50 protein-coding genes and 1 tRNA gene (2 of these 51 cut by a window edge) are annotated in these 57,671 nt (G+C 46.0%); 34 read left to right on the top strand and 17 right to left on the bottom strand.

Translation table 11 applies throughout. From position 1 onward, the window contains the following. The 7 genes from LRL21_RS04905 to LRL21_RS04875 form a co-directional block, all read left to right on the top strand. Positions 1 to 828: the 3' portion of an ABC transporter substrate-binding protein gene (locus LRL21_RS04905; RefSeq protein ID WP_240414633.1), read on the top strand. Its footprint begins 570 nt before the window's first position; the window shows 828 of its 1,398 coding nt (coding positions 571-1,398); its start codon lies beyond the left edge, outside the window; it ends in the stop codon at positions 826 to 828. 105 nt (positions 829 to 933) lie between these two features. Beyond that, positions 934 to 2,688: a sensor histidine kinase gene (locus LRL21_RS46175; RefSeq protein WP_240414632.1), complete on the top strand. Its 1,755-nt coding sequence runs from the start codon at positions 934 to 936 to the stop codon at positions 2,686 to 2,688. 8 nt (positions 2,689 to 2,696) lie between these two features. Then, on the top strand, positions 2,697 to 4,301 hold the full coding sequence (locus LRL21_RS04895) for a response regulator (RefSeq protein WP_240414631.1): 1,605 nt from the start codon (positions 2,697 to 2,699) through the stop codon (positions 4,299 to 4,301). Positions 4,302 to 4,487: 186 nt separating this feature from the next. Next, the gene (locus LRL21_RS04890; protein WP_240414630.1) at positions 4,488 to 6,806 is read left to right on the top strand and encodes a helix-turn-helix domain-containing protein; all 2,319 of its coding nucleotides are present in this window, start codon (positions 4,488 to 4,490) and stop codon (positions 6,804 to 6,806) included. Between the two features lie 164 nt (positions 6,807 to 6,970). Then, positions 6,971 to 7,930: an ABC transporter permease gene (locus LRL21_RS04885; RefSeq protein ID WP_240414629.1), complete on the top strand. Its 960-nt coding sequence runs from the start codon at positions 6,971 to 6,973 to the stop codon at positions 7,928 to 7,930. 24 nt (positions 7,931 to 7,954) lie between these two features. After that, the gene (locus LRL21_RS04880) at positions 7,955 to 8,851 is read left to right on the top strand and encodes a carbohydrate ABC transporter permease (RefSeq protein ID WP_240414628.1); all 897 of its coding nucleotides are present in this window, start codon (positions 7,955 to 7,957) and stop codon (positions 8,849 to 8,851) included. 69 nt (positions 8,852 to 8,920) lie between these two features. Next, the gene (locus LRL21_RS04875) at positions 8,921 to 10,591 is read left to right on the top strand and encodes an ABC transporter substrate-binding protein (RefSeq protein ID WP_240414627.1); all 1,671 of its coding nucleotides are present in this window, start codon (positions 8,921 to 8,923) and stop codon (positions 10,589 to 10,591) included. Positions 10,592 to 10,664: 73 nt separating this feature from the next. Here LRL21_RS04875 and LRL21_RS04870 read toward each other — a convergent pair whose 3' ends face one another. Next, positions 10,665 to 10,847: a hypothetical protein gene (locus tag LRL21_RS04870; RefSeq protein WP_083689374.1), complete on the bottom strand. Its 183-nt coding sequence runs from the start codon at positions 10,845 to 10,847 to the stop codon at positions 10,665 to 10,667. 108 nt (positions 10,848 to 10,955) lie between these two features. On the opposite strand from LRL21_RS04870, the gene LRL21_RS04865 reads away from it, so the two are divergent. Further along, a tRNA-Lys gene (locus LRL21_RS04865) sits at positions 10,956 to 11,028 on the top strand. Positions 11,029 to 11,225: 197 nt separating this feature from the next. Here the strand turns inward: LRL21_RS04865 and LRL21_RS04860 are convergent. Both LRL21_RS04860 and pdxR read right to left on the bottom strand, forming a co-directional pair. Next, positions 11,226 to 12,443 (bottom strand): aminotransferase-like domain-containing protein, encoded by a 1,218-nt coding sequence (locus LRL21_RS04860; RefSeq protein WP_240414626.1) that lies wholly within the window; start codon positions 12,441 to 12,443, stop codon positions 11,226 to 11,228. 25 nt (positions 12,444 to 12,468) lie between these two features. Beyond that, positions 12,469 to 14,001, bottom strand: coding sequence for a MocR-like pyridoxine biosynthesis transcription factor PdxR (gene pdxR, locus LRL21_RS04855; RefSeq protein ID WP_240414625.1), 1,533 nt, complete (start codon positions 13,999 to 14,001; stop codon positions 12,469 to 12,471). A gap of 157 nt (positions 14,002 to 14,158) precedes the next feature. Here pdxR and LRL21_RS04850 point away from each other — a divergent pair, with 157 nt between their 5' ends. Next, positions 14,159 to 14,584: a TipAS antibiotic-recognition domain-containing protein gene (locus LRL21_RS04850; RefSeq protein WP_240414624.1), complete on the top strand. Its 426-nt coding sequence runs from the start codon at positions 14,159 to 14,161 to the stop codon at positions 14,582 to 14,584. A gap of 53 nt (positions 14,585 to 14,637) precedes the next feature. On the opposite strand, the gene LRL21_RS04845 is transcribed toward LRL21_RS04850, so the two are convergent. Further along, positions 14,638 to 15,648 carry an aldose 1-epimerase gene (locus LRL21_RS04845; protein WP_240414623.1) on the bottom strand — a complete coding sequence of 337 codons (1,011 nt, stop codon included), beginning with the start codon at positions 15,646 to 15,648 and terminating at the stop codon, positions 14,638 to 14,640. 139 nt (positions 15,649 to 15,787) lie between these two features. Between LRL21_RS04845 and LRL21_RS04840 the strand changes: the two genes are divergently transcribed. Beyond that, positions 15,788 to 17,176, top strand: a complete 1,389-nt coding sequence (locus LRL21_RS04840) for a mandelate racemase/muconate lactonizing enzyme family protein (protein ID WP_240414622.1) — start codon at positions 15,788 to 15,790, stop codon at positions 17,174 to 17,176. Between the two features lie 100 nt (positions 17,177 to 17,276). Here LRL21_RS04840 and LRL21_RS04835 read toward each other — a convergent pair whose 3' ends face one another. From LRL21_RS04835 to LRL21_RS04820, 4 genes are all read right to left on the bottom strand, one after another. After that, positions 17,277 to 18,281 carry a mannonate dehydratase gene (locus tag LRL21_RS04835; RefSeq protein WP_240414621.1) on the bottom strand — a complete coding sequence of 335 codons (1,005 nt, stop codon included), beginning with the start codon at positions 18,279 to 18,281 and terminating at the stop codon, positions 17,277 to 17,279. A 113-nt stretch (positions 18,282 to 18,394) separates the two neighbouring features. Next, positions 18,395 to 19,798, bottom strand: a complete 1,404-nt coding sequence (locus tag LRL21_RS04830) for an ABC transporter substrate-binding protein (RefSeq protein ID WP_240414620.1) — start codon at positions 19,796 to 19,798, stop codon at positions 18,395 to 18,397. Between the two features lie 165 nt (positions 19,799 to 19,963). Further along, positions 19,964 to 20,800 (bottom strand): carbohydrate ABC transporter permease, encoded by an 837-nt coding sequence (locus LRL21_RS04825; protein WP_240414619.1) that lies wholly within the window; start codon positions 20,798 to 20,800, stop codon positions 19,964 to 19,966. Next, positions 20,797 to 21,729: a carbohydrate ABC transporter permease gene (locus LRL21_RS04820; RefSeq protein ID WP_240414667.1), complete on the bottom strand. Its 933-nt coding sequence runs from the start codon at positions 21,727 to 21,729 to the stop codon at positions 20,797 to 20,799. The genes LRL21_RS04825 and LRL21_RS04820 overlap by 4 nt, the downstream gene beginning before the upstream one ends. Positions 21,730 to 22,222: 493 nt before the next feature. Here LRL21_RS04820 and LRL21_RS04815 point away from each other — a divergent pair, with 493 nt between their 5' ends. Beyond that, positions 22,223 to 23,128, top strand: coding sequence for an RraA family protein (locus tag LRL21_RS04815; protein ID WP_240414666.1), 906 nt, complete (start codon positions 22,223 to 22,225; stop codon positions 23,126 to 23,128). Positions 23,129 to 23,181: 53 nt separating this feature from the next. Here the strand turns inward: LRL21_RS04815 and LRL21_RS04810 are convergent, their stop codons facing one another. Both LRL21_RS04810 and LRL21_RS04805 read right to left on the bottom strand, forming a co-directional pair. Then, on the bottom strand, positions 23,182 to 23,835 hold the full coding sequence (locus LRL21_RS04810; RefSeq protein WP_240414618.1) for a helix-turn-helix transcriptional regulator: 654 nt from the start codon (positions 23,833 to 23,835) through the stop codon (positions 23,182 to 23,184). A gap of 259 nt (positions 23,836 to 24,094) precedes the next feature. Continuing rightward, positions 24,095 to 25,144: a LacI family DNA-binding transcriptional regulator gene (locus tag LRL21_RS04805; protein ID WP_240414617.1), complete on the bottom strand. Its 1,050-nt coding sequence runs from the start codon at positions 25,142 to 25,144 to the stop codon at positions 24,095 to 24,097. Between the two features lie 141 nt (positions 25,145 to 25,285). On the opposite strand from LRL21_RS04805, the gene LRL21_RS04800 reads away from it, so the two are divergent. The 17 genes from LRL21_RS04800 (at position 25,286) to LRL21_RS04720 (ending at position 44,010) form a co-directional block, all read left to right on the top strand. Then, positions 25,286 to 25,879, top strand: coding sequence for a TetR/AcrR family transcriptional regulator (locus tag LRL21_RS04800; protein WP_240414616.1), 594 nt, complete (start codon positions 25,286 to 25,288; stop codon positions 25,877 to 25,879). Positions 25,880 to 25,903: 24 nt separating this feature from the next. Continuing rightward, on the top strand, positions 25,904 to 26,365 hold the full coding sequence (locus LRL21_RS04795) for a DUF2269 family protein (protein ID WP_240414615.1): 462 nt from the start codon (positions 25,904 to 25,906) through the stop codon (positions 26,363 to 26,365). A gap of 367 nt (positions 26,366 to 26,732) precedes the next feature. Beyond that, positions 26,733 to 28,325 (top strand): MDR family MFS transporter, encoded by a 1,593-nt coding sequence (locus tag LRL21_RS04790; RefSeq protein WP_420832426.1) that lies wholly within the window; start codon positions 26,733 to 26,735, stop codon positions 28,323 to 28,325. 230 nt (positions 28,326 to 28,555) lie between these two features. Next, on the top strand, positions 28,556 to 28,999 hold the full coding sequence (locus LRL21_RS04785; protein WP_240414614.1) for a MarR family winged helix-turn-helix transcriptional regulator: 444 nt from the start codon (positions 28,556 to 28,558) through the stop codon (positions 28,997 to 28,999). Between the two features lie 83 nt (positions 29,000 to 29,082). Next, positions 29,083 to 29,739 (top strand): HlyD family secretion protein, encoded by a 657-nt coding sequence (locus tag LRL21_RS04780; protein ID WP_240414613.1) that lies wholly within the window; start codon positions 29,083 to 29,085, stop codon positions 29,737 to 29,739. A gap of 46 nt (positions 29,740 to 29,785) precedes the next feature. Further along, positions 29,786 to 31,111: an efflux RND transporter periplasmic adaptor subunit gene (locus tag LRL21_RS04775; RefSeq protein WP_240414612.1), complete on the top strand. Its 1,326-nt coding sequence runs from the start codon at positions 29,786 to 29,788 to the stop codon at positions 31,109 to 31,111. Positions 31,112 to 31,124: 13 nt separating this feature from the next. Then, complete coding sequence (locus LRL21_RS04770) at positions 31,125 to 32,744, top strand: DHA2 family efflux MFS transporter permease subunit (RefSeq protein WP_240414611.1); 1,620 nt, start codon at positions 31,125 to 31,127, stop codon at positions 32,742 to 32,744. Positions 32,745 to 32,781: 37 nt separating this feature from the next. Further along, positions 32,782 to 34,512, top strand: coding sequence for a hypothetical protein (locus tag LRL21_RS04765; RefSeq protein ID WP_240414610.1), 1,731 nt, complete (start codon positions 32,782 to 32,784; stop codon positions 34,510 to 34,512). A 120-nt stretch (positions 34,513 to 34,632) separates the two neighbouring features. Then, positions 34,633 to 35,061: a MarR family winged helix-turn-helix transcriptional regulator gene (locus LRL21_RS04760; protein ID WP_240414609.1), complete on the top strand. Its 429-nt coding sequence runs from the start codon at positions 34,633 to 34,635 to the stop codon at positions 35,059 to 35,061. Positions 35,062 to 35,240: 179 nt separating this feature from the next. Next, positions 35,241 to 36,308 carry an HD-GYP domain-containing protein gene (locus tag LRL21_RS04755; protein ID WP_240414608.1) on the top strand — a complete coding sequence of 356 codons (1,068 nt, stop codon included), beginning with the start codon at positions 35,241 to 35,243 and terminating at the stop codon, positions 36,306 to 36,308. A 178-nt stretch (positions 36,309 to 36,486) separates the two neighbouring features. Then, complete coding sequence (locus LRL21_RS04750) at positions 36,487 to 37,095, top strand: TetR/AcrR family transcriptional regulator (RefSeq protein WP_240414607.1); 609 nt, start codon at positions 36,487 to 36,489, stop codon at positions 37,093 to 37,095. Beyond that, positions 37,092 to 38,306: an MFS transporter gene (locus LRL21_RS04745; RefSeq protein WP_240414606.1), complete on the top strand. Its 1,215-nt coding sequence runs from the start codon at positions 37,092 to 37,094 to the stop codon at positions 38,304 to 38,306. The genes LRL21_RS04750 and LRL21_RS04745 overlap by 4 nt, the downstream gene beginning before the upstream one ends. A 169-nt stretch (positions 38,307 to 38,475) precedes the next feature. Next, entirely contained in the window at positions 38,476 to 40,854 is a 2,379-nt protein-coding gene (locus LRL21_RS04740; RefSeq protein ID WP_240414605.1) for a heavy metal translocating P-type ATPase, read from the top strand. A gap of 127 nt (positions 40,855 to 40,981) precedes the next feature. Beyond that, a complete protein-coding gene (locus LRL21_RS04735) occupies positions 40,982 to 41,209 on the top strand; it encodes a hypothetical protein (RefSeq protein WP_420832423.1) in 228 nt (75 codons plus the stop codon). After that, positions 41,206 to 41,592, top strand: a complete 387-nt coding sequence (gene rbsD / locus LRL21_RS04730) for a D-ribose pyranase (RefSeq protein WP_240414604.1) — start codon at positions 41,206 to 41,208, stop codon at positions 41,590 to 41,592. The genes LRL21_RS04735 and rbsD overlap by 4 nt, the downstream gene beginning before the upstream one ends. Positions 41,593 to 41,766: 174 nt before the next feature. Then, on the top strand, positions 41,767 to 42,876 hold the full coding sequence (locus tag LRL21_RS04725; protein ID WP_240414603.1) for a sensor histidine kinase: 1,110 nt from the start codon (positions 41,767 to 41,769) through the stop codon (positions 42,874 to 42,876). A gap of 144 nt (positions 42,877 to 43,020) precedes the next feature. Continuing rightward, positions 43,021 to 44,010, top strand: coding sequence for a YihY/virulence factor BrkB family protein (locus LRL21_RS04720; protein ID WP_240414602.1), 990 nt, complete (start codon positions 43,021 to 43,023; stop codon positions 44,008 to 44,010). 93 nt (positions 44,011 to 44,103) lie between these two features. Here LRL21_RS04720 and LRL21_RS04715 read toward each other — a convergent pair whose 3' ends face one another. Beyond that, complete coding sequence (locus LRL21_RS04715) at positions 44,104 to 45,720, bottom strand: methyl-accepting chemotaxis protein (RefSeq protein WP_240414601.1); 1,617 nt, start codon at positions 45,718 to 45,720, stop codon at positions 44,104 to 44,106. 345 nt (positions 45,721 to 46,065) lie between these two features. On the opposite strand from LRL21_RS04715, the gene LRL21_RS04710 reads away from it, so the two are divergent. Further along, complete coding sequence (locus LRL21_RS04710) at positions 46,066 to 46,617, top strand: glycerol-3-phosphate responsive antiterminator (protein WP_240414600.1); 552 nt, start codon at positions 46,066 to 46,068, stop codon at positions 46,615 to 46,617. A 45-nt stretch (positions 46,618 to 46,662) separates the two neighbouring features. On the opposite strand, the gene LRL21_RS04705 is transcribed toward LRL21_RS04710, so the two are convergent. Continuing rightward, a complete protein-coding gene (locus tag LRL21_RS04705) occupies positions 46,663 to 48,339 on the bottom strand; it encodes a glycerol-3-phosphate dehydrogenase/oxidase (protein ID WP_275900609.1) in 1,677 nt (558 codons plus the stop codon). 325 nt (positions 48,340 to 48,664) lie between these two features. Here LRL21_RS04705 and glpK point away from each other — a divergent pair, with 325 nt between their 5' ends. Beyond that, positions 48,665 to 50,158 carry a glycerol kinase GlpK gene (gene glpK / locus LRL21_RS04700; protein WP_240414599.1) on the top strand — a complete coding sequence of 498 codons (1,494 nt, stop codon included), beginning with the start codon at positions 48,665 to 48,667 and terminating at the stop codon, positions 50,156 to 50,158. A 76-nt stretch (positions 50,159 to 50,234) separates the two neighbouring features. On the opposite strand, the gene LRL21_RS04695 is transcribed toward glpK, so the two are convergent. Beyond that, positions 50,235 to 50,462 carry a hypothetical protein gene (locus tag LRL21_RS04695; RefSeq protein ID WP_240414598.1) on the bottom strand — a complete coding sequence of 76 codons (228 nt, stop codon included), beginning with the start codon at positions 50,460 to 50,462 and terminating at the stop codon, positions 50,235 to 50,237. A 278-nt stretch (positions 50,463 to 50,740) separates the two neighbouring features. Beyond that, positions 50,741 to 51,709, bottom strand: coding sequence for a C40 family peptidase (locus tag LRL21_RS04690; protein WP_240414597.1), 969 nt, complete (start codon positions 51,707 to 51,709; stop codon positions 50,741 to 50,743). Positions 51,710 to 51,867: 158 nt separating this feature from the next. On the opposite strand from LRL21_RS04690, the gene LRL21_RS04685 reads away from it, so the two are divergent. Beyond that, positions 51,868 to 52,290 (top strand): hypothetical protein, encoded by a 423-nt coding sequence (locus tag LRL21_RS04685; RefSeq protein WP_240414596.1) that lies wholly within the window; start codon positions 51,868 to 51,870, stop codon positions 52,288 to 52,290. A gap of 118 nt (positions 52,291 to 52,408) precedes the next feature. Further along, positions 52,409 to 53,143, top strand: a complete 735-nt coding sequence (locus LRL21_RS04680) for a queuosine precursor transporter (protein ID WP_240414595.1) — start codon at positions 52,409 to 52,411, stop codon at positions 53,141 to 53,143. 206 nt (positions 53,144 to 53,349) lie between these two features. Here LRL21_RS04680 and LRL21_RS04675 read toward each other — a convergent pair whose 3' ends face one another. Continuing rightward, entirely contained in the window at positions 53,350 to 53,718 is a 369-nt protein-coding gene (locus LRL21_RS04675; protein ID WP_240414594.1) for a VOC family protein, read from the bottom strand. 159 nt (positions 53,719 to 53,877) lie between these two features. Here LRL21_RS04675 and LRL21_RS04670 point away from each other — a divergent pair, with 159 nt between their 5' ends. Beyond that, entirely contained in the window at positions 53,878 to 54,204 is a 327-nt protein-coding gene (locus LRL21_RS04670; protein ID WP_240414593.1) for a TetR/AcrR family transcriptional regulator, read from the top strand. Between the two features lie 183 nt (positions 54,205 to 54,387). On the opposite strand, the gene LRL21_RS04665 is transcribed toward LRL21_RS04670, so the two are convergent. Together LRL21_RS04665 and LRL21_RS04660 are read right to left on the bottom strand one after the other, a co-directional pair. After that, on the bottom strand, positions 54,388 to 55,194 hold the full coding sequence (locus LRL21_RS04665; protein ID WP_240414592.1) for a histidinol-phosphatase: 807 nt from the start codon (positions 55,192 to 55,194) through the stop codon (positions 54,388 to 54,390). Positions 55,195 to 55,200: 6 nt separating this feature from the next. Beyond that, positions 55,201 to 56,103, bottom strand: coding sequence for a LysR family transcriptional regulator (locus LRL21_RS04660; protein ID WP_240414591.1), 903 nt, complete (start codon positions 56,101 to 56,103; stop codon positions 55,201 to 55,203). Between the two features lie 275 nt (positions 56,104 to 56,378). Between LRL21_RS04660 and LRL21_RS04655 the strand changes: the two genes are divergently transcribed. Further along, a protein-coding gene (locus LRL21_RS04655; protein WP_240414662.1) for an MDR family MFS transporter crosses the window boundary here: on the top strand, positions 56,379 to 57,671 show its 5' portion. 270 nt of this gene lie beyond the right edge of the window; only the first 1,293 of its 1,563 coding nucleotides appear in the window; the start codon lies at positions 56,379 to 56,381; the stop codon falls past the right edge of the window.

The raw sequence follows: 57,671 nt of genomic DNA, 5'->3' as shown, positions 1-57,671 counted from the left end.
GCGAATAAGGATGTAGGTGCGTACGGCTTTGCTGAAAACTTCAAGAGCGCAAGCTCCGCATTCGCGCGAATTTCAAATCCAATAAGCTCCTTTAGTGGCACTTCAATTGTGGATGGCTATAACTATAAAACCGGACAGTTCGATTTCTCCGTGTACAAGCCTATTGCTGAAGCGCTCTATCAAATGAAAAAGGATGGAAGCTTGCTGCCGGGCGTGGAATCTTTGGATATTGATCCGCTGCGTGCACAATTTGCAGCCGGGAAAATTGGTATGTACTTTAATCACTCTGGCGAGCCAGGTGTATTCCAGAACCAATTCCCGACCAAAATACGCTGGGCTGCTGCTCTGCCTCCAACCCTGGACGGCAAGCAATCAGGAACCGTCTCGGTTATTGCCGGCAACTACGTTGGTATAAGTAAAGACACACCAAACAAAGAAAAAGCATGGAAGTTTATGGAGTACCTTGCCAATATTAATTTCCAAAAGGAATATCATGAAAAGGGCTTTGGTATCTCTGTCGTACCTGATGTGAATGCTACTGCTAACAAACCGACTATTCCGGGCATCGATGGATTCCTGCCGAGCAAATATGATGCACTGTATTCACCAACTCCGCTATCCGTAACGGAAGCTAAGGTTGAGGGTGTCAAGACAGGCAATGCGATTACAAAGTATATGCTTGAAGGCGGAGATGTCGATAAAATGCTGACGGACCTGACAACTCGTTATAACGCTGCTCTGGAAAAAGCACGTGCTTCCGGCGATACGAAGAGCAAAGCGAATCCAAGCTTTGATCCAGGCAAGCTGCAAGGTACTTTAGCCAAGTAAGGCTGGATGGAAACCGGTGATTCCGAAGTTGATTATCATAATGATGGACGCGCAGCAGAAAGCGGCGCGTTTTTTCATACGCTAGGGTATGGAGGAGGAACAGACGTGAAACACTGGTTTTATAGGCTTTCACTTAGACGTCGGCTATGGATAGCCTTTTTGCTGCTGACTTTAATATCTATTGCCTTGACCGGACTGATGTCATATTGGATTGCTTACAGCTCGACGGAAAAGGAAGCCTTCCTCTCCAGCCAGAACACACTGAATAAATCGGTGCGTGTGCTTGATGAAAAGCTGCGTCATGCGATTGTAGCGACCTCCTCCATGATGCTTAGCGATGAATTCAAACAGGCGATGAATGATGTGTACGATCACCGAACATCGGCTTACTATAGACATTTGTCTTCCTTACAGATACCGCTTGCGCAAATGAAGCTGAGTGAGCCATCGATTCAATCCATTTTAATCTATACGCCGATTGGTGATTTGTTCGCGACGAATGACCTTCGCAATAGCCAGGTCTCTTTTAAGAGCACCCTATTTTCGAAGTATTTGGAAAGCACCGATCGCGCCTTGTGGATCGAAGGCCATGAAGATCCATTATTTCTCGGCAATAAAAGAGTGATCTCCTTATTGATGAAATCGATCTCCGAAGTTAATGTACAGGACGTTTTTATTGTCGTTAATTTAAAGGAAGATGCTATCCGCAAAGCGATTACCGATGATTTGCTTGGCCATTCGGACAATTATTTTCTCGTTTCACGCAGCGGCAGTACGGTACTACCGATGGCATCCTCCATGGAATCGTTTCAGAACGATCCGGAATTTATGAAGCCTATGCAGGAGCAGGAACGGGGCTTTTTCAAATATTCCAAACGAAACGAGCCTTATTTGGTCAATTATGCGCGTCTGACGCTTGCGCAGGATTGGCTGCTGGTCAGTGTGCAAAAGCAATCGGATTTGCTGTATCAAGTGAATCGCATCAAAACAGCCACGTTGTTCATTATGGCCTGCTGCGCGGTGCTGGCCCTGCTGCTTTCCAATCTGATGTCAGGCTTCTTGCTGAAGCCGCTGCATAAGCTTCAAGGTCTTATGAAGAAGGTCGAGCATAACCAGCTTGATGTTCGCTTTGAGAGCAAGTACGAGGATGAGGTTACACAGGTTGGATTGAAATTCAATCGCATGCTGGAGCAAATATCGAAGCTGATTGATGATGTCAAGGATGCCGAGAACGAGAAAAGAAAAATGGAGATTAAAGCACTGCAGGCGCAGATTGATCCACATTTCTTGTACAATACGCTCAATACGATCGTCTGGAAATCGGAAACAGCGCAGAATAAGGATGTTACCGATATGATTGTTTCCCTCTCCTTGCTGTTCCAGCTTGGTCTTAATGGGGGCAACGAGATGACGACCTTAGCAAAGGAGATCGACCATGTACGGCAATATTTGAGTCTGCAGCAAAAGTGCTATGAAGGCTTGTTTGATTATAAGATCATGCTCGAGGATGATTCGCTGCTCGATATACCGATATTGAAAATTGTTTTGCAGCCGCTGGTGGAGAATTCGATCCTGCATGGCTTTCAGGAAATGGACGTTGATGGACAAATTACGATTACAATCCGCCGTCTGGATTCAAATTGGCTCGAGCTGCGTGTGGAGGACAATGGCTCCGGCATGGATGCCCGGCAAGTTGACGAGGATATGCGGCAGGAGCAGATGGTGAAAAAGGGCTATGCGCTGCGCAATGTATTTGGACGTCTAAGGCTGCAATACGATAGCAGAGCCGATATTGAATTATCGAGCATTCCGTACCGTTCAACCGTAATTACCTTAACGATCCCATTGGAAAGCGAGTGACGATGATCGTGAACAATGAGCTTAGAATGTGTGTAATAGATGACATCAAGACAGTTGTTGATGGCATTGCTAATCAAATTCCCTGGAGTCTGCATGGGATTCGTGTGGTGGGCTCGGCCAGCAATGGCGAGAAGGGTATTGAGCTCATACGTGAAACCAAGCCTCATATCGTGCTGACGGATATCCGTATGCCGCGAATGAATGGGCTGGATATGACACGTTGGGTATTAAGCGAATTTCCCCGTACCAAAATCGTTTTCCTAAGTGGATATACTGATTTTGACTATGCGCAGCAGGCGATTCAGCTTGGCGCTTTTGATTATATATTGAAGCCCTTTACACCGCAAAAAATTATTGATGCCGTTCTTAAAGCCAAAGCGTCGATCGAAGAGGAACTTGGCAGCCAGCAGCGGTTTCATGAGATGGAGCGCAAGCTGCGGGAGAGCTTGCCGTATTTGCGGCAGGAATATTTTCAGCTGCTGCTGCAGTTTCCCACAACGCCGGAGCAAGCCGCCAAGCGTTGGGATTTTCTCAATATTGCTCTTGAACGTGAGCAATTTGTCGTCATGCTTACGGAAATTGACCAGTTTGCCGAGCTGACCCATAAGCTTCCTGTGCAGGAGGTCGAGCTGATCCGTTTCACCCTGCACAATATTCTGGAGGAGACGATTGGCAATGTTACGAAAGGATTTGTGTTTCGGGATCATTCGCACCGGTTCGTTGCTGTATTCAATTCGCCTGATTCCGGGAGTGCCGAGAGGCTGGCCGAGCAGTGCCGTGAAAATATTGAAAGCTATTCCAGATATACGGTATCTCTCGGATTGGGGGAAAACGTACAGCATATTCATGAAATTTCTTATTCGTATACGCAGGCAATGACCGCACTATCCTATAATTTTTATACCGGTGGCAACAGTGTATATGGCTACCAGCATGTGGATCATCAAACGGCACCGCGCTTTTCAACGGAAAAGGAAAAGGAGCTATTCTACTGTCTGCGTTCGGGCAATCTGCATAAGGCACAGGAGCTTGTCGGTGAAATGTTCGATGAAACGGTATCTGTGCCTGTGCCTTATGCTCCAGAGGCTGTAAAGGTCATGTACGATGAGCTTGCCTTTATGATGAATCGGGTATTTGCCGAAAAGCTGACAGCTGAAGAAATGAAGCCGCTGGAGGCGCATCTGCTGCATATTAAGAATTTGCATTCCTACAAGCTGACAGAGCTTAAGGGAGGCATCAACGAGCTGTGCAGAATCGGCTGCGAGGTCATCCAGCAAAGGCAGAAAGAAGAAGCCAATCAGGTCGTCGAGCAAGTAATCGCGCATATCAGACAGCATCTGGATGTGAATCTGACAGTGAATGATTATGCCAAGCTGGTTTACTTAAGCGGCAGCTACTTTGCCAACCTATTCAAGAAGGTCAGAGGGATGACGGTTGGGCAATTTGTTACGACAGAGCGTATGGAAAGGGCCAAGGCTTTGCTGCTGGAAGGCAGGCAGGTACAGGAAATTGCCCAGGCGCTCGGATATGAGGATCGTCCCTATTTCAGTGAGCTATTCAAAAAGCATACCGGGATGACACCCTCCGAATTCAAGCAGCAGTATGCGAATTAGTATCGAATGCAGACATCGACCACAATTGCATACGGGTAAGTCAACTATCTCCATGGATTCATGGGGATTATTTGTTGTTTAGCCGACACAAGTTGGCTGTTCACAAGCAACCTATAATGTGGTTAACTTAATAGTGTATGTAATCGGTTGCAAAGGTCTGTTTGGGAGAAGGAGGATCGGTCTACCATGCTTAAAGGACAATGGCTAAGTGATGGGAAGGGCAGACATCGGGTATTCATACGCTTGCTTATTCCGTATATTCTCTTTTTAATCTTGCCTATGATCGTCGGCTGGATCATTTATCAAAAGACGATTCAAACGATGGAAAAGGAAGTTACTGCCAATCATATGAATGTGCTTGAGCAGAGCAAGGATATATTGGAGCGAAGACTGGAGGAAATTTCATCCATCGCCCAACAGTTGTCGGTAGATACACGCATCATCCAATTTCAGCCGGTGATCGATCCGTTCGAGGGAACCAATACTTATCGTGTTTTGGATACCAACAAAAGCCTGTATAACTATAAGCTGTCCAACAATTTTATTTTTAATTACTACGTTCTGTTTAAAAACAGCGGTCTTGTGCTGACCCCGGGTTCGAGTTATTCGATCAAGGAGTTTTATGAGAATATAGCAAAGTACAGCCGACTTGATTACACAAGCTGGAACAAGCTGATGTTCGATCAATATTTTACGCGTAAATATATTCCTTCCCAGGAGGTTATGGTGAACAATACCTCCTATACGATGCTGACGTACATCCAATCGCTGGGCTATCCGGGAAACCCGCAGGGTGCAATCGCTGTGATGATCGATAACAGGGAGCTGCAAAAGCTGTTCCACGGTCTGGATATCTCGGGCGACGGTTGGGCTTATATAGTCGATGATCAGGGGCAATTAATCAGCTCATTGTCTGCGGATGCCGTTCCGCTCCCAGTGGATATCGCCAAACTGTCAGGCTCTCAGGGCGTCGTAGAGCAAACGATCGACAAGAAGCCGATGATGATCACTTACGTGAAATCAGCCTCTAATGGATGGACGTATCTGGTGGGGCAGCCCACGCATATGGTGCTGGAGAAGGTTCGTTATATTCAGAAAATTACATTCTCCCTGACGTTTCTGTTTCTAGTTATCGGGGTGATTATCGCTTATTTGCTGGCGTATCGGAACAGTATGCCGTTGCGTAATATTGTCAATATGATTATGGAAAAGGCGGACGTTAGTCCCCAGCATAGGGATGCCTATGGCTTGATCGGAGAAACGGTATCAGGGTTGATCAACAATAATCACAGGCTGAAATCGGAAATTGAGCAGCAGGCCCCACTGCTTCGCGCGGCGTATTTTCAGAGATTGCTGAACGGGGAGTTTCTGTCGGTACATGATGCGAATGCGCTTCTGAAGCATGTGGGGATGGATGTAACGGGGATGAGCTATGTAGTTGCCATCCTGCATTTGCGGGGGTTGGACAACGGCTACAGCGGTGATCTTCTGGAAGAGCTGGATATGAAGCGTGTTTTGACTAAAGAAATGCTGCGCAAGACGATGGAGCATAACGGCTTTGTCTATGATGTGGCTGAGGATCAGCTTGCTGTGCTGTTTTGCTGTAATCAATCCCAATCGCTGCAGGTTAAGGAGCATATTGAGAGCAAGCTTCTGGAAGCGGATGAAGCCGTTGGCGATCTGTTGAAATACGTCCCCATCTATGGGATTGGGGCGATTCATGACAGTCTTACAGGCGTATCCAGATCGTACGAGCAGGCAAGGCAAGCACTCAGCTTTCAACTATGGCAAAATCGCGAAGGGATTTTATGGTTCGACGAGCTGCCGGATGATCGCAACAATTATTATTTTCCACCCGATTTGGAAGGTCGGTTAATGAATTTGGCCAAGGCCGGTGACAGGGTGGAGGTCAAGCGTATACTGGAGGATTTGTATAGAGAAAATTTTGAAATCCGGCGTCTTTCCTTTTCGGTCATGCAGCTGTTTTTATATGAAGTCTGGGGAAGTATCGTGAAGCTTCTGCCGCAAATGGAGCTGGCACAGGAACAGGTTTTTCATCAGATGAAGCCCTTAAGCAGCGAGACGCCTTCTTACGAGCATATGAAGAACAATTATGCCTCAGTTATATCCACCTATGAGTGGATCTGCGATAGCGTGAATGCGCATAAGAAAAGCCAAAATATACAGCTGGTCGAGCATATTATCACGATCCTGAACCAGGACTATATGCAGGATGATCTGTGTCTGGATGTAGTTGCGGATCGAATACCGATTTCCAAGGTATATTTATCACAGTTTTTTAAAGAGCAAACCGGTATCAATTTTTCCGATTATCTGGAGAGCGTGCGAATGGATCATGCCAAGGCGTTGCTGCTTGAATCCAGATTGACCATTAACGATATTGCTGCGAGTGTAGGTTACAGCTCGTCCAATACATTTTGCAGGGCCTTCAAACGACTTCACGGTGTCAGCGCTACCGCTTATAAGAAATCGCAAACCGGCTAAAAATACGGGGTTATACAAGCGTTTTCTAAAATATTGCACACCAAGAATAGCAATGCACATTGCTATTCTTAACTATCGCACAAAAAGAAAGCGTTTTCTAATATACATTTGTTCTCCTAAGCCTTATGTTGAAATTACGAATAATGAAAGGGGGAACAACGATCATGAAAGTGGCAGCCGCTACCAAGACGAGAGCACAAGCGAAGATAGAGCCACTGTCCGCTCGGAGGCGCATACAGAAATGCTGGCAATTGTATGTGCTGCTGGCGCTTCCGTTGATTTACATTTTGGTATTCAAGTATTATCCGATGTACGGAGCGACGATTGCATTTAAAGATTACACAGCTTTCAAAGGAATTAATGGTAGTGAATGGGTGGGCTTCAAGCACTTCATCCGGTTCTTCAATTCGTATGAATTTGGCAAGCTCATGACCAACACATTAATTATTAGCTTGTACAGCCTGATTGCGGGAATCCCTTTTCCGATCATTCTGGCCTTGTCGCTTAATTATGTGAAGAATCAGTTTTTCAAAAAATCGGTTCAGATGATCACCTATGCACCTCATTTTATTTCAATCGTGGTTATGGTAGGAATTATTCTGGAGCTGCTCGATCCCCGGAATGGGCTCGTGAATGTGATTCTGCGAACGCTTGGCTTTGAATCGATCCATTTTATTGCCAAGCCCGAATACTTCAGCTCGATCTATGTATGGTCGGGTCTATGGCAAAATGTTGGTTTCTCCTGCATCATTTATTTGGCGGCCTTGTCAGGTGTAGATCCTTCGCTGCATGAAGCGGCGGTCATGGATGGGGCTAATAAATTCAAACGGATGCTGCATATTGATCTGCCCAGCATTCTCCCGGTGATGATCATTTTGCTCATTTTGAACACAGGGCATATTCTGGATTTGGGCTTTGAAAAGGTGCTGTTGATGCAAAATGCACTGAATGCACGGACCTCCGAGGTTATCGATACTTACGTGTATAAGGTGGGGCTTGCCTCGCAAGCAATGAATTATTCGTACTCCACGGCGATCAACCTGTTCAAGTCTGTCATCGGTCTCGTTCTGCTCATCACGGTCAACCAAATTGCCAAGAAAGCCAAGCAGGAAAGCCTATGGTAAGGGCAGCGAGAGGAGGTAACAACTGTGGAAACTACGAATATCAGGGAAACGAATACGGATCGATGGTTTAACATCGGTAATTATGTCATTCTATCAATCTTTTTAATTACGGTTTTATACCCGTTAGTATTCATTGTAAGCGCATCCTTTAGCAGTCCAGGCGCTGTTATTGCCGGTAAGGTATGGTTATGGCCAGTTGAACCGACTTTGGATGGCTACGCAGCGGTATTCAAGCACAGGCTGATCTGGAGTTCATTTAGCAATTCCGTCATTTACACGGTAGTAGGAACCGTTATTAATGTATCCTTGACGATTATGGCAGCGTATCCGTTAGCCAGACGGGATTTGTATGGGAAAAATGTGATTATGCTGCTTCTGGTATTCACGACGATGTTTAGCGGCGGCTTGATTCCAAACTACCTGCTCGTTAAGGATCTGAATATGCTGAATACGATGTGGGCGATGATTTTACCTACGGCTATGGGCGTATTTAATGTAATTATTGCCCGTACCTACTTCAGGACGACGATTCCCGATGAAATATTGGAGGCCGCGCAGCTGGATGGCTGCAATGATTTTAAATTTGTGTGGAAAATCGTTGTTCCGTTATCCGGACCGATTATTGCGGTCATTACCTTATACTCTGCTGTCGGTTATTGGAATCAGTATTTTAATGCGTTGATCTATTTGAAAAATCCTGCATTATTTCCACTCCAGCTTGTACTGAGGGAGATCCTCGTACAAAATGAAGTCGATGCGAGTATGATGTCCAATTTGGCAGATGAAGCAAACCGTGAAGGCTTGCGAACGCTGCTCAAATATTCGCTGATCGTTGTTTCCTCACTGCCTCTGATGGTAGCGTACCCTTTTGTGCAAAAGCATTTTGTAAAAGGGGTCATGATTGGTTCGCTAAAGGGATAGGTTGATGGCCTAAATGGAAATGGAATGGGATAAAGGGGTTTGGGTTCATAAAAAAAGGGAGGTACTACAATGAAAAAGTTATGGATAGGCAGTTTGAGCTTGACGATCGCAGCAGTTGCTGTGTTGAGCGGATGCACAGATAAGTCTGCAGGGCCCCAACAAGACAATGCGGCAACTGCAGCGAAAATAAATCCGGCAGGACAATTCCCGATTATGAAAGAAAAAACAACACTTAAGGTGCTGGTTAAAGGAAGTTCGTTCGTTGAGAATTTTGCAACCAATGAATATACGAAGTTTCTCGAAGAGAAGACGAACATTCACATCGAATGGGATGTAGCACCTGAGAAGTCAGCGATAGAAAAGCTGAATTTGGTGCTGGGCAGCGGAGATTTGCCTGATGTGATCATGGGATTTGATATTAGTCCCACACAGCAGTTGATATATGGGAATACAGGGGAATTTCTTGATTTGACCAAATATATTGATCAATACGGAACAGAAACGAAGAAAATGTTCGAGAAGCTTCCTTATGTGAAAGAAGCTATTACGGCGCCGGGCGGTAAAATCTTTGGACTTCCTCAGGTGAATGAATGTTTCCACTGCTCCATGTCACAAAAAACGTGGATTTACAAGCCGTGGCTGGACAAATTAGGGCTGCAAGTACCGACTACGACAGACGAATTCTACAATGTGCTTAAGGCGTTCAAAACCCAGGACCCGAACGGGAACGGAAAAGCAGATGAAATTCCGCTGGCAGGTGCGGCTGTAGGTCCGAATGTTAATATTGATTCTTTTATTATGAATGCTTTCATCCTTAACCCAAGTATCATTAACGGTAGTGAAAAACGGTTGTTTATCAATAATGGAAAAGTTACGGTAGCCTTTGACAAACCGGAATTTAAAGATGGCTTGGAATACCTGCACAAGCTTTATGCAGAGGGACTGATTGCTCCTCAATCGTTCACTCAGGACCGAGATCAAGCAAAGCAAATGGGCGAGAATCCGGGAACCGTAATATTAGGGGCGGCTGTAGCCCAGCATGATGGTATATTTACCGATACAAGCAAAGGAAATGTGGGAAGATGGTTGGATTATGTTGCCGTTCCAGCGTTAAAAGGGCCAAAAGGCGTTCAGGTAGCTCCTTTAAACAATAGTGTGAACCAAGGTAGACTAGTTATAACCAAAGCAAGTAAAAATCCCGAGGCTGCTTTTCGCTGGGCGGACTTGATGTACGATCAGGAAATGACACTGCGTAATACGGAAGGTCGCCCGAATATTGAATGGAAATTAGCTGATCCGGGAGAGGTTGGAATCAACGGGAAACCGGCTATTTGGAAGTATACGGATGCGAAGCTGCCGACGGTACAAAATGTAAAATGGTCGCAAACCGGTCCATCTTTGCGTACGAACGATTTCCGTTTGGGTCTGGTCCCTGATCCGAAACTCCCGCAGGAATCTATTCTTTACAATGAAACGAAAACCAAGTATGAGCCTTATAAGCAAAAAGATGATACCGTTCTTCCACAGCTATTCTTTACCAATGAGCAGGCAACTGAGCTGGCCGATTTGGATAAGACCATCAATGATCATGTCAAAGAAATGATCGCGCGATTCATTATCGGAGATGCTAAATTGGATAAAGACTGGGATGGTTATCTGAAAAATCTGGATAACATGAAGTTGAAGCGGTACCTGGAAATTTATCAGGCTGCCTATGATGCAAAGAAAGCTAAGAAGTAAGGTTCGATAAGACTGTGAAAAAGAGGCAGTCCCTCAGGTCACTCATCTGGCCAAGGGACTGTCTCTGCAATTCCTATTGCTGCTTCTCGGGTATCTCCGGGATGACTTTGGGACTGATTTCAGGAGCTGGCTGTGGTGTTGATGGTATTTCCGGGATCAAATCCGGTTTAATTTCGGGTGGAGTTTTCGGTGTTATATCCGGAATGGGTTTCGGATTAATCTCTGGTGGTTGGTTCGGATTGATTTCTGCATTCATGCTGAACACCTCCCTCATAGTTATTATTAAACAAAAAAGCTGTTTTTAAATAATTGTAAATATGATTTGCATTTTATAAATCTATATGCTATTATAAGTGAGCGTTGCAGGTCCGTAGCTCAGTTGGTAGAGCAGTTGACTCTTAATCATCTGGTCGTGGGTTCGAGTCCCACCGGGCCTATAATCTTATAATACATATAAAACTGCTGAAACAGCAGTTTCATAGTGTGAGAAAATAACCCTCCATCATCACTTTAATGTGAGATGGAGGGTTATTTTCTTATCTTAATATTATGTTGCTTTTAGATTGTATAGGGTTCTGCTACAGGGCTTGGTCTCAAAGTAAAATCTGAGACTAAGCCCCACTGCAGACCGTTGTTAAATGGATAAAGGACTTGCCTGTAATTCTGCTGTGTATTCCCGCAGCACTTTGCCAAGCCGTGCTATTCCCTCGATGATCCGATCCTCCGTCATGTTGGAATAATTGAGGCGAAGCGTGTTCTCATGGCCACCATTCGGGTAGAAGCTGCCTCCAGGTACGAATGCGACATTGTGATCCAGGCAGCGTACGAGCAAGTCACGAGCGTTAAGCTCAGGTGCCAGCTCTAGCCAAGTGAATAAGCCGCCGGAAGGAATATTGAAACGGACATCGGCAGGCATTTCACCACGAAGTGCTTCCATCATCGTGTCACGACGCTTGCGGTAAACCTCTACAATTTTGACGATTTGTTCACCCAGATCGTACGTTTCCAGATAGGCATCGAGCTGGCGTTGGCTAATCGTTGACGCTTGAAGGTCGGCTCCCTGCTTCAGCAGCACTAATTTGGGTATAATAGCGGAATCAGCTGCCGTCCAGCCCATGCGCAGGCCCGGGCAGAAGGTTTTGGAGAAGGTTCCCAAGTGAAGAACTCGACCCTCGGTATCCAACGATTGCAGGGAAGGGATAGGTTCGCCCTCAAAACGAAGCTCTCCATATGGATTATCCTCAATAATAACCAGATCGAATTCATTGGCAAGCTTGATGAGTTCTTGTCTTCTGGCTAGTGTCCAGGACCGTCCAGTCGGATTTTGAAAGTCCGGAATGACGTAAATAAGCTTGGCCTTCTGTGTAGTCTGCAGAAGCTCCCTTAATTGGGCGATATCCATGCCTTCGTGATCGGTGGGAACCTCGACGAATTCTGGACCATAAGCACGAAATGCCTGAATAGCTCCAAGATAAGAAGGGCTTTCACAGAAGATGACATCGCCTTCGTCCAGGAAAGCTTTTCCTGCCAAATCAATTCCTTGCTGGGAGCCACTTGTAATGAGAATATTATCAGCCGTCCAAGCCGTACCCAGTGTACGGTTCATCCGTAGTGCGATTTTGTCCCGTAAAGGCCGATAGCCTTCTGTGGTCGCATATTGCAGCGCTTCTTTACCGTTCTCCTCCAATACTTGTACGGCGATCTGCTGCAGCTCTCTAATAGGAAACAGCTCAGGATCGGGAAGGCCACCAGCAAACGAAATGACCTCAGGTCTTTCTGTCAGCTTTAATATCTCTCTGATTTCTGATGCTTTTAATTGGTCCATACGTTTGGCGAATCTTGAAAAGGCCATGGGTCCATCCTCCTTGGAATAGGTGTTAAATAATAGGATCTAATCCTTCTGTTCGGTTGCCTGTTTGATGATATCGACGAGCATTCATCGTATCGTGCACGGCTGAGACAAATCGGCGAATGCCTTCATCGATCGAGTCCTCCTCGGCACATGAAAAGTTAAGGCGTACATAGGCCGTTTGCGGCACTTGGGCAAAGAACGGGTTGCCAGGCAAGTAATCAACACCACGATCGGCTGCACGAAGCATCAACTCATTGGCATTCAATCCGGCTGGCATTCGGCACCAGATAAATACGCCGCCTTCGGGCTCCTGCCAGTTCATACCCGGCACCTCATATTTGTGAAGCGCTGCGACCATAAGCTGTTTACGCCGATGATAACGATTTCGCACATCATTCAGATGCTCCTCCAGCAGCCCGCTGCGAATCAATCTCTCCATCAGATACTGCGAGAGTGTGCTCGTATGCAGATCAGCCATTTGCTTGGCAATAGCCAGTTGACGAATAACAGACTTGGGAGCACTGAGCCACCCCATACGTAATCCAGAGCCGATAAGCTTGGAAAAGGTACTGAGATAGATGACATGATCATGGCGGTCCATGGCATGGATAGATGGAACATGACGACCGGAATAACGCAGATCACAATAAGGGTCATCCTCGACGATAATCGTCTTATAGCGATAAGCCAGCTCAAGCAGGCTTTCCCTGACTTCCTGATTCATCACCAAACCCGATGGATTTTGGAAGGTAGGCAGAACATAGATCAGCTTCGGATGATACTTGGCTAACATGGACTCCAGAATATCGAGTCTCATCTGTCCATCGGTATCTGCAGGTATTCCCATTAATCTCGCTCCAGCTGACCGAAACGATTGCATAGCGCTGAAATAACTGGGTTCTTCAACAAAAATGGTATCACCCGGATCAATGAATACTCGGGTAAGCAAATCAATACCTTGCTGAGAGCCGGACAGTATGAGCACTTCCTCGGCAGTTGCGTGAATCCCACGCTTCTCCATCCACATACATATTGCCTCACGCAGTGAATGAATACCTTCCGTGGCGGTATGCTTCCAAAGCGAATCGCTTTTCTCCTGCATGAGCAATTGCAGCTGCTCTCTGAGCTTGACCGTCAGTTTGGGCCCAGGGTCTGGCAGCGCAACACTGAAGGAAATGGAGTCATTGCGCTTGGAAAGAGACAGCAGGTCGCGAATTAACGGGTCACCTGCCGAGAACGATCGTTCACTGAATAACTGCCGCCACGGAGGCGTACTATAGCCGGGAAGCTGGGTAGAGGCAGCAGGTGCATCCGCAGAGTTCAAGGGCAGTACGACGGTTCCTTTGCCAACAAAGGATTCGATCAAACCTTCCGACTTCAATTCAACGTATGCGTTCAATACGGTACTGCGATTCACACCTAGTTGCTCGGCCAGCTTTCGCTCGGGTAGAAGACGGTAGCCGGCTGGCAGCTCGCCATTGAATATAGCTTCACGTATTTGCTGCGTAATTTGCATATAAATCGGTATGGATAGCTCTCGTGAAATAATAATATTCATAGATAGCACTCCAATGGTGATTAATTGGTTGGTGATAAGATCAATAATCACGTGTATTTTCTTATTTTACCACGAAATGAATAGATGAAAACAACCAATTGGCACGTAATTCGACCAGCCAATTTTTACTATTGACCCTAACGTAACGTGATAGCTTATGATCATCTCAGTTGAGGGCTTTGATCAAAGTGCTATCGAGCAGCACAAAAAGAAGTATGCAGCTGAGGCGAGACAAAGATATGGTCATGCAGCAGTTGAAGCGGTTGAGAAGCGGACAGATCGCTATACAAAAGAGGATTGGGCGAGCATCACAGAGGAGAACGACAAGATCTATACCCGGATCGTTGCAGTTATGCATCGCGGTCCGGAAGACTTCGAGGTGCAGGTAGCTGTGGGGGAATTAAGACAGCATATTACAAATTACTATTATGATTGTACACCGGAAATTTTTCGTGGACTGGGTGATTTGTACGTAATGGATGAGCGTTTCACTGCCAATATTGATAAGCACGGATCAGGCCTGGCAGCATTTCTCAGAGAGGCGATGCATATTTATTGTGACAGACTTGGAGCCGGTAATTGAGGAAGCCTCCAGATCGACGAGTAAAGTCGATCTGGAGGCTTCCGTTTCTTCAACTATTCAGCTTTTTTTACATACAGTCTGCTGGTTTCTTCCCAGATCTCGCCTGGCTCCAAACCGAACAATCCGATCAGCTCCTTGTCGAGCTCCTGCTTGATATTTGGCGCGTTCACCAGATTGATTTGCGGCTCTGGACAAAAGAAGCCTTCCGTCGCTCCGTTGTTCCAAATCATCCACTGCTTGTAGCTGGTACCGACATCATAGACCAGAGTCAGCTTATTGCGCGCATCGGTAAGCTCCATTCGGTTTCTTCCATTTTGCGGAACAGCTGTATAATGATTATCCATCGATTCAAAGAATGGGGACAGCCCGCCGGCCTTCATGTTTTCTTCATCAACTGTAAGCGCTTGAAACTGACCGGTCGGCAGCATCCGTTGATCCAGCTCCCAGCGTTCACCGATCGTCATATTGAAGCGATAATCGGATGCCAAGCTATCTGAAGCGAATGGTGCATTGATCGAGGTATGGAAGGCAAGCAGACGAGGCATCGGCGTGTCGCCGTCATTCCTAATTAGCACGTGCTGCGATAATCCATCGCTGCTTAAGGAATAACGAAGCTGAATCGTAAACGCATGCGGGATATATGTATATACAGAATGCCCCTCTGCTACCGTCAGGCTTAAGGTTACCCAGCTCTGTGCTTCATCAGCCCCAAAACCATCCACTTTCCATGGAATATTATGAACAAAGCCGTGAAGATGATTGCCAGTCTTCGATTCATTGACAGGAAAACGATATACGCTGCCATTCCAATGAAAGTCGCCGTCTTCATAACGATTCGGTGGAAACAGTACCGGGATGCCGTGAATGATCGGATTGGCTTTGAAGGCTTCCATCTCGTTGAGCTCCGGTTCGTGCAGGAAGCGGTACTGGTTGGCTGTATCGCGAAAGGCAATCAGATTGGCGCCCACACCCGGCAAAACAGCAGCTTCATAGTTCGCTGCGCGCAGCCATACAGCCGGTTCTTCTTGATACTTGCCTTCATGAGCCTGTGCTTGATTGTTCATATTTTCCTCCTGAAATGATAAGAATAATAGCCTATACCCATTATAAGAAAAAGATCTAAAAAAACAAACAAAATGATAATTTTACAGCATGCCAATTGGTCAGCACCCTTTATATAATGAGGGAAAGGAGCTGATAGCCATGCTAGCCAAAGAAACCTATGAGAGCACAACCGCTTATGTCAATACGTATTCGATTCCTTCTGAATTAAAAATCACCGATATTCGATTTGCCGATATCGAGGGTTCCCCGATGCACTGCAGTTTAATTCAGGTATACACCAATCAAGGATTAATCGGTTATGGCGAAGTGAGGGATGCGGCCGACAAGAACTATGCATTGCTGTTGAAATCTCGTTTGCTTGGTGAAAATCCATGCCAGATTGACAAGCTGTTTCGTCGTATCAAGCAATTCGGAGGTCATTCCCGTCAAGGCGGAGGGGTGAGCGGTATCGAAATCGCACTCTGGGATTTGGCAGGAAAAGCGTACGGTATCCCGATTTATCAAATGCTGGGGGGCAAGTTCCGCGATAAAATCCGGATGTATTGCGACACTGATGTGCAAGGCAGAGATACCGGACTGACAATGGGGCAAGCGCTGAAATTACGGATGGAAAAAGGCTATACGTTTTTGAAAATGGATCTGGGTATTAATCAAATCATCCAGGAGCCGGGCACCTTAAGCGCACCTTTGGGCTTTTTTGAAGATATGAAAAAGCTGTCGGACGTATGGGCTAATCGAAAAAATACCGAAATGACGGAAATGGAAATACTCCACGCCCGCAACCGAATGTATGACGCCTACAATGTTGCGCATCCTTTTACCGGCATTCATGTGACTGAAAAAGGGCTCGATATGCTGGAGCAGTATGTGAGCGACGTACGTTCAGTCATCGGCTATGAGGTACCGCTTGCGATTGACCACTTTGGTCATATCGGCGTGGAGGACTGTATTAAACTGGGGCGTCGGATCGATAAATATAATTTGGCCTGGATGGAGGATATGATTCCATGGCAATACACGGATTTATATGCCAGACTGGCGAGAGCGGTCACGACACCGATTTGTACCGGGGAAGATATCTATTTGAAGGAAAATTTTAAACCGCTGCTGGAATCCGGCGGAGTTGCGGTGATACATCCGGATCTTCTGACTTCTGGCGGTATACTGGAAACGAAAAAAATCGGCGATATGGCGCAGGATTATGCTGTAGCGATGGCCATTCATATGGCTGAAAGCCCGATTGCATGCTTGGCCGCCGTTCATTGTGCAGCAGCTACGGAAAACTTCCTTGCGCTTGAATTTCATTCCGATCATGTATCCTGGTGGGACGATATCGTGATTGGGCGTTCACTGCCCAAACCGTTAATACAAAATGGCTTTATAACCGTACCGGATGCGCCGGGACTTGGCATTGATTCCTTAAATGACGAGGTAATCGCCGAGCATTTGCATGCGAATATTCCGGGTTTATGGGAATCGACGGACGAATGGAACCATTCGTGGTCCAACGATCGTCTCTGGAGCTAAATACAAACAGGATTCAGAAAAGCGAACCGTCGGCCGAGGCCGTCATTCGCAATTCCGAATCCTGTCTTTTTGTATGAATCACGCCTCAATGGAGCCTCAATTATATCTTTAGTTCCGCTAGCTGAACTTGCCGTTCGCGCTCTCCCGCAGCTGCAGCCTCCATTAATCCTCTGATGTAACCAACACCGTACAAGCGACCCAGCAATTCATAGCCAGGATTATCATTATTCTCGCCCTCCATCGTCGGGACGTGGTCAGGTCTAGCCGGACCATGAAAACCAACCTCGTAATAGGTTTTCATAGCTTCGAGCATATCTGTTTTGCCGTCATCATGAAACGTTTCCTCGAACTTCTCTGGCGTTCCGCGAACATCACGGAAATGAACGAAAAAGATTTTGTCCTGAGCAGCAAACTTACGAATCACAGTCGGGATATCCTCACCTGCTGTCGCTAGTGTTCCTTGGCATAACGTAATACCGCTGTATTCGCTCGGCACCAGATCAATAGCTTGCTGCAGCGCATCCGAGCTGCGCAGAATTCGTGACACTCCGCGAATCGGGGAGATTGGCGGATCATCGGGATGCAGGGCCAGCCTGACCTTTGCTTTTTCCGCGACAGGTACAATACGTTCCAGAAAGTATTTCAAATTATTCCATAATTGATCCTCACTTACGATACCGGCTTCGGTCAACGGCGCATTGGCTAATAAGGCATGATCGTAGCCGGAGACCAGCGCGCCTCCACGGGTACGGATCGTGGTTGAGGTGCGAAACCAATTGAATTGAGCCATAAAGTTATAGCAGAGCACAGAGATGCCAGCAGCCCCCATATTCGTGATGAACTGGCACATGATATCAATCTCTTCATCTCGTCCGGGCAAGCCAAGCTTGATGCGGTTCGTCTCAGGCGCCGATTCAATGACTTGAAGATTAAGTCCAAAATCAGCGAATCTTTGTTTCATTTGCACCAAATTCATATAATCCCATGGTTTCATACCATGATCTTCCTTGGGAAGAGGACCAACCGCATCATTAACGCCCATCTGCTTGGCAAGATGCCAAAGCCTGCTTGGATATCCGGGGAAAAATTCAGCTAATTGAAGCATGAATAGACCGACCTCCTCATAATGAAAACCTGTGCTTTGTTCTGCATCGTCCCACCATACACCGCCCTGTTCTTGAGTAAGAAGCAGAACGGTACAAGGATACTGTGGACACTTTACTTTTTGTTCAGCTTCGCTTCGGTTTCCTTGCCTTTGGCTACGATTTTGTCATAAGCCTGTTCAATCGTTTGTTTTTTGAACATGACCGCTTCCATTTCCGATTTATACAAGCTTGTGAAATCAGACCAGCCTTGAGGAGCCGGATAGAACGGAAGTGCCTTATCCAGTGCATTGCCTAACAGATCCTTACCCATCAAATCTTTTTTGCTCAAGGTAGGCTCCAGGGTTTTGTAAATCGCATCGTTAATCGGAACCCCGCGAGTCAAACCGAGTGTTTTGCCTACTTCTTGATCGGAAATAAACCACTGAATAAATTTCTTGCCTTCAGCCGCATATTTGGTGGATTTACTTAAACTGAAGAAGATTGTGGCTTGTGCCCATCCGCCTCCAGCAGGACCTACAGGATTGTTAACTACCGAAATTTTACCCGGATTGAGTGTCTCCATGACACCAACAGAACCGACAGTAACGCCTCTTGCCATCACACCGGATACCATCGCATCGGCTTTGGGATCATTTTCTTTAAAGGCCGTGGTGGCTTCCGCAGATGGAAGGGTTCCGTCAGCACGCCATTGCTCATGCATTTGTTGAAATTTGAACCAGAGATCTTTATCCAGATTAAATTTGGTTCCATCCTGCATGATCGGTCCTTTGCCATTGGACGTCTGATAGAACTGATACCAATCCCATACGCTTGTATTATCAGTAAACGGATATTTACCCTTAGGCAGCTTGTCATGAGCTTCCTTCATGTAAGTGAAATATTCATCCCATGTCCAATCCTTATGTGGCAGCTTCACGCCAGCAGCCTCCAGCTCCGCTTTGTTGAAGGCGACTCCCGCACCGTTATGACTGAGGGGAATTCCATATAATTTGCCGTCAATCTTGACGTTGTTGACGATTCTTGGATCGACAAGTCCCTTCAGATCGACATCGGATAGATCCATAAGCAAGCCTTTTTTGGCATATTCATTAATATAAGCTCCGTCCATTTGGAGGATGTCGGTCATGGAATTGGAGGCAGCGAGTGTAGGCAGCTTGGTCCAAAAGGCATCAAACGCCATATATTCGGAAGTGAATTTAATATTTGGATTTTTGGCGGAGTACATTTCGAGAGCTTTCAGAGTTGCTTGATGGCGGTCATCCGGTCCCCACCACATGATCCGCAGGTCGGCATTTTTGCCGGCAGCTGGTGCATCCTTGGCCGGAGTACTGGTGCCAGTAGTCTCAACGGTTTTGGAGCAAGCGGTCAGAATCAATGAAAAAGCAAGCACCGCAACAATGATATTTGTCTTTTTAGTGGCTTTCATTATACATAACACTCCCTTGATCATATAGTTGTACAGGTTCCACCCGTTAATCGATCTGCCTGCACAGCGCAGCGTACGCTTCCATAACATGGCTAGCTCATGAATGGATTGCATGCCTTCCGTGAGGCCGATGAACCTGCAGGCTGTTTATCCGATTCGTATCCATCATTGTCGCTTCACGCAGCCAGTTTCTGAAGATACCAGCTGTCAGTCTGTCATCCGGGTGCGGCCAACATCCCAGATCGTTCAGTGTAGTTATCCTTTAATGCCGGTTGTAGCAATGCCTTCAACAAAATGCTTTTGTGCCGAGATGAACAAAATGACGGATGGAATAATCGATAGCAGGGACATCGCGAGAAGCTGACCCCATTGAATTTCAAACTGATCAATGAACATGCGAAGCGCGAGGCCAACCGTATAGTTATCAACCGAGCTTAAATATAAAACCTGTGCAAAAAAATCGTCCCAGCTCCATATAAAAGTGAAAATTGCTACGGATACCAATGCTGGCTTGATTAATGGAAAAATAACATGTGAAAATGTTTTGTACACCGAGGCTCCATCGATCTTGGCGGCCTCATCGAGCTCTCTTGGGATCCCGCGTATAAATTGAACGACGAGAAATACGAAGAAGGCACCGCCTCCAAAAAAGTGCGGGAGAATAAGCGGGATATAGCTGTTTACCAATCCCCAATTGTTAAACATGATGTACTGGGGTACGATAGTAACTTGTCCGGGAAGCATCAGGGTGAGCAGCAAAACCGAGAACCAGAAGGAACGAAGCTTGAATTTGAGTCTGGCAAAACCAAAGGCGACGACCGCGCTGCTCAATACGGCTCCGAGCACATTCCAGAATTCCATTATCAAGGTGTTGAGATAAAAGGTAGTAAAGCTGTATTTGGGTGAAAATACCCAGCCTTTGGAGTAATTTTCCCACATAAAGGTGGTCGGCCAGATCGATGTTGATTTCATATCTGTTACCGTTTTGAGCGAAGCGCCCAGCCACCAGAAGATCGGATAAATCATGATCAAAGAAAATAGGATCAGGATGAAATGGCTGCGAAACGTGCTGAAGCTGGTAACTCTGTTCATTTGTCATTCCCGCCTTCCGACTCATAGAATACCCAATACTTGGATGCCAGGAAATTTAAGCCGGTCATGATCGCTATAATCACGAGCAGGATCCAGGCAAGCGCCGAGGCATATCCCATCTGGTAATGCTTGAAAGCCTTTTCATAAAGATAAAAAGCATACATATACGTAGAGTTTGCGGGTCCACCAGCCGTAATGATGAATGCAGAGGTAAACGTTTGAAAGGAGCCGATGATACCAAGGATGAGATTGAAAAACATAACCGGAGAGAGCATAGGCAAAGTGATGTGAAAGAATTGGCGTATCTTGCCTGCCCCATCCACGGATGCAGATTCATACAAATCCTTCGGTATTTGCCGTAAGCCAGCCAAAAAGATAACCATCGTAGAGCCGAACTGCCACACATTGAGTAAAATAATGGTGCCGAGCGAAGTATCGGGATTGGCGATCCAGGCTTTACCTTGAACACCAAACCACGAGAGGATCTGATTAACATAGCCGTCCAGACCGAACAGGTTGCGCCAGAGGATCGATACCGCTACGCTGCTTCCGATTAGCGAAGGGAAGTAGATCGCCGTACGGTATACATTCATTCCTTTCAGACTTTTGTTAATGAGGAGCGCTACCATCAATGAAAAAAATAACTTGAGTGGAAGTGAAAACAACACAAACGTAAAGGTAACGCCGAGCGATTTGGTGAACAGATTGTCTTTGAAAAAGATTTCCGTGTAGTTGTCGAGTCCCGCCCACACGGGTTCTTCCAGAAGTGAATACTCCGTGAAGGACAAATAAAAGGAGCGTCCTATCGGCCATACGGTTAGCAGTAAAAAACCGAGCAGCCAAGGAGAGATGAATATGTACCCTTCCAAGTGGTTGCTGAATAAGTTTTTTTTACTTTTGCGAACAGGAGCTTCTGCTATCGTGTTCATACTGGATATTTCCTTAACCCCCATTGAGTCACTTCCTTATCCTATGATTCTTGTACTTTCACAGTGTAGCAAAGCGAATTTAACATGCACAGGTGAGGATTTTATGATATTGTTTGATTTTTTAATCAGTCTTATCAGGGTGAATTTAGCTTGCTGCAGGGGGAAATACACATGATGAAAAACCATCGATGCGGTAGTTGGAGGCCATAAATATAGATCAGGGAGATACAAAAACGGATGTCATGTAAACGTATTCAAAAAGCTTGAAGAGTGGAAAAAATCATCTCCTTTCTATTCCAATATACAGACGGTTAGTCATTCCATATAGGGGAATATCATCAGTTGTTAGGGGGAATATGATAAGAATTTACCAATTCGATGAAAAATTTATAGTTACTGGACGAAAAATGCGTAAAAAAACCACATCGACAAATCTGTAAATTTGCTTAACATAAGAGGTGAAAATACAATCAGTGAGAAGGAAGGGCTGCACTTGAAATATGATAATCCCGAAGACATTATTCAATTGACGCCACTGTGGCAGGGCGAGAGATTTGCCAATGGCCGCCCCCGGGTATCGGATGATGTATTACGCCGAATGGCGAAAATTACTTTGGAGGAAGCATGGGGCACCTTGTGGAATCACGGCTATGCCTTTCAATTTGAAGGCGATCTCAAGATCGTGCATCCGAACCAGGTGATGGTAGGGCGTGCCGTGACATCCGTATTAGTTCCCAAACGTCCGGATCTGCATGAAACTCTACTGAGCTATGGTCACCAGCAAGAGGACAGAAAAGGTTTTTTCAATCAATGGGTCATCGACACGCTGCAGGAGGACGATATTGTAGTGGTTGATTTGTTTGATAAAGTCCATCAAGGAACCTTTGTGGGCGGGAACCTGTCAACGGCGATCGCTTCCAAAACGAAGCGGGGTGGTGCCGTGATCTGGGGTGGTATCCGTGATAACCAGCAAATAGTTGAAATTGAAGGGATCAACGTGTTTTATCGTGGCAGTGATCCGACAGCTATAGCGGATGTCACAATGGTAGGAATCAATACCCCGTGCCGGATCGGGAAAGCGATCTGCCTTCCGGGTGATGTGGTGCTGGGAACACCGTCAGGTGTGCTGTTCATCCCGCCTCATCTGGCAGAGCTTACAGTCGTTCAGGCAGAAAAGTCGCAGGTACGCGATATTTTTGGTTTCGTTCGATTGCGGGAAGACATCTATACAACAGCACAAATCGATTCGCCATGGACAGTTTCCATCTGGAACGACTTCACAGCATGGTTGGATAGCACACAGGAGTCGGCCGAGTACCGTCATCTGACCTGGGATCAGGAGCTGGAGCATGCTAAGAGAACAGAGACTGAGGGGAATTCTGGTCAGGTTCGATTGTAATATGAAATTAAAAAGGGGCAAAACCGGTGATCCCGCCTATTGCCCCCCCTAGCTTAGTGGATAGCTGATTCCCGATAATCACTTGGCGAGCATCCAACCTTTTTTTTGAATATTTGGCTGAAGTAACGGGAGTCCTGATAACCAATCGATTCAGCGACTTCATAATTTTTTAGATGTGTGTTCTTTAACAGGTGTTTGGCTTTGTCGATGCGAATGTCGGTTAATTGCTCGATGAAGGTTTTGCCAGTATTCGTTTTGAATAGCAAGCTGAGGTAGGAGGGTGTCATGTACACTTTTTGGGCAAGGCTGTCAAGCGTGGCGTGCTGAAATTCATTCTCCATGTTCTGGATCGTTTTCATAATAATACTCGTATGGTTGTAGTTAAACTTCCGCATAATAATGCCCCGTAATTCCATGAAGCATTCAAGTACATAGGCTTTAACTTCCTCGAGATTTCTTTTGGTGACCACTGAGATGACATCAAATTGGTTGCAACGGGTATCATTCCCGAACTCCGCCAGCACTCTTTGTTCCATTCCGACCAGCAAACGAACTGTAGCTTCGTACAAGACCAGCATTTCACTCGAACCGTTCTCGACCAAAAATTCGTAAAAGACGTCGATCACGTGCTCGACTTCAGAGGAATCTACGGCTGATTTGAAAGTATCATAAAGCTCCTTTTCTTTCACATAAGAATATTCACACATGTAATCACTCCTAACCAGGTTTTCCGGATTACAATCTTTTTGTTAGGTTATTTGTTATGTTGTTAGCAAAAATATGTTTCTTTTACCATAATGATATCGGTTACATTACCAATTTATGATAATAGTACAATGAACAGGGTGGGATTTCAACCTAATTTATTAGGATTCATAAAATTAAAGCAGATTATTTGAATTTCAAACTTACATCATGCAAATAAAACCTAACAAAACAATTTGTTAGGTTGCAGTATGTAAAGCCTTATTTTTGAAAAGTGCGGGTGCTGCCTCTGACAATCATTTGACTTTGCAGTAAAACTTTTTCGTATGGCATCAAAGGGTTATCGATTCTCCACAGCAATAAATCAACGGCCTTGGCTCCAAGCGCCGCTTCCTCGGCTATGATGGTTGTCAATTCAGGGAAAAGTTTGATGATATCTTCATTGTTATCAAAGCCGGTTATCGAGCAATCCTCCGGCACCTGAATGGCGAGCTCGTGCAGCACATTCAAGACATGCAGGGCGATTTGATCATTAGCACATACGAAAGCAGTGGGGAAGGCACTCCCTGAAAGCTGTACAAGCTCGGATGTAAGCCGATTGTAATTGTCTTCATCTACAGACGGCTTGATCTTAAGCAGGCTGCTGTTGTATGAATAAGCATTCATTTTCTCATCCATCACGGATTTAAACCCGCACCATCGGTCAAAAAAACTTCTCGAATAATGAATATCTCCGACAAACTGGATGCGGGTATGGCCTGTATCCAATAAATAATGGGTTAACCTTCGTAAACTATCAAAGCTGTTCATAAAAACACTATCAGAAGCGAGCAATTCATCCTCATGATCGACCAGAACGAAAGGGATCGATAAATTTCTAAGCTCCAGAAGCATTTCGGGAGCAATAAGACCGACACTGATTACGCCTTTGAGTCCCTCAGGTTTAATCACGAGGTTAAAATTTTGTGGAGAATCATCAGTGATGATAATCGTTCCGATGCCTCTTTTCTCCAAATTAGCTGAAATTCCTTCCAGAATCTTGCCCCAATAGGCCGATTCCTTGTTCTGACTTCTGATGTTGGGGATGAGAATGCCGATTATTTTGTAGTCAGGATCTGTGGAAGGCTGCGGATCAGGGCTGCTGTTTTTTTTATTGCTTCTATAGCCGTATTCGGCAGCGACTCTGTGTATCTTTTCACGGGTTGCTTCACTTATACCTGATTTGCCAGACAAGGCCTTGGATACAGCGAACTTGGATACGCCTACTTTATCGGCTATTTCCTGCATAGTGACCTTTTTGCTTTGAGACATGATGCTCACTCCGATAATAGGTTTTGATACAATTTTTGCATACTTGTAAACCGAATATCAACTCTTTTTATTTACAAACCGATGGTCGGTATGTATAATCAAATTAACTAATAAACTGATCATTTACGGAGGTGTTACTTCTTGAAACAGGAAGAACGAAGACAACAAACGAAGCAAAAGCTGCTCGACACGACCAAGGAGCTGATCCGCGAGAAGGGCTGCGATTCATTGACGATGAAAGATATTATGGATCACTCGGGCTTGTCCAAGGGAGCTATTTTTCATTATGTAAAAAGTAAAGATGAGATCTACGCCTGGGTGCTCAAGGAAAGAAATGAGATGATCAATCGCAGCTTCATGGGAGAGGTTGAGCGTGGAGATAAGGACTTTGAGGGACCCTTACGAAAAATAACGGAAACCCTTCATCATTTGGATGATCCCGCGGATGTGTCGAACAAAGTATTGAAATATTTGATTGGCAAGGAGGATCAGCCCGAGGTTGCGGAAGTGCTGGAAGAGTTTTATGAGCAAACACTCAGTTTTTCCAAACAATGGATTATAACCGGACAGCAGCATGGTGTCATTCCAAATGCGATCGATGCGGACAAAACAGCAGGTTTGTTTGTGTTAATTTCACTTGGCTTGCGCATCCGTTCTTCTTTAACTTCTGCTCCCGCTTCTTTTAATATGCAGGATTATTTCAGCTTTTTGTCTGATACGTTAAAGCCACGATAAAAAATGGAGAGGTTGTGTGTGCAAATGAGCTATTGGTTAGTGATCCATATTATTGGAGTTGTTCTGTTAGTCGGAAATATCGTGACAGCGGCGTTCTGGAAAGTGCGGGCGGATCTGCAAAATAATCCGGTTGTGATCCATAGTGCAGTCAAAAATGTGATGCTGGCGGATTATGTATTTACGCTGCCAGGTATTGCACTTATTACGGTATCCGGCATCATCATGGCGGTTCGTTCAGGAATGCCGATGTCAGGCTTGAGCTGGCTTACGGTTTCACTCATACTGTTTGCGATTTCAGGGATCTTGTGGCTGGCAGTGCTCATACCGCTGCAGCGCAGCATGATTCGGCATAGTGCTCACTCCGTTGAACAAAAAGCGGTTACGGAGGGATATCGTCGCGCTTCCCGTTATTGGGCTGTTTTTGGCATTGTGTCGACGCTTCTGCCGGTCGTTATTTTATATTTGATGATTACGAGGACCTTATAATTAGGAAGAGAGAGGTGGAGGAACATGGCTCCTCCTGAGATTCGCTCATAACTGCAAATTATATTTATCATTGCAATTCTAAGCTGGATAGAAAGCTTTTTGTTTTGGGTAACTTATATATAAGTAGCTTTAAGCAGCATAAGTATAAGGACCATTCTCCGCACATCTCACAATCCAATATTGAAGGCGAGTTGTACAAATGAAAAAAATCTCTTGCAAAGAGAATGATTTTTCATTATTATATATTTAAACAATTTAAATATTAACTTGTATAACATTAAACCTGTGATAGAGAGAGGTGAAAAGCATGGAGAAAGCAATGAGCTCATCTAAGGAAAAGGAGTCTGCTTACGACCAGGACTCCTCATTGGAAGCCCATGATCCGAACAATCGGAAGGGACTGCTGGTTGCGGGATTAATCATCGCCATGCTGTTCGGTGCATTGGATGGAACAATAGTTGGAACGGCGATGCCGAGAATTGTTGGTGATTTGGGTGGATTAGGTTTGATGACATGGTTGACGACAGCCTATATGCTGACGTCTACGGTTATTGTTCCAATTGCCGGGAAGCTGGCCGATTTATTGGGACGGAGAGTTGTTTATGTAACGGGCCTGAGTATTTTCATCATAGCATCCGCTCTGTGCGGATTGTCGCAAAATATGACCGAGCTTATTTTATTCCGCGGCTTGCAGGGTATCGGCGGCGGGATTATGATGCCGATGGCGATGATTATTATAGGTGATATTTTCACAGGTAAACAGCGTGCCAAATGGCAAGGGGTATTCGGTGCCTTGTTTGGGCTTTCCTCCATCATTGGTCCGCAGGTCGGCGGCTGGATTGTCGATGCTGCCAGCTGGCGTTGGGTGTTTTATATTAATTTACCTGTCGGCGTATTGGCTATCGTATTGATTGCAATTGCCCTTCCCAAGTTTCAAAGAAAAGACAAGGTTGAATTCGATATTGCCGGGATGACCACGATGATTGTGGGTGTCGTAAGCTTGCTATTGGCCTTAACGTTTGGCGGGAAAAATTTTGCCTGGGTTTCCTGGCAGGTTATTGGATTGATTGTACTTGCGGTCGTTTCTTTGGTTAGCTTTGTTGTGATCGAATCGAAAGCGAAGGAGGCCATACTGCCTGTCTCGCTATTCCGCAATAAAACGTTCACGATCATTAACGGGGTCGGTTTTCTGATGAGTGTCGGCATGTTCGGTGCAATCATGTTTGTACCGTTATTTATGCAGGGCATTGTTGGAATTAGTCCGGCAGCGTCCGGTACCGTGATGACGCCAATGATGATCACGATGATTGCGGCGAGTGTTCTTGGCGGGCAGATGGTTCAGAAGATCGGTGTACGTACGCAGATGGGAATTGGGATGGTTATCATGGCTGTCGGATTTATTTTGCTGACCACACTCACCATGACAACCTCGAAGCTGACGGCTTCCAGCTATATGATGGTCATAGGTCTTGGCATGGGGCTGGTTATGCCGCTGCTTACACTGGCTTTGCAGGAAAGCTTTCCAAAGTCAGAGCTTGGCGTGGTTACCTCTTCAAGTCAATTTTTCAGGCAAATTGGCGGTACCTTTGGGATGACCATACTGGGAGCAATTATGAACCATCATTCCAGTAATTTGCTGACCGTTAATCTCGTTCCGGTACTGAAGCAAATTCCACAAGGCAGTTCATTGATTAGCGATATGATTGCCAAAATCAGTTCTGATCCGCAATCACTATATTCGGTGCTGCTCAATCCTGAGGCGCTCAGCCAGATGCCGCAGGCGTTAACCGCTCAGATTGTACCGATTTTAAAAACTGCCTTGGTCGATTCCTTGCATACGGTATTTATGTTTGGTCTCGTATTCGTCATTCTGGGTGCCATTCTAAGCTTGTTTGTAGGCAAGGTTCAGCTGTCGGATCGTAAAGGCTCGGATAACAAGGGGCCACAAGAAGCTGTGTAATAATGCGGATTACAAGCCACACGATAACGTGTGGCTTCATGCGGAGGAGTAAAGCAGATGATAGTCGTGATCCTTTACGATATTTGCGATTAATTGGCTATTTTTGGAGTTTTAAAAACATCTGTTTTTCTGATATATTATTTCGTGTGCTAAATATTTTTATTATAATGATTAAGACATGTAAATGTTAAAGGGGAAATGATTTTGTTTAGTAAAAGGAGTGAACGTCCTTGATTGACTTTTTTAGTATGGAGAAGATCGAGCGTCTTCATCGGCAAATTCATAAAAAATTCGTATCTGAATGGAACACCGTCAGTCCGAGTCCGATGAATTTGAGCTTGCCTCAGGCGAACATGCTGCATATGCTCCGCAAAGAGGGGATTCAAAGAGTATCCGATCTTGCAGAGAGATTGTGTATGACACCTGGGGGACTTACGTTATTATGCGATAAGCTGGAGGAAAAGGGATTAATTCTAAGATATCGGGATGAAGGCGATCGCCGCAGCGTGTATCTGGAAATTAGTCCGCAAGGAGTGGAAGCCAGTATAGCAAGTCAGCAATTGAAGCAGGAGCTTATTGAAAAAATGCTGCAGGGAATATCTGCCGAGGAGCTGCGAATTTTAGATAAGCTGTACACGACTCTTTTGCACAACCTTGGAGAAGAAAAGAGCTAGACTTATATGTTCATTTATTTCGTATACGAAATAAAATAATGAATACAGACATTTTAGAGATGGAAAGAGGATTGAGGAGAAACATGAAGCGAAAAGCGGTGTTAATTGTTATTTTGACGGTACTAGTGATCGCCGGTGGTGGTATTGGTGGTATGTTCTGGTATCAGGGTCAAAACTTTGTATCCTCTGAGGATGCAAGGCTTGCTGGTGATATTTATAAGGTGATGCCGCGGGTAACTGGAAAGGTTCTTTCGATGTCAGTGAACGAAGGGGATCATGTACTGGCAGATCAAATTATCGGTCAGCAGGACAGCAATAATCTGAGTATCAGCAATTTGGAGCAGGCTACGTTAAGATCACCGATTAAAGGAACTGTTATTAAATCATTAATCAAAACAGGCGAAATTGCTTCTCCAGGCCAAACGGTGGCAATGGTCGTCGATCAAAGCCAGCTTTATGTGTCTGCCAATATCGAGGAGACAGAAATTCATCGACTTCAAGTAGGTCAACCGGTAGAAATTACAGTAGATACCTTCAAAGGATTGACCTTGACTGGAAAGGTCCAAGAGATCAGCAAAGCAACAGCATCTACCTTTTCATTGCTGCCTGCGTCGAATACAAGCGGTAATTTTACAAAGGTGACGCAGCGGGTTCCTATTAAAATTTCCATTGATAATCAACAAGGCTTTGAACTATCGCCGGGACTTAGCAGTGTGATCAAGATCAGGGTTAAAAATTAAAGCACGCAACCATAATTAAGGTTAACTGATAAAGGGGAGCAAAACAATGAAAACAAGGCATCAAATTTGGATTCCGGCGGTACTGTCGCTTGCACTGGTGAGCGCATTGTCCGGTTGTGGTTCTTCTGTCACAGGAGGCCAGGCTAATGGTGCAGGAGCTGAAGCACCCGTGAAGGTAATGAAGCTGGGTCAGCTCGCAGACGCTGGTTGGAGCGGTAAAATCAATCCGGATCAAGAAGTGAAAATTGTCAGCAAAATCTCAGGAAAAGTATCCACTGTAAATGTAAATGAAGGTGCTGCAGTTAAAAAGGGTGATGTGCTTGTACAGCTTGAGACCGATGATCTGGTTCAACAGCTGAAGCAGGCAGAATCGGGAGTGGTGGCTTCCAATGCCAAACTTGCCGATACGCAGTCAGGTGCACGTTCGCAGGAAATTAAAGCAGCTGAAAGTTCTGTCCGCGCGGCTGAAGCAGCCCAAGGGCAGACCGTCGCAGCAGTCGAGCAGGCCAAAGCCGGCTTTGAACTGGCAACGAACACATACAACAGGCTTCGCAATCAGTTTGACAGCTCTTCATCCGTAACGAAAGAGGACGTCGATCGCGGAAAGCTGGAGTACGAGAAGGCCAGAACTGGCTATGAGCAGGCTCAGGCCTCAAGTCAGGCAGCGGCTGCACAGGTCGATGCTGCAAGAGCGAAGCTTGAGCTGACACAGGCGGGAGCCACAAGCAACACGATAATGGCCCTGCAAGCCGATCTGGATCGTTTGAACGCTGCTGTTCAATTAGCGAGTAATTCTGTCAACAATGCAACCATTACGTCGCCAACGGATGGCATTATCATCAAGCGCAGCATACAGCCTGGCGAAATGGCACAGCCGGGTGTCGCCTTGTTCTCTGTTGTGGATATGAATCAGGTACAGGTAGAGCTTAGTGTAACGGACACGCAAATCGGTTCTATCAAAGCAGGAACTGCCGTTGATGTGAAGGCGGCCAATGTACCGGATAAAACGTTCCCTGGCACGATTTCCTTTGTAAGTCCGGTTTCGAATGCCAACAGCAATACGTTCCCGGTTAAAGTTACTGTGGACAATAAGGATGGTCTCCTGTTTGCCGGAACTGTCGCTGAGGTGCATCTGAAGGATGCTGCCAAAGCTCGCCTTGAGGCTCCTAAATCGTCGATCATCAAGAAGGACGGCAAAGAATATGTCATCAAGGTAGACAACGGAACGGCTCATAAGATCGAAGTCAAGACAACGGAAAAAAATCAGGATTGGGTCTATATAGAAGCGAATGCCAATCTGCAAGCGCAGCAGCAAATCGCAGTGACTCCCAGCGATAGCATCGTTGACGGCGCTAAATTGAAAGTGGAATAGGTGGTGCAGTATTATGGCTGACGCTTCGACATTGCAGGCGGATTCCAAGAGTGACAGCAGCATGTGGTTTGGGCTCTTTGCCATCGTGCTTGGTACCTTCGTTTCCGTTCTGAACAGCAGCTTGATGAATGTTGCACTGCTGAAATTCGTTGCCGTATTCGGCTCTGATGTGCCAACCGTTCAATGGGTTATTACCGGCTACATGCTGGCTGCAGCTGTAGTTATTCCAATGAGTGGTTTTCTGGGAGCACGGTTCGGCAACAAAAACGTATTTATTTACTCGGTGCTTGGCTTTACCATTGGTTCTGTTCTGTGCGGGATTGCCTGGAGCGATACCACCCTGATCTTGTTCCGTATCATTCAAGGGCTTGCCGGTGGTTTTATTATGCCAGTCGGCATGTCGATCATTTACACGACATTTCCACGTGAAAAAGTGGGAACAGCTATTGGATTATGGGGCGTCGCAGCGATGGTAGCACCCGCGCTTGGACCAACTGTAGGCGGTTATATGATTCAGTATTACAGCTGGCGTTGGTTGTTCCTTGTTAACATACCAATCGGGTTGTTCGCTTTTATTATGGGCAAAATTTTGCTGAAAGATTCACCAAGAAAATTGGATATGAAGTTCGATATGGCAGGCGCAGTACTTTCCATTCTGTTTTTTGGAACCTTGATGCTCGCATTATCCAAAGGACAGTCTGAAGGTTGGACATCGCTATTCATTGTTAGCTTGCTATTTGTATCCTTCTTCAGTCTGCTGCTGTTGATTTGGGTTGAGCTCGGCAGTAAGAATCCATTATTGGATCTGAAAATATTTAAAAATCCACAATTTACGATGAGTACCATTGCCGGTAGTCTCGTTATGATGGGAATGCTCGGGGGTACCTTTCTGACTCCACTTTACTTGCAAAATATACAGTCCATGTCCGCGATGGATACAGGGCTTCTCATGATGCCTCAGTCGATAGCGATGGCCTTTATGATGCCGATCAGCGGTAAACTGACAGAAAAGTTTGGCATTATTCCCATAGGGATAATTGGACTGGCAACTCTTGGCTTTACGACGATGGAGCTTCATATGCTGACGGCCGATACGCCAAATCATTGGCTTAATATTATCTTGACCATTCGTGCCATCGGTATTGGACTAGTGATGATGCCGTTAACGTCTGCCGGTATGATGTCCATACCGACGAGCCAAGTGGGCAATGCGTCGCCATTATCCAATGTAGTCCGGCAAGTAGCAGGATCGATGGGGATTGCTTTGTTTACATCAATTATGAGCAGTCGTCAACTCGTTCATTACCAGCATATTAGCGAAAGCGTCCCTGTCGATTCATTGGCCGCGAGTAATGTGATCTCAGCAATGACAGGAGCCATTTATCAATGGGGCGTGGATACGACCACTGCTAGTGGGACAGCAGCTGTTTACCTTGCGGGAATTATGCAGAAGGAAGCCATGATTCGAGCTATTGCCGATACTTTCTATATATCCGCGATTCCTGCATTCTTGTGTATACCGGTTGTCTTTTTTCTTAGAGAAAAGCGGAAGGCTGCCCCTGCCCCTGCAGCAGCGGAGGCTAAGCCTCCGGCTACAATCAGCTTGGAAAAGGATGGCGTGTTGAAGGCTTAAAGAATAAAGCTTAAATCAGATTTTGGGAGGATTTACAATGAAATTATATTGGAAACAGGCCGTCTCTACGGTGATGATTGCCTCGTCGGTTGTGCTAGCTGTCTCTCCTGCATTCGCGGACGCAGCTGTGCCTGTGCCTACTGTGGTCGCGTCACCGACTTATAGTATTACAGATATGACGCAGGCTCAAGTGAAAAATGTGCTTTTGGAAAAGACCGCTGGAGGCTGGAGAATCGGTTCCGTTATTAAACTGTCAAATAGCTCGGGAGCTATTGTACGTATTCCTGATTTTGAATTGCGCGCCAAAGCAGCTGACGGTACTTCTTATACGCTTCAGCCGAGTGCAGCCAATGCCAAATCGATCTCGCCGCAAAGCAATGTCGAGCTTAGTTACATGACGGAGATCGATGCAAAAAATGAAATCTCTTTGACAGATCTAATATGGGTAGATGTTAATATGAATGTATACCCCAAGCAGGAGACCGTACTTGCTGATGCAGGCATCGGATCGATTGTCTGGAAAGGCAGCGATGCTGTTATTGATGATGCTTCTCTATTAAGCTGGGGACAATCCTTTACTTTACCTGAAATCACTTCATCACTTACGTATTCAGCAGTAAGTTTGTCGACGCAATTTACAGAGCAAAAACCGACCTATGTGGTGCAGTTAAAGGTAAATAATTCGAGCAGCTTTACAGAAACCGTGCCTGATTTTACTTTGAGCGGCAAAGCAAGCGGACAATCGTTTGTAGGTAAGCGCGTCGAGCAGAAACCGATCAGCGTGAATCCTGGAGAAAGCCAGTATTTGTATTACACCATTTCAACGGATGCCGGAATAAAGCCGGAGGCTTTCTATGTGTTAACACCTGAAAGCTTTCTGAAGCAAGGTCAAACGACACCGCAATCCTATTATACCGGACGAATTGGCTTCCATCTGCCAACTGAGGATGCGAATGCAGTCAGCTTGCCAGCTTATCAAATGGGCACGCCCATAACGATTGATGCCGTTAGTCAAGCCGTCAATCCCAAGCTTGCTGTCTCCTTGGTACGGGCAGATTGGTATGAGAACGAAGGACAAAGCTATAAAACTGTCGTGGCCAATTTGAAATATATGAACAATAGCGATAGTCCATTGCCAATTCCTGCGCTTGGGACTGAGCTGGTGAATAGTTCAGGAACTGCGTATACCGGGAACGTGCTGCCAAGCACTGTAAAAGAAGTACTGCCGGGTATGGGAGTATCCGTTGCCTATGCTTTCACAATGCCGATCTCCGAGCAAGCTGAGAGATTTAACTTCAAGCTGCAGGAATCCCAGGGAGAATCGGGCTTTAAGGCTTCGATTGCACAATTGAATGTAGGTGTGCAGCAAACCGTGCCTAACGATACTGAGTTAAATTTGTATCCATATAATGTGAAGTTGAACTCATGGGCCTTATCGATGATTATTGCGCAAAATGCTTCCACCAAAGATTATAATTATACGTACAAACTGAAGACATTAATGGATATCAACACAACGGACAATGTCGTGACGGAAGAGAATAATCCCAAGCTGCTGATTGAGCTGGATAATCCTGCTGGTGAACGCATTGCTTTCAAAACCTTACTGCTCAGTGGACCGGACCGGATCATGAGCGGTAACCAGACTATTTACTTCACTAACGGCAGCTCCGATCAGCTGGAGTCACCGCTTAAATTGAAAATCTATGAAACAATTACAACGCCAATAGGGGAGGCTAAACGGCTATTAGCTTCTTTGACCCAGTAATCATATCGTAAATGATAGTTTTATTGATGAATTAGCAGACCCTCTTCTTGGCGACATTCGAATAATATGATATAGTTTGAACAATTATCAACAAATGACGCCAGAATGGGGGCTCTGTCTATGAAGCAAGCTATGCATATTTCCAAATCTATTCACATGCTGACCCGTTTATATAATGCAACACTTGAAAAATTCATGAAGGAGCTTAATCTGACCAAGCCACAAGGTATAATTATCGGTCAAATTTATAAGGAACCGAAGACCATTGGGCAAATTACAGAAGCGGTTCAGCTTTCATACAGTACGGTATCGGGTATTATTGACCGTTTGGAACGGGATGAATGGATTCAAAGAGTACGGGATAAAACTGATCGCAGAGTCATTTGGATTCAAAGGACCGAAAAAATGGATGAAATTAAAAACAAGGTCGAATTTTATCATGAACAATTTTTTCATACCGTGCTTAGCGATCTTGATACAGACGAGCTAGATAAGATTGCATCTAGTCTTGATTTGCTAAATTCGCAGTTGGAAAAAAAGGGCTCATGAGGTCTGCATTAAATTTTAATGCCATGTTTAGCTTCTGAATCCACCCGCGTGGGTATCGGAAGCTATTTTTATTCACAAAATATAGCATTGACAAGGCTTAATAAACAGGTGTACGGTAAAGATATATAGGTCAATATTCCTACATAAGCGTATAATTGAAACGATGGGAGGCGAGTATATTGAAAAATGAGATGGATTTGCATAAGCTGTCGATGAGCAGGCTGGGACTACAGGGGCCTGATACAGAAAAGGAAGTCCGCAACCTGTTCCTAACAGGTAACGATCACTTTTGTCCGGTATCTCTCGGTAAAAAGACGACAGTGTCCCTCTGGGTACTCATGGTGCTCTCTATAGGTGCTGCTGTCTGGCTGCATATGTATTACTCTTCTCCACTGCTATTAGGTTTATATGCGGTTCCTGTCGTTATCGTTGCCTTGTATGTAGCCAACGTATACCTGGTGTCGATTTTTGCTGCCGCTGTAATGGGAATATGGCTGTTTTTTAGCGAAACGGGCTGGATTCCTGTCATTGGTGCTGCTGCGCTGCTGCTGATCTCGATGCTGATTCGTAGGGTGGCGGTTGTATCACAGCGTAATTTTGCGCAAAAGGTAGAGTTTGAAGAGCTGTTCATGAATACGATATTGTCATTCTCCAAAAGCATTGATGCTCGTGACCCCTACACGGCCTTTCATTCCAACAATGTCGCCAATTATGCCAAAAGGATTGCTACCGAGCTGGGACTTTCCTCGCGGGAAATAGAAGCCGTTCATTTGGCGGGACTCATTCATGATATAGGAAAGATTGGAACTCCGGAATCGATTTTGCAAAAGGAAAGCCGGTTGACAGAGGAAGAATATGATGTAATGAAAAAGCATGCCGAGGATGGCTACCAAATTATTAAGGATATTAAAAGATTACAGGAAATCGGTGCGACAGCCATGGTCAGGCATCATCATGAACGCATGGATGGACGAGGATATCCGCTTGGCTTGAAGGGTGATCAAATTCCGTTTGGAGCCAGAATTTTGGCGGCGTGCGACGCGTTTGATGCGATGACAACGAATCGTTCCTACCGGCAGAAGCTTTCCATGGAGACTGCTGCCGAGGAGCTGCGCAGACATAGTGGAACACAATTCGACCCCATGGTCGCCAATGCATTCCTCAGGGTACTGGTGGAGGACGGGCTGATACCGGCTGAAGAGGAGCAAGGATCCTTGGGTCTTATGGCCTCCTTGCAAAAATCATAATGAACGATAATCGAGAGTGCAGCTGCGGCTGCCTCTTTTTTGCTGTTATAGCATATTGCTGGATGTTGAGGTGTAAGGTTGCATGCAGGCGCGGGTTTGGTTACAATAAGCTTTGACCCAAAAAATGATGTAGTCAACTATTCAGAAAAGCTATATTAGACTCGGAAAGGATAGAGATATGGATAGAAGCGGAAGACGTGAGCAAATTATTAGAGCGGCCCGTGAGGCATTCCAGAACTTTGGCTACAAGGCTACAACGCTCGATCATATAGCCAAATACGCCAATATGGGGAAGGGAACCTTTTATCTTTCCTTCAAAACTAAAGAAGAGGTGTTCACTTGTATCGTAGACGATGAGCTCAAGCAGTTCGCCAGATTTGCTGAGGAAGCGATAGATACGTATGGTCCGAATATTGAAACACTGCACCATTATATATGCAACCTGTCCAGCTACCAGCAGCGGCACCCCTTGTTTTGCAAGCTCAAGCAGGAGGCGGAAGCATTTCATACGCAAGAGGTCAAGGAAGGTCTCACACGGATCGAGAACACTGCTTTTGACCAGCTCAAGGAGCTGATTATCAAGCTGATGGATACGGGCTCCATGGAGCCGAACGATGTGGAGTTTACTGCATTTCTTATTACCGAGCTGTATACGGCTCTGCTGTTTAAATGGGGAGAGAAGCATGACCCGCTAAGCAATGAGGAGATTTTCGAAAGGTTTCAGCAGTATTTGCAGCCAGGCTTATGCCATTCAAACCGAAATAAGAATAAGGAGATTTCACCATGAATGCAATTGAAAATAAAACCATGCCGCTCGTTTTTTTAATGATAAATATATTTATCGCTATGCTCGGGATCGGCTTGATTATACCTGTATTGCCTGAATACTTGAAGGAGTTTAATGCTGGTGGCCAGGCTGCAGGCTATATGATAGCGGCCTTTGGCTTGACTCAATTTATATTTTCCCCAATTGCTGGGGAATGGTCTGATAAATATGGACGCAAGATTATGATCGTCACCGGTATGGGATTATTCACGATATCGAATTTGGTGTTTGCTATGGCTGATCAAATATGGCTGCTGTATTTGTCCAGACTAATAGGTGGTGTCGGAGCGGCAGCCATGATCCCTTCCATGATGGCATATATTGCCGATGTAACGAGTGTGGAGAAGAGAGGTAAGGGTCTGGGGCTTCTCGGAGCTGCCATGTCGCTCGGTTTTGTTATCGGTCCTGGTATCGGAGGTTTTCTTGCCGAATTCGGGATTCGGGCGCCCTTTTACGTATCTGCCGGAGTTGCGGCTTTAGCCTTGATTGGATCCTTAATTTTCCTGCCAGAGTCGCTTTCCAAAGAGAAGCAGCTAGCTGCGCGACAGGTTAGGGTGAAGCGTGAAAGTATTTTCAAGCAGTTTGTGCTTTCCTTTAAAGCGCCTTACTTTATATTGCTGCTGTTAATTTTTGCATTGACCTTTGGTTTGGCTAATTTTGAAGCGATATTTCCTTTGTTCGTTGATGCCAAGTATGGGTATACGGTCAGGGATATAGCGATCCTGATTACGATAGGCGCATTAATCGGTGCTTTGGTGCAAGCTCTGCTGATCGGTAAATTAATTCAACTGTTCGGTGAGAAGCTGTTAATTCATGTTACGTTCGTACTATCGGCAGCCTGTCTTGTGCTGATGCTGCTGTCAGGCAACTTCTGGTATGTACTGATCGTGACGATGCTGTTCTTTACATTAACTTCTATTATGCGGCCGGCGATCAATACGCTGTTATCCAAAATGGCAGGGGAGGAGCAAGGGTATGTGGCGGGTATGAACAATGCTTACATGAGCTTGGGCAATATATTTGGGCCTGCTGTCGCCGGAACCTTGTATGAGATTCATCTCAATCTTCCATATGCGTTCGGTGCAATTGTACTCGTAATCAGCTTCGTCTTATCCGCTGTGTGGGGACGTAAAAAATATGCGGATGCTTCTGTTGACTTGCAAAAGTCATAAGATCTATCATAGGCACTCATTCATCCTTTACCCGGATATGACAGGGGCTGGTCACTGCCTGCTCAAACCGGATAAAGGATTTTTTGTTGTTCTCCTGGCATGAACCTCGCGGCCAGTCCATATATTGAAACGGTATGGGCATGGATTTCGGGGAGAATGGGGTGAAGCCATGAGCAGGCACATTGAGCTTCAGCATGTGACGCTGGATGTAGACGGCATGACCTGTGCAGCTTGCGGGGCAAGGATCGAGAAAGTTGTAGCCAAAATGGATGGAATCGAACAAATTCATGTAAATGTTGCCCTAAGTCGCGCTTCAGTAGTCATTGTCCCGGATCGAATCAGTGTGGAGCGAATCGAAACGAGAATTGAACAGCTGGGGTTCACAGCCAAGGAACGTCATTCAGACGGGAGCACCGGGGCCGATGCCCGAACGAGCGGCATCAGCAGCGGAATGATGTTTGGGATGTCTCTGCTGCTTACGCTTCCTTTTCTGTGGGCAATGGCTGCACACCATGAGTGGACGGCCTCAGTCTGGGTTCCGGAGCTGCTGCTGCATCCCTGGTTCCAGCTGGCTTTGGCGACACCGCTTCAGTTCATACTCGGACTTCCGTACTATACGGGAGCTTATCGTTCTATAAAAAGCGGCAGTGTCAACATGGATGTGTTGATTGTAATCAGTACCTCCGCTGCTTATATATACAGCCATTATTTGTTGTTTCATGGTGTATCGATGATTGGCCACGGCAATATGATGACCGGTAGCCATGGACGCCATGTCCCGTTATATTTTGATGCGAGTGCGATGATTATTACGATTGTTTGGTTGGGCAAATGGTTGGAAGCTTTGGCCAAGCGGCAAGCGCTAAGCGGCATACATCAGCTTCACCGTCTCAGGCCGGAGATGGCTTCCATCATAAGAGAGGGCCGGGAACAGCGGATCCCCGTGTCCCAGGTTATGATCGACGACACCGTTATCGTCCGTCCAGGCGAAAGTCTGCCCGTAGATGGTCAGGTTATAGAAGGGTATTCGAACGTTAATGAATCGATGCTTACAGGGGAAAGCATGCCTGTCGACAAAGCTGTCGGGGATCGGGTAACTGCTGGCACATTAAATGGCAGCGGTATGCTCAGCATTAGAACGACCGAAGTAGGAAAGCATTCGACTTTGGCACGAATCATTAAACTTGTAGAGGAAGCGCAGAGCACCAAAGCCCCCATTCAAAGAATGGCAGATCAAATTTCCAGTATATTCGTGCCGATTATTATGGTATTAGCTGCAGCTGCATTTATCACCTGGTATATGGTCCTTGAGCCGGGTCAGCTCGGAGGCGCATTGGAAAAGGCGATAGCCGTTCTGCTGATCGCTTGTCCTTGTGCTCTTGGTTTGGCGACACCGATTTCGATTCTGGTCGGCTCCAGCAGGGCGACACAACTGGGTATCGTAATTAAAGAGGGTAAAATAATGGAACTGTTGCCGCAAGCCAATGTGATTTTGCTGGATAAAACAGGGACAATTACAGGGGGAAACCCGAGGGTTACCAACGTGTGGGCTGCTGATGTTATAACCCGTTCCGGTTCTGCTCGGGTTCTGCCGTTTGAGAAACGTTCAGTGAATGCTCGTAGCCGGAGCACTTATCTAACTATGGAAGATAGGGCTGCAGCAAACGAGTCCTTCATACTGCGTATGGCAGCGGGTGCGGAGCAGCCTTCCGAGCATCCCTTAGGCAGGGCTGTAGTGGAAGAAGCGTCGCGCAGAGGAATCACAATTCCTCAATGTGAGAATTTCAAGCCGATTCCAGGCTGTGGAATTCGTGCAGTCGTAGATGACAGAGCTGTATGGTTAGGCACACGTCAATGGCTGGAAGCTGAAGACATAGCAGGCCTCCCGCGGGTAGAAATGGCTAGTCAGGGGAAACGGAGACATCCACAGCCCGGTCTGGTCGATCAATGGGAGCGGCAGGGCTTCACGGTCATCTGGATTGCGGTAGACCGGCGATGGGTCGGAGCTATAGCACTTAGTGACCCGGTTAAACCGACAGCCCGCAAAGCGATCAAGCAGCTGACTTCAATGGGATTGGACGTTAGAATGGTGACAGGCGATCGAGCATCGACAGCACATTATGCAGCCAAACAAGCGGGAATCAGTCAGGTATACGCGGGCATGCTGCCTGAAGATAAAGCGAATCTGGTACAAAGCCTGCGAGAGCAGGGGCATCGAGTGGCAATGGTGGGCGATGGGATTAATGATGCACCTGCCTTGAGCGCAGCAGATATCGGAATCGCCGTCGCCAATGGAACGGATATTTCCAAAGCAGCTGCAGATATCGTACTTTTGAAGCATGATATTAGCGGGCTGGTCCGCGCTCTTGTCATCAGTCAACGAACGTTAAGAATCATTCGTCAAAATCTCGCCTTTTCGCTGCTGTATAATGTGCTGGCGATTCCGGTTGCGATGATGGGCTATCTTGCACCATGGATGGCGTGCACGGCTATGGCGCTCAGCTCTGTAACTGTCATATGCAATGCGTTAAGACTGCATAAGGCTTAGTTATGATCATAACGGATTTCAACCAACGGTTTCTCATTGACGAAAAATAATCGTGCTGATAAAGTTAATATTAACAATGGAAAAGCTCGAATGTATAGCAATTCAATACGAATAGGGGCAATGGATTTTGATAAAGATGAAGTGGGAATATTGCCGGGCAACTGATTTTAATGACCTGCATGTACTGGGTCGCCAGGGCTGGGAGCTAGTTGGTGTTACTGGAGCGGGATCAGCAGGTCAGGAAGCGGATATAGGAACTACCTTTTATCTGAAGCGTCCTGTTCCTTCAATTAGAGAGCAAATTACGGCCGAGCAGCGTGAGCGGGCATTAGCAGAAAGGCAGGGAACCGAATGAAACGAGGAGGGATTTTAAATCCGACTTTAAATCGAATTTTGACTGAAACCGGCCATACCGATTTGCTGACCATCTGTGATCGTGGCTTTCCAGTGCCTATGGGCATTGAACGGCTTGATCTGGCTTTGACGGATGGAATTCCGACTGTGTTGGATACGGTCCGAGCCATTTACGGTGAATTTGAGATTGATTCGATCATTGTTACGGAAGAGATGAGACAGGCAAGTCCTGAACGCTATCGTGAGCTGACCGAAGCTCTGCCGGACGTAGCTTTTCGAATCGTATCCCACCAGCAATTCAAGGATATATGCGGAGAGTCGCGTGCAGTAATCCGAACAGGCGATACCATTCCTTATGCTAATATTATGATCGTATCCGGATAAATCAAGTAGCTCTTTATTACAAGTATGTGATAAAATCTACCATATAGCAAATAATGTTGGGGACTATAACCAAGGCCTGTTTATTTCCTCCAGAACACAAACAGAACTGTCCTCTCGGGCAGTTTTTTTACGTATAAGATCTTTAACATCTTGACAAACAGGAAGGTTAATTCCATGGATAACCCTAATTTCTTAACTGATGTTCGAAGTATGAAGCCTGCTTATATTTTCCATTGGTCCGAGCTATTTAGTGTACGTTTTCCAAACCATTATGATGCGACTTTCTTGTACAATCTTGGGGAAGCAGGTTTCAATTATATAACTGAATTTCATATCGATGCTGATTCCCACCCCTTTCAGCGCAGCTTGATGGAAGGTTTCCTTGCATTTGAAAAGCGTGAAGACGGCGTGGCATTCCTTTTTTGGGCAATCCAGCTATGGCGGCAAACATTGCTTGAGGTTGAGGAAAGCAGCTTGACGTTGGCAGCCTATAAACGAATGAATTCGAGAATCGATGATATGGAAGTTTTAATTTTTGACAAATGTAGGAAAAATCATTTGTCGCCGAGTACGGACAATTCGTCCGCACTCACTCTGCAGCATGATGATCGAATTTCGTTGTTAGGCAAGATGGCTGCGAGCATGGCGCATGAAATTCGCAACCCGATGACCTCGATCAAAGGCTTTTTAAAATTATTGCGGCACAATATTCAAGATAATAACTATGAACGCGCCGACAGCTACCTCGGCTTTATTGAGGATGAATGCGAGCAAATTTTGATGCAGGTGACCGGATTTCTCAGCTTTTCGAGAAAGCCGATCATGGATGAAGAAATGGTACATATTTCAGTCAAGCAGGTGCTCGATTATATTTTGTCGTTGTTAAACCCGCGGCTCATTAACGAAAATGTTGACCTGAAGCTGGATATTCCACCGGAAGCGATGCTTTATGTTCAAAAAATGGGCATTCAACAGGTGCTGTCTAATATACTAAACAACGGGATTGACGCCTTATCCGAGCTGAAAAGCGACAAAAAAATGAGCATTTCCATCGTCGATGACAGCTTGAATACTTATATTCAGGTAGCTAATAATGGGCCGCGAATACCTGAGGAGCTGTACAGCACCATATTCAACCCATTTGTGACGGATAAGGAAAATGGTACGGGTCTTGGCTTGGCCATATGCAAGCAGATCATGCTTAATAACGAAGGAGATATTACCTTTACCAGCAATGAAAAAGAGACCGTTTTCATGCTAACGTTTCGTAAACCTTCTATATAAGTTACATCATTTACATATTGAAAAAAGTACATATAGAATCGGATTTGCTCCTGCAGGCTGTGTCGCTTTCCTCTCAAATGGGGTAAGAAAGAGGAAAAACCACTTTTGTTCGTGCTTATAACGAAGTAGGGGGAGGGATGTTGTATGGTAAAAGCCGTAGAACCTGCAAAGAAAACAGGACCGTCCGTTGAATGGACACAGCATTCCCGATTGCCACAGTCCTCGGAAGCGCTCGGTATGAAGAAAAAGCATTTTTCATTAATGAGCTTTGCACAAAACCTATATGGCCGATTTGAAGATGACGACGTTCCTGCCATGGGAGCGCAGCTGACCTATTATTTAATTCTTTCGTTCTTTCCGTTCCTTATCTTCGTTTTTGCTGTCCTGAGCTACTCGGATATTAGCGTAAGTGATGCAATCCACAATATTAGCAGCGTTCTGCCGCAGCTTTCCGATCGGATGATTGTGGACGTGTTTACAGAGCTTCAGCAATCGCGCAACGGCTCTTTGCTCTCTATCGGTTTGTTGGCTACATTGTGGTCGGCTTCAAACGGGATCAATGCGGTGGTGAAAGCCTTAAACAAGGCTTACGATGTGGAGGAGAATCGCCCATTCTGGAAGGCAAGAGGCATATCGTTAATTTTCACGATTATTTTGGCAGTATTGATTTTTCTTAGCATGATCCTGCTGATTTTTGGTAAAGTCATCGGTGAGACCATGTATCGAGTTGCGCAATTGCCAGGTAATTTTGAAATGCTGTGGGGAATTGCCCAATATGTGATTCCGCTGATTACGATGGTAAGTGCCTTTGTGCTGCTCTATAAGTACACGCCTAATCTGAAGCTTCGTTTTAGTGAGGTCATCCCGGGAGCGGTATTTGCAACATTAGGCTGGGTCGTGGCTTCAATTTTGTTTTCGTTTTATGTAAATAATTTTGGCAATTATACTAAAACCTATGGAAGTATCGGTGGGATCATCGTACTGCTGACCTGGTTGTATTTATCGAGTATCCTCATTATATTAGGCGGGGAAATGAATGCGACCCTGCATTTTGACCGGGAAGGAAAATCAAAGGATGGAACCAAGAAATTTGCATTTCCTTTGCTATTTGGAAGAAAAAGCAAGAAAAAGTGAGCTCGTAAAAAAACTATCACAGCCACTCCTGTTGAGGGTGAAGTGATAGTTTTCTACATAATAGTAACTGATTATATCCCTTAGCTCTGGATATTACTGAAGTTTAAATTTACCGAGTACGCTATGCAGCTCCTCTGCCAGCACCGCCAGGGAACGGGAGGATGCGGTGATTTCTTCTAACGATGCCAGCTGCTGTTCACTGGCAGAAGAGGTTTCCAGGTTTACACTGGCGCCTTCCTGTGCAGTATGATGAATCGTATCGATGGATTGCTCGATTTGCTGGCTTCCAGCAGACATCTGCCCGATATCGTAAGCTACTTCTTGCACCTTCACTTTGACATTCGATACGGATTGCTGAATGACATCAAAAGCTTTGTTTGCCAGCAGTGTTTTTGTCATTCCATCTGCCACTTTGCTCGTGCCCTGCTGCATGGATGAAGCCGCACGTTCCATGTCCAGCTGAATCTCATCGATAAGCTGCTTAATCTGCTGCGCGGAATTGCCGGATTGTTCAGCAAGCTTTCGTACTTCACTGGCGACTACGGCAAAGCCTTTACCCATATCACCCGCATGAGCAGCCTCGATTCCGGCATTCAGGGAAAGTAAATTCGTTTGGTTGGCGATCGTGGTGATGATCGTGACTATGGCTTCGATCTCCTGTGATCGGTCCCCAAGGCTTTTGATAAAACCGGATGTTTCCTGAACAGTGCTGCTTATTGCATCCATTTGAGTAAGAAGATCGGTTACGGCAACTACACCCTCGTTAGAAGCACGATAGGCGCTGTCGGCCAGAATGGATACCTCCTCACTGTTTACCGTAAATTGCTGAAAGCTTGTGGAGAACTGACTCATCGCGTTCGATGCTGCATAGATACTGTTCAACTGCTGCTCAGCTCCTGTCGTTCCTCGCTGCGCGGCTACTGCAATATGTTCAGCAGCCTGTGAGCTTTGTTCAGCACCCGCATGCAATTGCTCTGATGCAGCCGCTAACTGAACTGCGGCATCATTAATCTGGCTCAAAATCGAACGTAGGTTATGTACCATTCCATTAACGGATTGCATCAGTCTGCCGCTCTCATCCTGGGACGTTATTTTCAAATCATTCTGGGTTAGATCTTTGTCGGCGATTTGCTGAAGTGTTCTTGATGCTATTCCAATTCGGCGCAGAATAGGACGAATCAATACAAAATTGAGAATGACCGATGCGATAATGACAATGACGGCGATAAGTAGAAGCTCATAAGTGCGTGTTTGGATCAAGGCTTGGATTCGCTCACTCGCATCGGGTGCTCCAACATACCACATGCCGAGAATGACACCTTTCTCATCCTTAATTGGCATGTAGGCAGCTTGATAGGTATGACCTGCAACGTTAGCTGTACCGATGTAATGCTCACCTGCCTTTAATACCTTTTCCACAACAATGGATGATGCTTGAGTGCCGACAGCTCGCTTATCTCCGTTAAAAACATTGGTCGCAACACGGGTGTCTCCCATAAAGAGGGTGGCCGTATTACCATTGGTCAGCTTGCCGATGAAATCAACGATTTCCGTATTTCCGTTTATTAACTGAGCACCTTTAAACAGTTGTTGATCCTTAATAGTCCAAGGCCCGGAATACATTTTGTCAATAAGTTCATAGCTGGTATTCAAGTCAGATTTTGCTTTTTCAAGTGCTTCTCCCTGGAAGGTAGTTGCAATCGCTCTCATTTCATGATAACCAACGGTTACAAAAGTGAGGATGGTAATTAACAACGATATGAGTAACAATTTAATTCGAATAGACAGAGATGAGCCTGAACGTGCAGAACGATGAATTACAACCACTTCCCTTTTTATTTTTAGTATGTATATGCATAAACAACCTATCAATCTTAACATATTTGATAGGAATATATACAGATGTTAGTTTGATTTGGGGATTTGGTCAGGTTTACTACATAGAGGTTGTTGAAAAGTGAATTTCCAAGTATTATAGGGTGCGTAGGCTTCCATAGCACGTAGGCTGCAGTAAAGCCGGGATGTATGAAGGAATGATGAAGGAGCTGTGTTGTTATGAACTTCATGGGGCAGAGGGTGCTTCCCGCTGTACGGAAGATGAGAGATCTGGAGCTGCTGATCAAAAGCTCTTTTCAATATTTGGTACTGCTGGATAGCCATGTTTCTCAACTGCAGAGTGTATCACAGCTGGCTCGAAGCAATGGAAAAAAACTGCTCATTCATGCCGATTTGATCCATGGATTAAAAAATGATGAGTATGCGATTGAGTTTTTATGTCAGACCCTGAAGCCGGCAGGTATTATTTCGACGAAAAGCTCGGCAGTGGTAACCGCCAAAAAGCACAAGGTGCTTGCTATTCAGCGGCATTTTCTACTGGATACGACGGCTCTTGAGACGATCTATAAAATTACAGAGAAAAACCAGCCGGATTTTATTGAGGTGCTGCCAGGCGTTATGCCTCATATTATTGCTGAGATGCATGCGAAGCTCAGCATTCCTATACTCGCTGGCGGTTTGATTCGCACTGTGGAGGAGGTAGAGCTGGCCCTGCAGGCAGGGGCGGTCGCTGTCACTACCTCCCATAAGGAAATTTGGCGCCATTATTGAGTGGCGCCGCGCAAGCCAGCAAGATTACCAATAATAGCCCTTTGTTTACTTCGATTCTGAACTCAACGCCACTATGGCGTCGCGAATATGCCGCTCCAAAGTTTGAACATGCGTATCCGTTTCGGACGGGCTCCAGCCAAACCGTTCAGCCATATAAGCTGTAACCGGCTGTTTCCAGCGCTGTAAGGCCTCAATATTAAAATACAAAGCACCCGTCCGGCGAATGAAAAAGTCGTGAGGTGTTGCGACCATCTCAGCCTCAATGCTATACAGCAGGGAGGCGAACCATTCGCCTGGGATGGCATATTGCTCGGCTTCCTTGTTATGTTGCTTATATAGCTCGAATACCCGATCAACGTTGGAGCCGTAGCGACGGACTAAAACATCGGCAGCAGCGCCTGTAAGCCCGATACTTTTTCCGTAAGCAATCTTCTCTTGAACAAATTGGCTATAGCCGCGTGAGCCGCCAGTATCACCACCGGAAAGCACGACGCTTGCCGTTGTACACGCCGGAAAAGCGCTGCGGCCTTCCTCTGCCTGCAATTGTGTGGCTACGAGATTAACGATCCGCTCCGCCATTTTACGATAACCCGTCAGCTTGCCGCCTGCTATCGTAATTAAACCTGATGGAGCAATGAATATTTCATCCTTACGTGACAGCTCGGAGGGTGATTTGCCATCCTCGTGAATGAGCGGTCGCAATCCGGACCAGCTGGATTCCATGTCGGCCGGAGTCAGATTGAGCGTAGGGAACATGAAATTGGCCGCGCGGATAATATAATCGCGGTCTTCAAGCGTCATTCTGGGATGGACAATATCCCCTGTGTAATTGGTATCTGTTGTACCGATATAGGTTTTGCCTTCTCTGGGAATGGCAAACACCATACGTCCATCCGGTGTATCGAAGTAGATTGCCTGATTTAACGGGAAGCGTGACTGATCAAATACGAGATGGACACCTTTGGTGAGATGCAATCTTTTGCCCTGCTTGGAGCCATCGATATCGCGAATTGTGTCCACCCAAGGACCGGCTGCATTCACGATTTTTTTGGCTTTGATATCGACGATTTCTCCGCTCAGCTGATCCTGGACACGTACGCCGATCAAACGTCCATTATCATAAAGCAGCTCATTCGCTTTGGCATAATTGACCGCTTTGACTCCACGCCGTACAGCTTCCTTCATGACCTCAATCGTCAGTCTCGCATCGTCGGTACGGTATTCCACATAGTAGCCGCCACCCTTCAGCTTATCCTTGCGCAGCAAAGGTTCTTTCTTGAGTGTTGCGTCCAGTGACAGCATAACCCGGCGTTCCTGCTTGGTTACGCCTGCCAGAAAATCATACACGAGCAGGCCGACAGAGGTAGCCAGCTTGCCATAGGTTCCGCCCTCGATGATTGGCAGCAGCATCCATTCCGGAGTAGTGACATGAGGCGCATTTTCGTACACGATAGCCCGTTCTTTACCGACCTCGGCGACCAGCTTGAATTCAAGCTGCTTCAAGTAGCGTAATCCGCCGTGGATCAGCTTGGTCGAACGACTGGAGGTGCCAGCGGCATAATCCTGCATTTCAATAAGTCCTGTGGACATCCCGCGTGTTCGGGCGTCCAATGCGATTCCTGCTCCAGTAATACCGCCTCCAATAACGAGAATATCCAATGTCTCGGTTCCCAATGCTTTTAGATAGGCAGACCGTTGTTCCCCGGAAAAATTCAAGCTCATCATTACCCCATCCTTCGTATTAACCGTATTTTTTGACAAAAAGAGCAACAAAAAAGACCGCCACACCCCCTGAGGTAATTGCCATACGGCTCCCCAAAGGTTGTATCGGTCCACTCTTAGTCTCTGACCACTTATTAACTTGTCTTTTGTGTGAATATTACCGTCATCATATCACGAGCCGAGCGATTAATCAATAATGGATTGCGATTGTTGCAAAGGGTTAACCTGGCATAACTTAAGGTTGACAGTTAAAAACGGGATGTGGTAGATTGCTTCTTGAAAACTAATATGCGCGTGAATAGGGTTGAAATGGGGGAGAGACACGATGACAAAACCGCGTTATGTCGTTGCAATTGACCAAGGGACAACAAGCTGTCGAGCGATTGTATTTGATCCACAGGGTGTAATTGTCAGTACAGCTCAACAGGAATTTACCCAATATTTTCCACAGTCTGGATGGGTTGAGCACGATGCTGAAGAGATATGGCAGGTACAGCTCAAGGTTCTTCGTGAGGCTGTGAAATCGCTTCCAATTGAAGATATTGCAGCGATAGGCATTACGAATCAGCGTGAAACAACGGTTGTTTGGGATCGTATCACAGGCAAGCCGCTCCATAGGGCCATAGTATGGCAATGCCGCAGAACAAGCGCGATGTGCGATGAGCTTAAGCTCAAAGGCTGGGAGCCGACCATTCGCAGTAAAACAGGATTGCTGCTGGACGCCTATTTCTCCGGTACCAAGCTCAAGTGGCTGCTCGATTCAAATGCCGATATTCGTGAAAAAGCAGAGCGTGGCGATGCGCTGTTCGGCACCATCGATTCGTGGCTGATCTGGAAGCTGACTGAAGGGCGTCAGCATGTAACCGACGTCTCCAACGCTTCGCGCACGATGCTGCTGAATATTCATACGGTGCAGTGGGATGAGGATATATTAAAAGATTTAAATATACCCATAGCCATGCTTCCGGAGGTAAGGTCCTCAAGCGAAGTATATGGGCACACTCAGCTGCTTGGGGATGGGTTCAGTATTCCGATAGCCGGAGCGGCCGGAGATCAACAGGCAGCCTTATTCGGACAGGGCTGCTTTGCCGAAGGCATGGCCAAGAATACCTACGGTACGGGCTGCTTCGTGCTGAAGCAAACCGGTGAGAAGCCCGTCATGTCACTGAACGGCTTGATTACGACAATCGCCTGGAAGCTGAACGGCAAGGTTTATTATGCGCTCGAAGGCAGCGTCTTTAATGCCGGTACGGTGATTCAATGGCTGCGTGATGGATTGGGGATAATCGGTGATGCCGCTGAGACAGAGGAAATTGCGTTATCTGTAGATCATACGGAAGGCGTATATTTTGTGCCGGCTTTCACAGGACTGGGCACGCCTTATTGGGAACCGGATGCAAGAGGGATGATAACGGGACTGACGCGTGCTTCGAAGAGAGCACATATCGTGAGAGCTGCACTGGAATCCATTGCCTTCCAGAGTCAGGATGTGCTGCAGATTATGGAAGCTGAGTCAGGCATCCATCTGCGCGAGCTGCGTGTGGATGGCGGTGCAGTTCGCAACGAGTTTTTGATGCAGTTTCAGGCCGATTTGCTTGGCGTGACGGTAACACGTCCCAAGGTGATAGAAACCACCGCCCTCGGAGCGGCGTTTCTCGCAGGCCTTGCCGTTGGCGTGTGGCAGGATGTATCCGAGCTGGAGCAGCTCAAGGGCTTTGACCGTGCGTATGAGCCGGGGATGGATGAAGTGAAACGCGAGGCGGCCGTTGAGGGCTGGAAGCGGGCCGTTGGGTATCAATTGGGAAGCAGCGATAATTAGAACGGTTGATGAATAAATGGCAAAAAAGGACCTGAGGCGGTATGAGCTTAGGTCCTGTTTGCTGTATGGTGTTATTTTAAATACCCGAGTCAATGAGGATAAGCTCTGAAGGTAGATTGAACATTTTGCCGATGCCTCTTGCACATATTAATGCTTCTTGCTTACTGCTCCAAGTATAACTAATTTCCTCCTCATGAGTTCGATTTACAGGGACTCCGTGAATCTTGACACAATAGGTACTGATGCTTTTCCTGGATATCTCAATCTTGTTCACGGATCTGGCTTCACTTAAAGATAGTTTCATCCACATTCACTCCTATTTCGATTTAACAGGACAGCATCATCTGACATATTTCGAGTCAACGACGCTCCCTTTTGAACGTGTCCCTAGTATATCAAAGCCTTCTGGACAATTTCTGAACAATTCATTTGGCTATCTACACAGTGACAATAAAAGGAGGCTTCCCCTTGATTTTTTCTTTAAGGGAAGCCTCTGGACTATTCTTTAACCGAGTAGGGCACAATCAACAGATTCGTGCCTGCCTCAAATTTATGATTGTCAAAGTCGAAGTTGTTCGGTGTTCAATTTACGACTCTCTTAGCCGAAATGATACGTCCCTTCCAAGTATCGTCCAGATCCGTCACAATGACGCCAATACCTACCCGGTACGTATGCAGCACCTTATTGTCTCCGAGGTAGATGGCTACATGTCCGATCCGCTGGAGTCCTGTTTCATTTTTCCGTTGGGGTGTCGTGAAAAAAATCAGATCGCCTTTGCGAATTTTGGTTATATCTACATCTTGTCCAATCTGGCTTTGCTCTCTGGAAACACGCGGAAGCGTCACTCCGTTTTCACCAAAGACATACCGTGTGAATGACGAACAATCGAACGTAGCTGTCTGCTTGGGGGAGGCGCCGAACTGATAAGGTGTGCCGATATACTTTAAGCCGGTGGCAATCACCGCATCGGCCTTTTGCTCCCATGCGGGTCGGTCCGTCTTGAACCGGTAATCCGTCGCTGCGGCAGATATATAGCCTTGTCGGCCATTAACGGTAATCGCGAGCCAATCCCGGTTTACCTCTGCCGTGACGGTTACTTTGGTACTCGCTGACATCGTTTGCACAACGGCTGCATTTTTATCTGCTTTCTCCAGCATGACGGAAGAGGTTTTGAGCACCGCCTTGTTTGGCGCATAATCCGTCTGGGATGGCGCAGGCAGGTCCAGGCCAGGATCATCACTTTGAGCCGGATCGATGAAGGTGGCGGTTTTCGAGGAGTCGTCCCATCCCACCTCGTACCCAAGCGTTTCGGCTGCCAAGCGGATAGGGATATAGGTGGTGCCCTTATAATTCATGCTTCCCGGGAGCTGCTCAGTTCCATCGTTATAGCCATCCTGGGCTGAATAACGGGTATCTCCAGCCTTCCAATAAAATGGGGACAAATCAGCAGTTACCTGCTGTATGTTCCCAGAAGCCAACGATATTCCCGAACCGAGTCCTCCCACAAATACTACAAGTCCAAGCGCTATGTACGAAGCTGATTTTTTCATGCTGCTCTTCCCCTCTAAGTTAAGTTAGTACTAACTCTATTCGGAGGGTCAAGTTCATTTGGCAGGATTCAGGCATGTGTAAATACTGGAAAGCACCAATTTTGCTATCACAGCCCTCTACGCGGTAAAATAGTTTCATAAGGCAGGGGGAGGAAGTTATGATGCAAAGAGCGATTTGGGCTGGCATTGGAGCCGGTTTATTCATTGGAATTTTTTTTAGAATCGTGGAATTTGAATGGAAAATAAGGGTATACACACTTTTGCTGAATGTGGATTATGTACCTGTGCTGCGAGATCTGACCTTGACTGAAGCGACTGAATTTTCTATACATATGATCATCTCGGCCGTTGTAGCTCTCGTTTTTTACAAGCTCATTCGACGTAAGGATTATGCCAAGCGGATTGTGCAAACCTTTGTTCTATGGAGCGTTATCGTCGGTGCTGTGCTGTATCTGACTACCATGTTATCTTCCAAAACACCAGCCATTTATGATGTGAGCGCAATCGTGGTCTGGCTCGTGGGCCACGCTATGTACGGCTTCCTGTTGGCCTTGCTTATGGGTAGGCGGGTTCCCAGATAAAGCTGGGCATTAGGATTTGATCGATATTTAAGATTGTTCAAATGAAAGGTTTATTGTATAGTGTACCAAGACAGTTCGCGACCATCCTGTCTATAAACAAAACTATGGAGGTAAGCGCATGAACAAATCAAGCCGTACAGCAAGTGATCTATCCAAAGGAGGGGCAATCCCTTACCTGCCGATAGATGGGACGACAAAAAAGCTGATTTTATTGATGGCAGTTTTTATTTCGTCGTTGATGATTGCCAATATTGTGGCGATTAAAATTGTCGATGTTGGCTTTGCCGATGTCACAGCAGGTATTTTCTTCTACCCGATTACGTTTATTATTGCCGATACGATATCGGAAATATGGGGGAGAAAGGTCGCGCGGCAGGCGATCTGGATCGGGTTATTTATGAATGCCTGCATGGTTGGAGCGTTCACACTCGTCATTCATATGCCTTCGGCGGTGTTTTTCGAAAATCAGGCCGAGCTGGCAACGATTCTGGGCGGAGTCCCAAGAATTGTGCTCGCATCCTTAGTAGCCTATTCGATCAGTCAAAATATTGACGTGTATCTATTCACTCGTCTGAGAGAGAAAACCAACGGTAAGCATCTATGGCTGCGCAGCAATGTGGCGACGATTACGTGTCAGCTGCTCGATACCTCGGTATTTTTCGTGATCGGGTTTATCGGAATTATGCCGATTCCCGACATGGTGGCGGCTACAGGTACAGAGTTCGGCGTCAAGATCATGATGTCTATTGTAGGCACACCGATTATTTATTTACTGGTTAGATGGGTGAGAGGAAACTCCAGGTCGACCCAGCAGCCTCAATATGAAGTGACTCAGCATACGCAGATTCAATAGCAATGACGAATACCCCTTATTCCCTGATTTCAGCGGAGTAAGGGGTATTTCCAGCGAAGCTGACACCACCCGCAAATAGATTTCCAACGACTTGCGGCTTTCGCGACCGGAAGATGGTTGAACGAGCGTGTCATCGGTGCCTTCGAATTCGCTGAATACATGATACGGAGAACTGCAACATAAGTAACGGCAAGTTTTTTCAATTCCTAGCAATTATAGCAGGTCACCTCAAAATGAATTTCCCCTAAAGCCGTGAAATACAAGGTGTAGCCACCCCGTATCATTCTAGGTTCATGCTCCGATGCAATGCCGACTACCGCCAGTTTTTTATAGAATTGATCAACCTCAGACATCGTATCGACATAGAACCCTAGATGGAAGTCCTTGGGGTAAAGAGCTGCTTCATTTTGGTTGGACGGCAACTTGCTAAGAACCAGGGTAAACCCTTGACCGTCGGTCATCACGGCAATGAAATCGCCTTTTTGATCTAAAAGTTGAAAGTCGAATAGATTTTGAAAAAGTACAATTGCCTCAGACAGATCGTAAACGCATAAATTCAAATGGTTAAGCTTCATTGGATGATCTCCTCTCAGTAAAGTCCTATTTTCTCGTAAAGCTCAAAAGCTGGCTTCCTTACGATATCTCGGAATACGCACTAACAATGAAGGATTGTGCTTCATCAGTGTTAGAATACAAACAAGTGGTATACATGTCAAGTGAAAGAGGTGAGCTCAATGGCAAGACGACAAACCACCCGAATTTCGAACTCGTTAATCGAGAATAGCGTAAGTCATATTCCGCTTGACCGGATTCGAATCCTGGAAACCGCCCTTAAATTATTAGACGAGATTGGCTTGAAAGAATTAAGTATGAGGAAAATAGCGGAGAAATTACAAGTAAAAACGGCATCCCTGTATTACCACGTCGAAGATAAAGAACAATTTCCGAATATGATTCGCCTAGCTACCTATACCACAATAACCAATTGGGAGAATGAGTTTCATTTTGGATTGAGTGTATTAATAGACAGGTTTTCAGTCAAACTCATGCGGGGGAAATAAGGTGACTTGTCGATACAGTCATTGCGGAAACCCTGCCACAAGTAACGACTGGCAGTGGAGTCGTTGAAGGCTTTTAACTCATTTGTTTTTTAAATGTAGCTAAAGGAATAACAAAAATACCCCGAGTAAGGGGTATTTGTTAGCCCGTCATGCAGACTGGTTGTACGTCTTCCTCCTGTGAACTTACAAAGGGACGATTTGACGTTCCTTTTGTTTGAAATACACCCATTCCTTAAAGCCGATCTCCTTCAAACGCTTGCTGACCTCGTCCCAGTCATCGCCGACACGCTCAGGCACATGGGCATCCGAGCCGAAGGTAACTCTGACTCCGTAATGAAGCGCCCGTTCAAGAACCTCATCAACCGGATACCAGCCGCCGCAGGCTTTGGTTTTGCCGGAGGTGTTGATCTCGATTGCCACATCTTGCTCGCCAATGATCTGGAGCGTACGATCCACGGAATCGGTCGGTACCGCCGAGAAAGGTACAAAGTAAGCGCGCATCGCATCAATATGCCCAAGAATCTGAAAAATACCGCTGCGGGCCGATTGCTCAATCAGACCGTAATAAATGTCTTTTTGTTCAACGAGCTGAGCATCGGTTAGTCCCTGGAAACGGGTCTTGTTGAATATACTCGTACCTCCGGACAAATGAACGGAGCCGATAATGTAATCAAAAGGGTACTTCTCATATATTTGCCGATACAGCTCTGCATGCTCAGGGAAAAAATCGGACTCCACACCGAGCAGCACATCGATTTTGCCGCTGTATTCCTGCTTGAGCTTCAACACTTCATCAATATAGATCGCGAACTCGCTTTTGCCCATTGCAATACCCGGCTGTTCCCGTTCCAACTTACTCCCGAAATAAGGAGAATGGTCGGAAATCCCGATGACCGATAGTCCGTGACGAATACCCGCCTCGACATAATCGCGTATCGTGCCTACGGCATGGCCGCAGCGTTCGTGATGCGTGTGTAAATCGAATTTCATTAAAAATCACTCCGATCCAATAAATTGTATTTCTTGCATGCCTTTTAGATCCAGCAGGAATTGATGCAGCGCCGAGCTTAAATAGCGTCCGGATTTATATATAACGCCGACAGGATGGCTGATTTCGAGCTCATGAACTTTAACCATCTTTAGGGTGCCCAGTCGAAGCTCGTTAGCAATCGACATCTTCGAAATAATCGCAGCGCCTAAATTCAGCTCAACCATTCGCTTCACCTCTTCGCTGCTGGACAGCTCCATAACGATTTGCGGGGTGATGTTAAGCTGTTTGAAAATTTGATCGACAAACCTGCGGCCTGCTGTTTCAGGCGAAAGCATAATTAATGAAATGTCATGCAGCCTCTCAATAGGCACGTGAGCGTAGCGACTGAGCGGATGATCGGGTGATACTACCAATTCAAAAGTATCGTAGTACAGCACCGAGCTTTCGAGTGAAGGCTGTTTTTCAAATAAATACGTGATGCCGATATCAATGGTGCCATTTTCGACGCTATGCATGATTTGTGAGGTTGTCATCGAGTGGATCGTCGTTTTGATCAATGGAAATTGATTTTGAAAATAAGACAGCACCCGCGGTAAAATCTGAATCGCAATGGAGGTTGTCGTTCCCAGATGGATATGGCCCTGCGGCGTATGATTCAAATCGTTCAGTCTTTCCTTCATATCCTCAACCGTATGCAAAATTAATTCTGCATGTTCGAGGAATATGCGTCCGCTGTCGGTTAGAGTGACTGGCTGGTTACGGTCAATAAGTACGGTTTTGAACTCATCCTCCAGACTTTTTATCTGAGCGGATACAGCTGGCTGTGTGAGGTTAAGCAGCTCGCCTGCTTTGCGGAAGCTCATGGTTTTGGAAATCGTAATTAACGTTTCGAGTTGGTTCAAATTCACTTAATCGGACCCTCCTCTCTAAAAGGTTGTACCTTAGGTGGGTATACAAACCGATTGAAAAATAGATAAATTTTATCGATTTACCCTATAATATAAATACAATTTCTCAATATAGTCATTATATGACACATGGCAGTGAGGAGCAAACCTAAATAAGGTAATTTTTAAAAAATGAGTCGTTATTCCTTGTTAAACTTTGATTAATCACTTGTTAATTACTCAAATTTGAATATAATAATTAACGTAAGTATAAAAGTAAAAATGAGGGTGAAATGATGGTTAACAAAAAATCTAACGTCCGTCTGACGATCGTCGGATTAATGCTGGGCCTGCTCTTGGCTTCACTAGACCAGACGATTGTCTCTACGGCGATGCCAACGATTGTCGGAGAGTTTGGGGGCTTGGACAAGTTTGTATGGGTATTTTCCGCATATTTGATTGCGAATGTCGTATCGATGCCGATTTTCGGTAAATTATCCGATATGTACGGGCGCAAGAAATTTTTCTTGCTTGGCCTGGTCGTGTTCATGATCGGCTCTGCCTTATGCGGGACTTCAACGAGTATGTTCCAATTGATCGTTTATCGCGCGATTCAGGGTATTGGCGGTGGCGCTCTGATGCCGATTACGTTCACTATCGTATTTGATCTGTTTCCACCTGAGAAGCGGGGTAAAATGCAGGGCTTGTTCGGTGCAGTTTTTGGTATTTCAAGTGTTTTGGGGCCGCTGGCTGGAGCTTATTTTACGGATTATGTGAATTGGAAATGGATATTTTTCATTAACTTGCCGTTGGGTGTAGTCTCTCTGCTGCTGATCACTTTATTTTATCACGCGACACTGCCTAATAATCCGAATCAAAAAATCGACTGGTGGGGGACCATCACTTTTGCCGCTTCCGTGCTGTGTCTGATGTTCGGGTTAGAGCTTGGAGGTAAGGAGTTCGCCTGGAACTCTCTGCAGAGCTATAGCTTATTCAGCGGTTTTGTCATTCTGCTGGCGTTATTTCTCTGGATCGAGACTCAAGTATCGGATCCTGTCGTACCGCTTAAATTGTTCCGCAATAAGCTGTTTACAGCGAGTATGGGAACCAGCCTGTTCTATGGAGCGATCCTGATGTCTGCCGCTTCTTACATTCCTCTGTTCATTCAGGGCGTGTATCAAGGCTCAGCTTCGAGTGCTGGACAAGTGCTGACTCCGATGATGCTGGGTGTTGTCGTCAGTAGTGTATTCGGAGGCCGCTTTATCAGTAAATTGCCTTACCGTAATATATTGCTCGTATCGTGTGCACTTCTGCTTATAGCAACCTCATTGTTATCGACGTTGTCCTATTATTCACCTGCGTGGGTCCAATCGCTGTTCGGCATATTCGGAGGTACGACTCCACAGCTGACACCACGACCATTGGTTATCATTTATATGATTCTTATGGGTCTGGGGATCGGGGCATCCTTTCCGGTGGTCTCGATGTCGTCGCTGCATAATGTAGGCTTTGAGTTCCGCGGTACTGTGACGTCCATGGTTGCCTTCTTTCGTTCGATCGGCTCGGCTATCGGGGTGACCATACTTGGA

This window comes from Paenibacillus periandrae (genome assembly GCF_022458865.1).
GTDB classification, from domain to species: domain Bacteria; phylum Bacillota; class Bacilli; order Paenibacillales; family NBRC-103111; genus Paenibacillus_S; species Paenibacillus_S periandrae.
Note: the sequence above shows the minus strand (reverse complement) of the source record. Positions and strands in the feature narration are given on the sequence as shown.

Bases quoted from the DNA above. Each gene is read 5' to 3' on its own strand.
- LRL21_RS04890 (WP_240414630.1), top strand. From the start codon at position 4,488: ATGCTTAAAGGACAATGGCTAAGTGATGGGAAGGGCAGACATCGGGTA.
- LRL21_RS04885 (WP_240414629.1), top strand. From the start codon at position 6,971: ATGAAAGTGGCAGCCGCTACCAAGACGAGAGCACAAGCGAAGATAGAG.
- LRL21_RS04875 (WP_240414627.1), top strand. From the start codon at position 8,921: ATGAAAAAGTTATGGATAGGCAGTTTGAGCTTGACGATCGCAGCAGTT.
- LRL21_RS04870 (WP_083689374.1), bottom strand. From the start codon at position 10,847: ATGAATGCAGAAATCAATCCGAACCAACCACCAGAGATTAATCCGAAA.
- LRL21_RS04860 (WP_240414626.1), bottom strand. From the start codon at position 12,443: ATGGCCTTTTCAAGATTCGCCAAACGTATGGACCAATTAAAAGCATCA.
- pdxR (WP_240414625.1), bottom strand. From the start codon at position 14,001: ATGAATATTATTATTTCACGAGAGCTATCCATACCGATTTATATGCAA.
- LRL21_RS04850 (WP_240414624.1), top strand. From the start codon at position 14,159: ATGATCATCTCAGTTGAGGGCTTTGATCAAAGTGCTATCGAGCAGCAC.
- LRL21_RS04845 (WP_240414623.1), bottom strand. From the start codon at position 15,648: ATGAACAATCAAGCACAGGCTCATGAAGGCAAGTATCAAGAAGAACCG.
- LRL21_RS04840 (WP_240414622.1), top strand. From the start codon at position 15,788: ATGCTAGCCAAAGAAACCTATGAGAGCACAACCGCTTATGTCAATACG.
- LRL21_RS04835 (WP_240414621.1), bottom strand. From the start codon at position 18,281: ATGCTTCAATTAGCTGAATTTTTCCCCGGATATCCAAGCAGGCTTTGG.
- LRL21_RS04830 (WP_240414620.1), bottom strand. From the start codon at position 19,798: ATGTTATGGAAGCGTACGCTGCGCTGTGCAGGCAGATCGATTAACGGG.
- LRL21_RS04825 (WP_240414619.1), bottom strand. From the start codon at position 20,800: ATGAACAGAGTTACCAGCTTCAGCACGTTTCGCAGCCATTTCATCCTG.
- LRL21_RS04820 (WP_240414667.1), bottom strand. From the start codon at position 21,729: ATGAACACGATAGCAGAAGCTCCTGTTCGCAAAAGTAAAAAAAACTTA.
- LRL21_RS04810 (WP_240414618.1), bottom strand. From the start codon at position 23,835: ATGTGTGAATATTCTTATGTGAAAGAAAAGGAGCTTTATGATACTTTC.
- LRL21_RS04805 (WP_240414617.1), bottom strand. From the start codon at position 25,144: ATGTCTCAAAGCAAAAAGGTCACTATGCAGGAAATAGCCGATAAAGTA.
- LRL21_RS04795 (WP_240414615.1), top strand. From the start codon at position 25,904: ATGAGCTATTGGTTAGTGATCCATATTATTGGAGTTGTTCTGTTAGTC.
- LRL21_RS04780 (WP_240414613.1), top strand. From the start codon at position 29,083: ATGAAGCGAAAAGCGGTGTTAATTGTTATTTTGACGGTACTAGTGATC.
- LRL21_RS04775 (WP_240414612.1), top strand. From the start codon at position 29,786: ATGAAAACAAGGCATCAAATTTGGATTCCGGCGGTACTGTCGCTTGCA.
- LRL21_RS04770 (WP_240414611.1), top strand. From the start codon at position 31,125: ATGGCTGACGCTTCGACATTGCAGGCGGATTCCAAGAGTGACAGCAGC.
- LRL21_RS04765 (WP_240414610.1), top strand. From the start codon at position 32,782: ATGAAATTATATTGGAAACAGGCCGTCTCTACGGTGATGATTGCCTCG.
- LRL21_RS04760 (WP_240414609.1), top strand. From the start codon at position 34,633: ATGAAGCAAGCTATGCATATTTCCAAATCTATTCACATGCTGACCCGT.
- LRL21_RS04750 (WP_240414607.1), top strand. From the start codon at position 36,487: ATGGATAGAAGCGGAAGACGTGAGCAAATTATTAGAGCGGCCCGTGAG.
- LRL21_RS04745 (WP_240414606.1), top strand. From the start codon at position 37,092: ATGAATGCAATTGAAAATAAAACCATGCCGCTCGTTTTTTTAATGATA.
- LRL21_RS04740 (WP_240414605.1), top strand. From the start codon at position 38,476: ATGAGCAGGCACATTGAGCTTCAGCATGTGACGCTGGATGTAGACGGC.
- rbsD (WP_240414604.1), top strand. From the start codon at position 41,206: ATGAAACGAGGAGGGATTTTAAATCCGACTTTAAATCGAATTTTGACT.
- LRL21_RS04725 (WP_240414603.1), top strand. From the start codon at position 41,767: ATGGATAACCCTAATTTCTTAACTGATGTTCGAAGTATGAAGCCTGCT.
- LRL21_RS04720 (WP_240414602.1), top strand. From the start codon at position 43,021: ATGGTAAAAGCCGTAGAACCTGCAAAGAAAACAGGACCGTCCGTTGAA.
- LRL21_RS04715 (WP_240414601.1), bottom strand. From the start codon at position 45,720: ATGAGAGCGATTGCAACTACCTTCCAGGGAGAAGCACTTGAAAAAGCA.
- LRL21_RS04710 (WP_240414600.1), top strand. From the start codon at position 46,066: ATGAACTTCATGGGGCAGAGGGTGCTTCCCGCTGTACGGAAGATGAGA.
- LRL21_RS04705 (WP_275900609.1), bottom strand. From the start codon at position 48,339: ATGAGCTTGAATTTTTCCGGGGAACAACGGTCTGCCTATCTAAAAGCA.
- glpK (WP_240414599.1), top strand. From the start codon at position 48,665: ATGACAAAACCGCGTTATGTCGTTGCAATTGACCAAGGGACAACAAGC.
- LRL21_RS04695 (WP_240414598.1), bottom strand. From the start codon at position 50,462: ATGAAACTATCTTTAAGTGAAGCCAGATCCGTGAACAAGATTGAGATA.
- LRL21_RS04690 (WP_240414597.1), bottom strand. From the start codon at position 51,709: ATGAAAAAATCAGCTTCGTACATAGCGCTTGGACTTGTAGTATTTGTG.
- LRL21_RS04685 (WP_240414596.1), top strand. From the start codon at position 51,868: ATGATGCAAAGAGCGATTTGGGCTGGCATTGGAGCCGGTTTATTCATT.
- LRL21_RS04680 (WP_240414595.1), top strand. From the start codon at position 52,409: ATGAACAAATCAAGCCGTACAGCAAGTGATCTATCCAAAGGAGGGGCA.
- LRL21_RS04675 (WP_240414594.1), bottom strand. From the start codon at position 53,718: ATGAAGCTTAACCATTTGAATTTATGCGTTTACGATCTGTCTGAGGCA.
- LRL21_RS04670 (WP_240414593.1), top strand. From the start codon at position 53,878: ATGGCAAGACGACAAACCACCCGAATTTCGAACTCGTTAATCGAGAAT.
- LRL21_RS04665 (WP_240414592.1), bottom strand. From the start codon at position 55,194: ATGAAATTCGATTTACACACGCATCACGAACGCTGCGGCCATGCCGTA.